The sequence below is a fragment of the Janthinobacterium sp. GW458P genome (genome assembly GCF_002127585.1).
Lineage (GTDB): Bacteria > Pseudomonadota > Gammaproteobacteria > Burkholderiales > Burkholderiaceae_D > Janthinobacterium.
Genome location: NZ_NEGZ01000043.1, coordinates 1 through 50,379, shown reverse-complemented (window position 1 = coordinate 50,379; position 50,379 = coordinate 1). Strand labels below are relative to the sequence as shown.

Annotated in this window: 45 protein-coding genes and 1 pseudogene; 23 read left to right on the top strand and 23 right to left on the bottom strand. The window is 59.2% G+C overall.

Going from position 1 to position 50,379, the window contains the following annotated elements; all coding sequences use genetic code 11:
* The 3 genes and pseudogenes from CBW50_RS20530 to CBW50_RS20520 form a co-directional block, all read right to left on the bottom strand.
* Positions 1-505 (bottom strand): annotated as a pseudogene (locus CBW50_RS20530) (hypothetical protein); the annotation flags it as partial.
* Positions 502-1,068: a sigma-70 family RNA polymerase sigma factor gene (locus CBW50_RS20525; protein WP_226935445.1), complete on the bottom strand. Its 567-nt coding sequence runs from the start codon at positions 1,066-1,068 to the stop codon at positions 502-504. The pseudogene CBW50_RS20530 and the gene CBW50_RS20525, both read right to left, overlap by 4 nt.
* A 49-nt stretch (positions 1,069-1,117) precedes the next feature.
* Complete coding sequence (locus CBW50_RS20520) at positions 1,118-3,010, bottom strand: beta-propeller domain-containing protein (RefSeq protein WP_086147265.1); 1,893 nt, start codon at positions 3,008-3,010, stop codon at positions 1,118-1,120.
* Between the two features lie 173 nt (positions 3,011-3,183).
* Between CBW50_RS20520 and gabD the strand changes: the two genes are divergently transcribed.
* Positions 3,184-4,638, top strand: a complete 1,455-nt coding sequence (gene gabD / locus CBW50_RS20515) for an NADP-dependent succinate-semialdehyde dehydrogenase (RefSeq protein ID WP_086147264.1) — start codon at positions 3,184-3,186, stop codon at positions 4,636-4,638.
* A gap of 48 nt (positions 4,639-4,686) precedes the next feature.
* Here the strand turns inward: gabD and CBW50_RS20510 are convergent, their stop codons facing one another.
* Together CBW50_RS20510 and CBW50_RS20505 are read right to left on the bottom strand one after the other, a co-directional pair.
* Positions 4,687-5,310, bottom strand: coding sequence for a trimeric intracellular cation channel family protein (locus CBW50_RS20510; RefSeq protein ID WP_086147263.1), 624 nt, complete (start codon positions 5,308-5,310; stop codon positions 4,687-4,689).
* A gap of 4 nt (positions 5,311-5,314) precedes the next feature.
* Entirely contained in the window at positions 5,315-7,744 is a 2,430-nt protein-coding gene (locus CBW50_RS20505; protein ID WP_086147262.1) for a penicillin-binding protein 1A, read from the bottom strand.
* A gap of 138 nt (positions 7,745-7,882) precedes the next feature.
* On the opposite strand from CBW50_RS20505, the gene CBW50_RS20500 reads away from it, so the two are divergent.
* A complete protein-coding gene (locus tag CBW50_RS20500; RefSeq protein WP_216356384.1) occupies positions 7,883-8,776 on the top strand; it encodes an HTH-type transcriptional regulator ArgP in 894 nt (297 codons plus the stop codon).
* Positions 8,777-9,025: 249 nt separating this feature from the next.
* Positions 9,026-9,511: a tetratricopeptide repeat protein gene (locus CBW50_RS20495; RefSeq protein WP_086147260.1), complete on the top strand. Its 486-nt coding sequence runs from the start codon at positions 9,026-9,028 to the stop codon at positions 9,509-9,511.
* 18 nt (positions 9,512-9,529) lie between these two features.
* Here CBW50_RS20495 and can read toward each other — a convergent pair whose 3' ends face one another.
* From can to CBW50_RS20460, 7 genes are all read right to left on the bottom strand, one after another.
* Entirely contained in the window at positions 9,530-10,201 is a 672-nt protein-coding gene (gene can, locus CBW50_RS20490; protein ID WP_086147259.1) for a carbonate dehydratase, read from the bottom strand.
* A 136-nt stretch (positions 10,202-10,337) separates the two neighbouring features.
* Positions 10,338-11,471, bottom strand: coding sequence for a molecular chaperone DnaJ (dnaJ, locus tag CBW50_RS20485; protein WP_086147258.1), 1,134 nt, complete (start codon positions 11,469-11,471; stop codon positions 10,338-10,340).
* A gap of 163 nt (positions 11,472-11,634) precedes the next feature.
* Complete coding sequence (gene dnaK / locus CBW50_RS20480) at positions 11,635-13,578, bottom strand: molecular chaperone DnaK (protein WP_086147257.1); 1,944 nt, start codon at positions 13,576-13,578, stop codon at positions 11,635-11,637.
* A gap of 90 nt (positions 13,579-13,668) precedes the next feature.
* The gene (gene grpE, locus CBW50_RS20475; RefSeq protein WP_034788734.1) at positions 13,669-14,205 is read right to left on the bottom strand and encodes a nucleotide exchange factor GrpE; all 537 of its coding nucleotides are present in this window, start codon (positions 14,203-14,205) and stop codon (positions 13,669-13,671) included.
* Between the two features lie 343 nt (positions 14,206-14,548).
* Positions 14,549-15,658: a ferrochelatase gene (gene hemH, locus CBW50_RS20470; RefSeq protein ID WP_086147256.1), complete on the bottom strand. Its 1,110-nt coding sequence runs from the start codon at positions 15,656-15,658 to the stop codon at positions 14,549-14,551.
* 272 nt (positions 15,659-15,930) lie between these two features.
* Complete coding sequence (recN, locus tag CBW50_RS20465) at positions 15,931-17,598, bottom strand: DNA repair protein RecN (RefSeq protein ID WP_086147255.1); 1,668 nt, start codon at positions 17,596-17,598, stop codon at positions 15,931-15,933.
* Positions 17,599-17,645: 47 nt separating this feature from the next.
* Positions 17,646-18,617 carry an NAD kinase gene (locus CBW50_RS20460; RefSeq protein WP_226935448.1) on the bottom strand — a complete coding sequence of 324 codons (972 nt, stop codon included), beginning with the start codon at positions 18,615-18,617 and terminating at the stop codon, positions 17,646-17,648.
* A gap of 263 nt (positions 18,618-18,880) precedes the next feature.
* Here CBW50_RS20460 and CBW50_RS20455 point away from each other — a divergent pair, with 263 nt between their 5' ends.
* The 4 genes from CBW50_RS20455 to gloA all read left to right on the top strand — a co-directional run bounded on the left by CBW50_RS20455 (position 18,881) and on the right by gloA (position 21,567).
* A complete protein-coding gene (locus CBW50_RS20455; RefSeq protein WP_086147254.1) occupies positions 18,881-19,147 on the top strand; it encodes a hypothetical protein in 267 nt (88 codons plus the stop codon).
* 51 nt (positions 19,148-19,198) lie between these two features.
* Entirely contained in the window at positions 19,199-20,509 is a 1,311-nt protein-coding gene (locus CBW50_RS20450; protein WP_086147253.1) for a sorbosone dehydrogenase family protein, read from the top strand.
* A 103-nt stretch (positions 20,510-20,612) separates the two neighbouring features.
* Positions 20,613-21,035: an OsmC family protein gene (locus tag CBW50_RS20445; protein WP_086147252.1), complete on the top strand. Its 423-nt coding sequence runs from the start codon at positions 20,613-20,615 to the stop codon at positions 21,033-21,035.
* Between the two features lie 124 nt (positions 21,036-21,159).
* Positions 21,160-21,567, top strand: a complete 408-nt coding sequence (gloA, locus tag CBW50_RS20440) for a lactoylglutathione lyase (protein ID WP_070311709.1) — start codon at positions 21,160-21,162, stop codon at positions 21,565-21,567.
* Between the two features lie 4 nt (positions 21,568-21,571).
* On the opposite strand, the gene CBW50_RS20435 is transcribed toward gloA, so the two are convergent.
* The gene (locus CBW50_RS20435) at positions 21,572-22,477 is read right to left on the bottom strand and encodes a LysR substrate-binding domain-containing protein (RefSeq protein WP_216356383.1); all 906 of its coding nucleotides are present in this window, start codon (positions 22,475-22,477) and stop codon (positions 21,572-21,574) included.
* A gap of 93 nt (positions 22,478-22,570) precedes the next feature.
* Between CBW50_RS20435 and CBW50_RS20430 the strand changes: the two genes are divergently transcribed.
* Positions 22,571-23,038, top strand: coding sequence for a DMT family transporter (locus tag CBW50_RS20430; RefSeq protein WP_086147250.1), 468 nt, complete (start codon positions 22,571-22,573; stop codon positions 23,036-23,038).
* A gap of 69 nt (positions 23,039-23,107) precedes the next feature.
* On the opposite strand, the gene CBW50_RS20425 is transcribed toward CBW50_RS20430, so the two are convergent.
* The 4 genes from CBW50_RS20425 to CBW50_RS20410 form a co-directional block, all read right to left on the bottom strand.
* The gene (locus tag CBW50_RS20425) at positions 23,108-24,430 is read right to left on the bottom strand and encodes a TolC family outer membrane protein (RefSeq protein ID WP_086147249.1); all 1,323 of its coding nucleotides are present in this window, start codon (positions 24,428-24,430) and stop codon (positions 23,108-23,110) included.
* Positions 24,431-24,573: 143 nt separating this feature from the next.
* Positions 24,574-24,897 (bottom strand): rhodanese-like domain-containing protein, encoded by a 324-nt coding sequence (locus tag CBW50_RS20420; protein ID WP_086147248.1) that lies wholly within the window; start codon positions 24,895-24,897, stop codon positions 24,574-24,576.
* Between the two features lie 14 nt (positions 24,898-24,911).
* Positions 24,912-25,562: a protein-L-isoaspartate O-methyltransferase gene (locus CBW50_RS20415; RefSeq protein ID WP_076565841.1), complete on the bottom strand. Its 651-nt coding sequence runs from the start codon at positions 25,560-25,562 to the stop codon at positions 24,912-24,914.
* Between the two features lie 169 nt (positions 25,563-25,731).
* A complete protein-coding gene (locus CBW50_RS20410; protein WP_086147247.1) occupies positions 25,732-26,382 on the bottom strand; it encodes a TetR/AcrR family transcriptional regulator in 651 nt (216 codons plus the stop codon).
* Positions 26,383-26,672: 290 nt separating this feature from the next.
* On the opposite strand from CBW50_RS20410, the gene CBW50_RS20405 reads away from it, so the two are divergent.
* The 6 genes from CBW50_RS20405 (at position 26,673) to CBW50_RS20380 (ending at position 35,240) form a co-directional block, all read left to right on the top strand.
* A complete protein-coding gene (locus tag CBW50_RS20405; protein WP_086147246.1) occupies positions 26,673-27,113 on the top strand; it encodes a helix-turn-helix transcriptional regulator in 441 nt (146 codons plus the stop codon).
* A 241-nt stretch (positions 27,114-27,354) separates the two neighbouring features.
* Entirely contained in the window at positions 27,355-28,356 is a 1,002-nt protein-coding gene (locus CBW50_RS29045; protein ID WP_172404837.1) for a TnsA endonuclease N-terminal domain-containing protein, read from the top strand.
* On the top strand, positions 28,347-30,743 hold the full coding sequence (locus tag CBW50_RS20395; RefSeq protein WP_086147244.1) for a hypothetical protein: 2,397 nt from the start codon (positions 28,347-28,349) through the stop codon (positions 30,741-30,743). Before CBW50_RS29045 ends, CBW50_RS20395 begins: the two co-directional genes overlap by 10 nt.
* Positions 30,743-32,254, top strand: a complete 1,512-nt coding sequence (locus tag CBW50_RS20390; protein WP_086147243.1) for an ATP-binding protein — start codon at positions 30,743-30,745, stop codon at positions 32,252-32,254. The genes CBW50_RS20395 and CBW50_RS20390 overlap by 1 nt, the downstream gene beginning before the upstream one ends.
* 2 nt (positions 32,255-32,256) lie before the next feature.
* The gene (locus CBW50_RS20385) at positions 32,257-34,056 is read left to right on the top strand and encodes a TniQ family protein (RefSeq protein ID WP_086147242.1); all 1,800 of its coding nucleotides are present in this window, start codon (positions 32,257-32,259) and stop codon (positions 34,054-34,056) included.
* Between the two features lie 35 nt (positions 34,057-34,091).
* A complete protein-coding gene (locus tag CBW50_RS20380; protein ID WP_086147241.1) occupies positions 34,092-35,240 on the top strand; it encodes a TniQ family protein in 1,149 nt (382 codons plus the stop codon).
* Between the two features lie 71 nt (positions 35,241-35,311).
* Here CBW50_RS20380 and CBW50_RS20375 read toward each other — a convergent pair whose 3' ends face one another.
* Both CBW50_RS20375 and CBW50_RS20370 read right to left on the bottom strand, forming a co-directional pair.
* On the bottom strand, positions 35,312-36,271 hold the full coding sequence (locus CBW50_RS20375) for a DUF4238 domain-containing protein (protein ID WP_086147240.1): 960 nt from the start codon (positions 36,269-36,271) through the stop codon (positions 35,312-35,314).
* Positions 36,268-37,356 (bottom strand): DMT family transporter, encoded by a 1,089-nt coding sequence (locus CBW50_RS20370; protein WP_086147239.1) that lies wholly within the window; start codon positions 37,354-37,356, stop codon positions 36,268-36,270. Before CBW50_RS20370 ends, CBW50_RS20375 begins: the two co-directional genes overlap by 4 nt.
* A 228-nt stretch (positions 37,357-37,584) precedes the next feature.
* Between CBW50_RS20370 and CBW50_RS20365 the strand changes: the two genes are divergently transcribed.
* From CBW50_RS20365 to CBW50_RS20340, 6 genes are all read left to right on the top strand, one after another.
* On the top strand, positions 37,585-38,562 hold the full coding sequence (locus tag CBW50_RS20365) for a chromate resistance protein ChrB domain-containing protein (RefSeq protein WP_086147268.1): 978 nt from the start codon (positions 37,585-37,587) through the stop codon (positions 38,560-38,562).
* A gap of 10 nt (positions 38,563-38,572) precedes the next feature.
* Entirely contained in the window at positions 38,573-39,757 is a 1,185-nt protein-coding gene (locus CBW50_RS20360; protein WP_172404838.1) for a chromate transporter, read from the top strand.
* A gap of 37 nt (positions 39,758-39,794) precedes the next feature.
* Positions 39,795-40,133: a hypothetical protein gene (locus CBW50_RS20355; protein ID WP_086147238.1), complete on the top strand. Its 339-nt coding sequence runs from the start codon at positions 39,795-39,797 to the stop codon at positions 40,131-40,133.
* Positions 40,134-40,256: 123 nt separating this feature from the next.
* On the top strand, positions 40,257-40,820 hold the full coding sequence (locus CBW50_RS20350) for a hypothetical protein (RefSeq protein WP_139842580.1): 564 nt from the start codon (positions 40,257-40,259) through the stop codon (positions 40,818-40,820).
* Positions 40,821-40,883: 63 nt separating this feature from the next.
* Positions 40,884-41,606: a superoxide dismutase gene (locus CBW50_RS20345; protein WP_086147236.1), complete on the top strand. Its 723-nt coding sequence runs from the start codon at positions 40,884-40,886 to the stop codon at positions 41,604-41,606.
* A 10-nt stretch (positions 41,607-41,616) separates the two neighbouring features.
* Positions 41,617-42,072, top strand: coding sequence for a chromate resistance protein ChrB domain-containing protein (locus tag CBW50_RS20340; protein WP_086147266.1), 456 nt, complete (start codon positions 41,617-41,619; stop codon positions 42,070-42,072).
* Positions 42,073-43,014: 942 nt separating this feature from the next.
* Here CBW50_RS20340 and CBW50_RS20330 read toward each other — a convergent pair.
* The 3 genes from CBW50_RS20330 to CBW50_RS20320 are packed head-to-tail and all read right to left on the bottom strand — an operon-like array spanning position 43,015 to position 47,575.
* A complete protein-coding gene (locus CBW50_RS20330) occupies positions 43,015-44,085 on the bottom strand; it encodes a ComEC/Rec2 family competence protein (RefSeq protein ID WP_086147235.1) in 1,071 nt (356 codons plus the stop codon).
* 44 nt (positions 44,086-44,129) lie between these two features.
* Entirely contained in the window at positions 44,130-46,385 is a 2,256-nt protein-coding gene (locus tag CBW50_RS20325; RefSeq protein ID WP_086147234.1) for a ThiF family adenylyltransferase, read from the bottom strand.
* The gene (locus CBW50_RS20320; RefSeq protein ID WP_086147233.1) at positions 46,382-47,575 is read right to left on the bottom strand and encodes a metallohydrolase; all 1,194 of its coding nucleotides are present in this window, start codon (positions 47,573-47,575) and stop codon (positions 46,382-46,384) included. The genes CBW50_RS20325 and CBW50_RS20320 overlap by 4 nt, the downstream gene beginning before the upstream one ends.
* An 88-nt stretch (positions 47,576-47,663) precedes the next feature.
* On the opposite strand from CBW50_RS20320, the gene CBW50_RS20315 reads away from it, so the two are divergent.
* A complete protein-coding gene (locus CBW50_RS20315) occupies positions 47,664-48,566 on the top strand; it encodes a WYL domain-containing protein (RefSeq protein WP_086147232.1) in 903 nt (300 codons plus the stop codon).
* 5 nt (positions 48,567-48,571) lie between these two features.
* Positions 48,572-49,357, top strand: a complete 786-nt coding sequence (locus tag CBW50_RS20310) for a hypothetical protein (protein WP_086147231.1) — start codon at positions 48,572-48,574, stop codon at positions 49,355-49,357.
* A 460-nt stretch (positions 49,358-49,817) separates the two neighbouring features.
* Here the strand turns inward: CBW50_RS20310 and CBW50_RS29040 are convergent, their stop codons facing one another.
* Positions 49,818-50,207, bottom strand: a complete 390-nt coding sequence (locus CBW50_RS29040; protein WP_139842579.1) for a hypothetical protein — start codon at positions 50,205-50,207, stop codon at positions 49,818-49,820.
* An 88-nt stretch (positions 50,208-50,295) separates the two neighbouring features.
* Here CBW50_RS29040 and CBW50_RS29035 point away from each other — a divergent pair.
* Positions 50,296-50,379, top strand: an 84-nt coding sequence (locus tag CBW50_RS29035; RefSeq protein WP_139842583.1) for a transposase, incomplete at its 3' end; no start/stop codon positions are given.

Sequence of the window (50,379 nt, the reverse complement as noted above, 5' to 3'; positions counted from 1 at the left end):
GAGGAGCCACGGGTACGGTCGCCGCCAGCGGGGGTGCTGACGGCACGGCTGCTACCGGCTCGGCCTGCACCGGCGGCCTCGGTGCCGCCTTGGCCATGGCGCGCGGTGCCGGCGGCGGCGGCGCGGACTCAGTCGCAGGTGCAGCGGCCGGTGCGGATTCCCGCATCACCTCCTGCGTGACCGGTTCCCCGACTACGGGAAACTGCGCCGGCTTCGAGCCGAACCAGTCCACGCCGATCAGGTTTACCGTCAGCAGCACGGCAGCGGCCAGCCCCAGCGGAACGCGCCAGCGCTGCAGATAGTCCGGTGATTTCTTGGCCGGCAGAGTGCGCAGCACGCCATCGGCGCAGTCGTTGGCCGCTGCCAGCTGGTGCAAGGCTTTTTCCGCGTCGGCCAGGATGGCCGCATCGAGCGCGCTGGAAGGCGCCGGCTGCGGCAGGCTGGCCAGCAGCGCGGTCAATTCCTCGTCATTCGGTTCGTCGTGATCTCGATCGTGGGTATTCATGCCTGTCCTCCCGCGCCAGCGGCGCTGTCCAAGCCCGCGCGCAATTTCTGCATGGCGTAGCGCAGCCGGCTCTTGACGGTTTCCGCTTCCGCCCCCGTCACCGCGGCGATCTCGAGGATGCTCATGCCGCTGAACTGCTGCAGCACCAGCGCTTCCTTCTGTTCCGCCGGCAGTGCGGCGATGGCCGCATGCAGCCGCGCGTGCTGCTGTTTCTGCTCCAGCGACTGCGGCGGCGAGGCGCCCTCGTCCGCCAGTTCGCCTGCGTCGCCGTGGTCCTGTCCTTCCCGCTGGCGCAGGAGGTCGATCAGGCGGTTGCGCGCGATCTGGTACAGATAGGTGCGAAACGCCGCCTGCGGCTGGTAGCCGGCGCGCGCCGCATGCAGGCTGGCCCACGCATCCTGCACGATCTCGTCCACCCACGCGCGGCGCGGCGAACGCCAGGCGACGAAGCGGTACAGGCCCTGGCTATGGCGCCGGTACAGCTCGCGAAACGACGGCAGGTCGCCGGCGCTGTAGCGCAGCATCAGGTCTTCATCCATCGCGGTCAGTAAGGTATCGGGCATGCGGACCAGTGTAGCCGAACTACGCGGCAGCGGCAATTTCCCTGCGCCTTCAGCGTACAGTGGACGCAACGGGCGCATAGCTGATGCGGCGCACTTCTCGGATCTGTCCATCCTTGAGCACCCCTTCCACCAGTTCATAGCCGAGCAGGGCGAAGACGCGGCCCTGCAGGAACAGGGGACGCGCATTGCCGTACCAGTCCACGCAGGACGCGCGGCAGCCGTCGTCCGGCGCCTGGCCTGGCCGCGCCGCCAGCGCGCCCAGTTCCGTCAATGTCAAACCGCTGTTGCGCAGATACAGGACGGCTGCTCCTGACTTGTTGAGGCCAGGCCGCTCGTCCGCGCCCAGGATCGGCAGGCCGATCACGCCCTCGCTTGCCGTGTGCGGCTTGTAGAAAAAGCCGTGGCTGCGCGACTCGCCCTGCGCCGCGTCGGCGCGGATGTAGCGCGTGGCGACCGCCGCCTGCGCCCCCAGGCCGATGGTGCTGAAATGCAGATCCTTGCCCTGCGCGCCGATCACCATGGCGTCATTACCCAGCGCCTCGATGCGCTCCACGCCGTGCGGCAGGGACAGGGCTTGCACGCTGCCCGCATCGGCCCAGCGCACCGCATACAGGGGCTGGCGCGGCCAGGCCTGGTCCGCCTTGCGGCGTCCCGCATTGCCGGGATTGCCGTACAGCAAATACGCTCCCACATAGCGGTTCTGCAGACCGTAGCCGCCGCCGGGCAGCGGCGTGTAGCTGCCGGCGGGCGCACTGTCGCGGCCATCGGAAAACGACGCCAATGGCACGCGCAGCAGGGCCATGTCGCCACGCCCCCGCGCGCCATCCCACATGGCGTCGCCCTGGCCCTCGGCGCGCAGCAGGACGTTCAGGTGGCCATCGGGGCTTTCCATGAACGAGAACTGGTCGACGGGCGCACCGGCCACCTTCAGGGCGCTGGGCGCCGAGCCGTCGAGGGGAATGCGGAACACGCCCGAGTCGCTGCCACGGCGCGTGGTCCACACGAAAACGGATTCGCCCGACACATAAAATACGCGCCCCTGCGGCCCCATCACGGCGGTCGCTTCGCAGCGCATGTCGCGCTGCGCCAGGTCGCACACGGTGACAGTATGCAGGGCCAGACCAAAGCCCGGTTCGGGCTCGTCATCGGTGCGGTAGATGCGCGTGGCAGGGGCGATGCGCTTGAAGTCGGACGGCACGGCGTCGGGGCGCCAGCGGCGCAGCGCGGGAAAGCCGCCAAACGGGTCGCCCCGGCGCAAGTTCAGCGACAGGGGCGAGTAGAACACCAGTTTGCTGCCGATCAGACGGCTGGCGTAGTTGCGCGAGGAGTAGTAATCGTTGGAGCGCAAGTGATACGTGGAGCGGTAGGCCAGCTTGCCTTCCGCGTTGACGTCGAACAGGCCGATCTCCGTGCCGCCCCGGCTGTAGCTGTAGCCGATCACCACCACCGTGTCGCCATCGATCAGCATCTCGTCATACCAGCTGCCCGACGGATCGCTGCCCGGCGCGAACGCATCGAGCGCCGCGACGGGCTGCAGGGCCTTGTCCCCCACCTGCACCGTAAACAGCTTGCCGCGCCTGAGCATCACCAGGTGCTTGCCATGCAGCTTGACGATGCCGCCTTCGTCCACGCCCGCCGTCTGCACGTTGGTGACCGATTCGGCCGCCTCTGCCGATGCTGCCGGCGCGGCTTTCGCCGCCATCGGCGCTGGTGCTGGCGGCGGCGCAGGCGCCATCGCCGTGTACTGCGCCGTGGCGCGCTGCAGTTTCTGCTGTTCCCTCTGCAGTGCCGCCTGGCGCGCCTGCAGCTGCTGCAGGTAGCTGCTCAAGGCCTGCTCGCTGGCGAACGGCGCCAGGGTCTTGCGCGGCGCCGTGCCGGCGGCGTGGCTGGCTGCCGACAGCAGCAAAGTCAGTATCAGGGTGGTCTTGAGGACGGTGAACATCGCTTCGGCTCCGGTTGGCTGGGATGATGACCATGAAACGGCAAGCGAGACGAAACAGGGTTAAAGATGGTCAAATATTCTTTGACGGTGCGCCGCCGCACATGAGGCGCAATCGTGCGCCAGGCAAAAAGGACTACCATGGAGTATCACGCAACCCTTGCTGAAAGCCTGCCATGCTCGCACTGAACGACCCGGCGCTGCTGCGCCAGCAATGCTATCTGAACGGACGATGGCTCGATGCCGATGACGGCAAGCGCGCCGCGGTCCGCAATCCCGCCACGGGCGAAGTGATCGGCCACGTGCCCGTGATGGGCACGCAGGAAACAAGAAGCGCCATCGCCGCGGCCAACGCCGCCTGGCCCGCCTGGCGCAAGAAGAGCGCGAAAGAGCGCGCCACGGTGCTGCGCCGCTGGAACGACCTGATACTGGAAAACGCGGACGACCTGGCGCTGATCATGACGACGGAACAGGGCAAGCCCCTGCCTGAAGCCAGGGGCGAAGTGCAGTACGCGGCATCCTTCATCGAATGGTTCGCCGAAGAGGGCAAGCGCGTCGCGGGCGACACCCTGCAGTCGCCGTGGCCGGACCGGCGTATCGTCGTGACCAAGGAGCCGATCGGCGTGTGCGCCGCCATCACGCCATGGAACTTCCCCGCTGCGATGATCACGCGCAAGGCAGGGCCGGCGCTGGCGGCCGGCTGCCCGATGCTCGTCAAGCCGGCCGGCATGACGCCGTTTTCAGCCCTGGCGCTGGCCGTGCTGGCCGAACGCGCGGGTGTGCCTGCGGGCGTGTTCAATGTCATCACGGGTTCCTCGCAGGAGATCGGCGACGAAATGACATCCAATCCCCTCGTGCGCAAGCTCAGTTTCACGGGATCGACGGAAGTGGGCCGCATGCTGATGCGCCAATGCGCGCCGACGATCAAGAAGCTGTCGCTGGAACTGGGAGGCAATGCGCCGTTCATCGTCTTTGACGACGCCGACCTCGATGCGGCAGTGGAAGGCGCCATCGCATCAAAATACCGCAACGCGGGCCAGACCTGCGTGTGCGCCAACCGCTTGTACGTGCAGGATGGCGTGTACGAGGCGTTCGCGCAAAAGCTGGTGGCAGCCGTACAAAGACTCAAGGTGGGCAATGGCGTCGACGAGGGCGTCACGCAAGGCCCGCTGATCGAGGAAAAGGCCGTGAAAAAGGTGGAGCAGCACGTGGCCGACGCGCTGGCCAAGGGTGGGCGCCTGCTGCTGGGCGGCAAACGCCATGCCCTGGGTCACAGCTTCTTCCAGCCCACCGTGATCGCCGATGTGACGAGCGACATGCTGGTCGCCAGCGAAGAGACATTCGGACCGCTGGCGCCCCTGTTCCGCTTCCACACGGACGAGGAAGCGGTGGCGCTGGCAAACGACACGGAATTCGGCCTGGCGGCCTATTTCTATTCGCGCGACATCGGCCGCATCTGGAAAGTCGCCGAAGGCCTGGAATCCGGCATGGTCGGCGTGAACACGGGCCTGATCTCGACGGAGGTGGCGCCGTTCGGCGGCGTCAAGCAGTCGGGCCTGGGCAGGGAGGGATCGTCGTACGGGATCGACGATTACCTGGTCATCAAATACATCTGCATGGGCGGTATTTAACGATTTGCCCGGTGCCGCGCCGGTGCGTCATCCGGCATGGCGCCGCCGCTATTCGAATCCCCGGATCCTGTCGCCGTTGAAATTCGGCAGGCGCCACTCGAAGTGCAGGGCCAGGAAGCGGAACAAAAAGCCCGCGCCGATGGACGACAGCTGCGCCACCGAGCTGTCGACCTTGAAGTACAGCAAGCCGACATACAGGCTGCCCGTAAACAAGGCCACGGTGGCATACACTTCGCGCTGCAGCACGAGAGGAATCTGGTTGCACAGGATGTCGCGCAGCAGGCCGCCGAAGACACCCGTGATCATCCCCGCCAGCACGACGATGGCCGGGTGCATCTTGGCCGACATGGCGATGTCGCAGCCGATCACGCAAAACGCCACCAGGCCCAGGCCATCGACCAGCAGGAAGATGGCGCGCAGATGGTGCAGATAGCGCGCGACAAAGGCCGTCACGATGGCCGCGCCGATGGTAAACAGCAGGTATTCGGGATGCGCGATCCAGCCCAGCGGATAGTGCCCCAGCAGCACGTCGCGCACGGTGCCGCCACCGAGCGCCGTGACGGTGCCGATCATGCAGATGCCGAACAAATCCATGCCGCGCCGCATGCCCATGATGGCGCCGGACATCGCTTCGGCGACAATCGCCACCAGGTAAATCGTATATAACAGCATGGTCTTACTCTTCCGAAAATGATTTGAGAATTTGTTCGCGCTCGCGCGCTTCGCTCAGGGTGCGGGCCTCGCTCATGCCCGCGCTGGAGCCGCCGGCGCCAGTTTCACCGTGCGCCATGCGCGTATCGGCAGCACCGCTGCCGCAGCCGACGCTGCTGTGGATAAAAGCGAAGTTATCCTTCAGGCAGTCGCCGGCCAGGTATTCGGCGTAGACGTAGTCGCCATCGAGCAGGGCCAGGCCAGGCGGTTCGGCCAGCACCTGTTCGCGGCGCCCCTGCACGGCCACCTGCATGTAGTCGCGCCAGACGGGCAGCGCCAGCGTCCCCCCGGTGGCGTTGCCCAGGCTTCTCGGCTGGTCGTAGCCGAGCCAGACGACGGAAACGAGGCCCGAGGAATAGCCGGCGAACCAGGCGTCATACGCATTGTTCGAGGTGCCCGTCTTGCCGGCCGCGTCGCCGCGCCCGAGCGCCAGCGCGCCGCGTCCCGTGCCGCTCTTGACGACGTCGCGCAGCATGCTGTCCATGACGTAGGCGTTGCGCGTGGAAATGACCTGCGTGCCCGGCGCCGGTACGCCTTTGGCGCGCGGCGCCGCGTCGCTGAACAACACCGCGCCGCCGCGGCTGCGCACTTCCTTGATCAGCTTTGGCGGCATCTGCACGCCGCCGTTGGCGAACACGGCATACGACTGCGCCAGCTGCAGCGGCGTGACGGCGCCCGCGCCCAGCGCCAGCGGCAGAGAGACAGGATTGCGCGCGCCCTCGAAGCCGAAGCGCGTGGCGTAGTGCTGCACGTAACCGGGGCCGGCGGCCTGCATCAGGCTGACGGCCACGAGGTTTTTCGAGCGCACCAGGCCGCGCCGCACGCTGATGAAGCCTTCATAGTTGTTGCCGTAATTGCGCGGACGCCACGGTTGCGCACCCGTTTCCTGCGGCAGCAACAGGCGCTGCGTATCGTCCACGGCCGTGCCGGGGAAGTATCCTTTTTCCAGCGCCGCCGAATACACGAAAGGCTTGAAGCTGGAGCCGGGCTGACGGTAGGCTTGCATGGCGTGGTTGTAGTGGTTGCGGTAAAAATCGAAGCCGCCCGCCATGGCGACGATTTCGCCGCTGTGCGCCTCGACGGAAATGAGCGCGCCTTCCATCTCGGGCAGCTGGCTCACCAGCCAGCGCTTTTTGGCCGCATCGTGCACCACTCGGATGACGCTGCCCTCGACGATGGCGCGCTTGCCGTCGAGCGGCAGCTTGCCGCCCAGGCGCGCGTCCGATGCCGCCAGCACGATCTCGTCGCCATTGCGCAGCTGCGCCTTGACCTGGCGCGCACCGGCACTCTCCACCTTGCGTACCAAGGCGGCGCGCAACTCTCCGCTGTCCGGGTAGGCGGCCAGCTGGCGCGCCACGCTGTCTGCGGAGGCGGCCAGGCGGGCTTCCGGGCCGCGATAGCCGCGCCGCGCCTGCGCGTTCAGCAAGCCATCGCGCAGCGACTTGTCGGCCGCGCGCTGCGGCGCCATGCGGATGGTGGTGGTCACGTCCAGGCCCATGCTGTAGGCGCCTTCCGGATAGCTTTGCAAAATCAGCTGGCGCGCTTCCTCGACCGCATACGCGGCCGCATGCACGGAGCTGTTGCGGTCCTTGTTCAGGGCCAGCTTTTCCGCCACGGCGGCCGTGTATTCGGCCGGCGTGATGTAACCGAGTTCGCGCATGCGCTGCAGGATGTAATGCTGGCGCACGGTGGCGCGCTGGGGATTGGCGACGGGGTTGTAGGCCGAAGGCGCCTTTGGCAAGCCGGCCAGCATGGCCGCTTCGGCGATGCTCACTTCCGCCAGCGGCTTGTCAAAATAAATGTTCGAGGCGGCGGAAAAACCGTAGGAGCGTTCGCCCAGATAAATCTGGTTCATATACAGTTCCAGCAGCTTGTCCTTGCCATAGTGCTGTTCCAGCTTGTAGGCGAGCAGCATCTCCGTCAGCTTGCGCTGCACGGTCTTTTCGCGCGACAGAAAAAAGTCGCGCGCCACCTGCATGGTGATGGTGCTGGCGCCCTGCGCGTGGTGGCCCGTGACGACGTTGGCCAGCGTTGCGCGCGTCAAGCCATAAAAGTCCACGGCGCCATGCTCGTAGAAGCGCGCATCCTCGATGGCCAGCAAGGCCTGGCGCATGCGCAGGGGGATGTCCTTCAAGGGCAGAAATTCGCGGCGCTCTTCGCCGTACTCGGCCAGCAGCTCGCCTTCGCTGGAGAAAATACGCAGCGGCAGCGCGGGCTTGTACTGGGCCAGGTGCTCGACGGCCGGCAAGTCCTGCCACGCCTGGCGCAGCCACCAGCCGCCCGCCAGGGCAGCGGACAAGCCCAGGCCCAGGGTCAATCCCAGGCCGAATTTCAGCTTGCGCGCCAGCTTAGACTGCGGCTTGCGGGTGGGAGGGGTTTGCGTTTGGGCTTCCATGTGGTGCTTCCTTTGCTGCCAGGAGGCGGCGCGCAGGCGCGCGGCACTCCATCAAAGAGGTATTGTGCACCGCAACACGCCCATCCTTATCAAAAGTAAGTATTATTTAGTATTGATAAATTTTTCTTATGTAAGGCAGTGGCCATGGATCTCAATCCCAAGCACACGGAAGCGTTCCGCGCCGTCGTCGAAACGGGCAGCTTCGAACAGGCCGCGCTGCGGTTGCACCTGACGTCTCCCGCCATTTCCCAGCGCGTGCGGGCGCTGGAAAGCCAGCTGGGCAATGCCTTGGTCGTACGCAGCCGTCCCGCGCGCGCCACGCGCATGGGCCAGCGCCTGATGCAGTATCTGAAGCGGGCCAAGCTGCTGGAAGCGGACTTGCAGGCGGAACTGGCGGTGCAGCAGGATGCCCCGCTGACCCTGGTGCTGGCGCTGAACGCCGATTCGATGGGCACCTGGTTCTTCCCCGCCCTGTCCGAGGTGCTGATACGCGAGCGCGTGCTGCTGGACCTGACCGTGGAAGACCAGGACCACACCTATACTTTGCTGGAGACGGGCATGGCGATCGGCTGCATCAGCACGGAAGCCAAACCCATGCGCGGGTGCACGGCCGAGCCGCTGGGCGTGATGCGCTACTGGCTGGTGGCCACGCCCGCGTTCCGCCAGCAGTGGTTCGCGCACGGGCTGACGCGCAAGGCGGCGCGCACGGCGCCCGTCGTCGCCTACACGCGCAAGGACACCCTGCAGTCGTCGTTCTTGCAGGAGGCGCTGGGGCTGCCGGAAGGCGCCTACCCCTGCCATTACGTGCCGGGCGCCACCTCGCACTTCAACGCCATCCGCTACGGCCTCGGCTACGGCATGGTGCCGGAGTTGCTGCTGAAGGCGAACACGGATGGCGAGCTGGTGGAAATGCTCACGCCCAAGACCCCGGCCGATGTGGCCCTGTACTGGCACACGTGGAAGGTGCAGTCGCCGCGCATGGAGCAACTGTCGCGGCACATCATCGCCGCGGCGCGCAAGATCTTGAAATAGCGATCGCTGCATGCCCCAGCGTTTCAAGGTGACGCGCTCCAGGCGGCCGCGCGACGGCGGCCGTTCGATGGTGACGCAGGCCAGCCCGTCCTGCAAACGAGGTATTTCTCTATGGATATGCACGGCGCGTTGCGCCACGCTGCAACAGCGGCTGTCGCACAATGGCACAGCAGTAACGGTTTTGCCCGGAAATGGCGCTAGCACGCAACTTGCTTATCTACCAATCGTCAATCGTTGACCAGGAAAGCCATGCCCACTCTCGCCCTCTTGCTCGCTCTGCTGCTCGCTGCGCCCTCCCATGCCCAGGAGAGCCAGGATGAAGGCGATCTCAGCTACAAAGCCTATGTACACAGCGACAAGCGCATCAAATGCCTGTACGGCTATGCGGCCGACAAGACGGGCGACCATGCAGCGGCCGTCGCCATCTTTGAAGACTGCATCCGGCGCTGGAATGATGTGTATTCGATGATTTGGCTGGCCCAGCTGTATGAAACGGGCATCGGCGTGACTAAGGATCTGGCGCAGGCGACGGCGCTGATGCGGCGCGGCGCCCATGTGAATGATGATGCCGCCTATGCGCGGCTGGCGCGCTATCACTATGGCGTGGCGCTGGCCGAAGGCCGGGGCACGCCGCAAGACATTCCTCAGGCAAAAACCTGGCTGCGCCGGGCGGCGCAGGAAGGCGTGCGGGAGGCGGCCGATTACCTGGCCCGCCTCGACGGCGCCGCGCCATAGACGCGGCGCCGGCGTCGCTTACGCGATTGCTTCGTAGCGCGCCAGGCGCGTCGCCATGCGCGGCGCCAGCTCGTGGCCGGCCGTGACCGTCACTTCCAGGTCGTTCAGCAAGCCATCCTTCAAGCCGTAGACCCAGCCATGGACGCTGAGTTCCTGGCCCCGTTCCCATGCATCTTGCACGACGGTGGTCTGGCACACGTTCAAGACTTGTTCCACCACATTCAGTTCGCACAGGCGGTCGCCGCGCTGGCGGCTCGTCAGTACGTCGCCCAGGTAGCGTTCGTGCTTCTGGCCCACGTCCTGCACATGGCGCAGCCAGTTGTCGACCAGGCCGATGCGCGTGCCCGTCATGGCCGCATGCACGCCTTTGCAGCCATAATGACCGACGATGATGACATGTTTGACTTTCAGCACGTCCACGGCAAATTGCAGGACGGACAGGCAATTGAGGTCGGAATGCACGACCACATTGGCGATATTGCGGTGCACAAACACGTCGCCAGGCGCCATGCCCAGCAGTTCGTTGGCGGGAACGCGGCTGTCGGAGCAGCCGATCCACAGGTATTCGGGCGATGTCTGCGCTTCCAGGTTCTTGAAGAAGTTCGGGTCTTTTGCCACCATCGAGTCGGCCCAGCGGCGGTTACGCTGCAGCAGTTCCGCCAGGGCCGGGCCATTTTTCGGTTCGGTCATATCGCTCCCATTGTGTAAGTACGACTGCATTGACGGCAGATCGCGCCCATAGGCCGGCGATGTGCGCACATTTCTCAGTCGTAGTGAAAAAAACGCCGGGATGTTGAAGCATCCCGGCGCATGGTATTACGTGTGCTTACTCAAAAAAATCCTTGACCTTGTCTTTCCAGGTCTTGCTTTGCGGACTGTGCTTGGCACCGCCCTCGGTCGTCGACTTTTCAAAGTCGCGCAGCAGGTCTTTCTGTTTTTCCGTCAGTTTCACGGGTGTTTCGATGGCCACGTGGCAGAACAGGTCGCCCGCATAACCGGAGCGCACGCCCTTGATTCCCTTGCCTTTCAGGCGGAAGGTCTTGCCCGACTGGGTGCCTTCCGGGATCGTGAACGACACTTTGCCGTTCAGGGTCGGCACTTCGATTTCGCCGCCCAGGGCCGCCTTGGCGAACGAGATCGGCATTTCGCAATGCAGGTCGTCGCCTTCGCGCTGGAACACGGCGTGCGGCTTGATGTGGATTTCCACATACAGGTCGCCCGACGGACCGCCATTCGTGCCCGGTTCGCCGTTGCCGGACGAACGGATACGCATGCCGTTATCGATACCGACTGGAATTTTCACTTCCAGGGTCTTGTTGCGCTTGATGCGACCGGCGCCGCCGCACGGCGTGCACGGGTCGGTGATGACCTTGCCGCTGCCATGGCATTTCGGGCAGGTTTGCTGGATGCTGAAGAAACCTTGCTGCATGCGCACCTGGCCGTGGCCACCGCAAGTACCGCAGGTGGTCGGCGACGTGCCCGGCTTGGCGCCGCTGCCGTGGCAAGTGTCGCACTTGTCCCAGCTCGGCACGCGAATCGTCGTGTCGAAGCCGTGAGCAGCTTGCTCCAGTGTAATTTCCAGGTTGTAGCGCAAGTCGGCGCCACGGTACACCTGTGGCCCCGCATTGCGGCTGCGTCCACCGCCGCCGCCAAAGATGTCGCCGAAGATATCGCCGAAGCTGTCGGCAAAGCCGCCAGCACCGCCGCCGAAGCCGCCACCGCCGCCCATGTTCGGGTCCACGCCGGCGTGACCATAGCGGTCATACGCATCGCGCTTTTCCGGATTGGTCAGCATCTCGTAGGCTTCTTTGACTTCCTTAAACTTTTCTTCCGATTCCTTGCTATCCGGATTGCGGTCCGGATGGTATTTCATCGCCAGTTTACGGTAAGACTTTTTGATCTCTTCTTCCGAAGCATTTTTTGCGACACCGAGTGTCTCGTAAAAATCACGCTTTGCCATGTTGTCGGCACCTTGCAGTCTATCTACTGATGTAAAAATTACACGAAAAAGCCGAGTCGAGTGCCGCGCTAGGCGCAGCGACTCGGCTCGGCCGGTCTTCGCGGCTAATCCCGCGATGTAGCGTTCAGCCCGGCTGCCCCCAGTTCATGGGAGCGCAAGACAATTACTTGCTGTCTTTGACTTCCTTGAAGTCAGCGTCGACAACGTCGTCCTGCTTGGCGCCTGCATCCGATGCGCCAGCGGCTTGCTGAGCACCTTCCGCGCCGCCGGCAGCTTGCTGCGCTTGCATGTCGGCATACATTTTTTCGCCCAGTTTCTGCGATGCGCTCGACAGTGCTTCCACCTTGGCGTCGATCTCAGCCTTGTCGCCGGCCTTGATGCTTGCTTCCAGGTCGGTGATCGCCGCTTCGATCTTCTCTTTCTCGCCCGCGTCCAGCTTGTCGCCGTATTCGGTCAAGGATTTCCGGGTCGAGTGTACCAGAGCATCGGCCTGGTTGCGCGACTCGGCCAATTCTTTGACCTTCTTGTCTTCTTCCGCGTTCAACTCGGCGTCTTTCACCATCTTCTGGATTTCAGCCTCGGTCAAGCCGGAATTGGCCTTGATCGTGATCTTGTTTTCCTTGCCGGTGGCCTTGTCTTTGGCGCCGACGTGCAAGATGCCGTTGGCGTCGATGTCGAAGGTCACTTCGATCTGTGGCGTGCCGCGTGCTGCTGGCGGGATGCCTTCCAGATTGAATTCGCCCAGGCCCTTGTTGCCGGCGGCGATTTCGCGCTCACCCTGGAAGACCTTGATGGTCACCGCAGGCTGGTTGTCGTCGGCCGTCGAGAAAACCTGGCTGAACTTGGTCGGAATCGTCGTGTTTTTGTGGATCATCTTGGTCATCACACCGCCCAGGGTTTCGATACCCAGGGACAGAGGAGTGACGTCCAGCAACAGCAAGTCCTTGCGTTCGCCCGACAGGACCGAACCTTGAATGGCTGCGCCCACGGCGACGGCTTCGTCCGGGTTCACGTCCTTGCGTGGATCCTTGCCGAAGAATTCCTTCACTTTTTCCTGCACCTTCGGCATACGGGTCATGCCGCCGACCAGGATGATGTCATCGATGTCCGACACTTTCACGCCAGCATCTTTGATAGCGGTGCGGCATGGTTCCATCGTGGCCGTGATCAGCTCTTCCACCAGCGATTCCAGCTTGGCGCGGGTCATCTTCAGGTTCAAGTGGACCGGTGCGCCATTCGCCATGGCGATGTACGGCTCGTTGATCTCGGTTTGTTGCGACGACGACAACTCGATCTTCGCGCGCTCGGCCGAAGCCTTGATGCGCTGCAGGGCGATCGGATCTTTTTTCAGGTCGATGCCGTTGATCTTCTTGAACTCGTCGATGATGTAATCGATGACGCGCTGGTCGAAGTCTTCGCCGCCCAGGAAGGTGTCGCCGTTGGTCGACAGCACTTCAAATTGTTTCTCACCATCAACATCCGCGATTTCGATGATCGACACGTCGAACGTACCGCCACCCAAGTCATACACGGCGATTTTACGGTCGCCTTTTTCGGTCTTGTCCAGGCCGAATGCCAGCGCTGCCGCGGTTGGCTCGTTGATGATGCGCTTGACGTCCAGGCCGGCGATACGGCCGGCATCCTTGGTAGCCTGGCGCTGCGAGTCATTGAAGTAGGCAGGCACGGTGATGACGGCTTCGGTGACTTCTTCGCCGAGGTAGTCTTCTGCCGTTTTCTTCATCTTGCGCAGGACTTCAGCCGAAATTTGCGGCGGCGCCAGTTTTTTGTCGCGCACGCCGATCCATGCATCGCCGTTGTCGGCTTTCATGATTTGGTAAGGCATCAGGCCGATGTCTTTTTGTACTTCTTTTTCGTCGAACTTGCGACCGATCAAACGCTTCACTGCGTACAGCGTGTTTTTCGGGTTGGTCACGGCCTGGCGTTTCGCCGGCGCGCCGACGAGGATCTCGCCATCTTCTTGATAAGCAATAATCGACGGCGTCGTGCGTGCGCCTTCAGCGTTTTCGATTACCTTTGGTTGACCGTTTTCCATGATGGAAACGCAGGAATTCGTGGTTCCCAGATCGATACCGATAATTCTACCCATGATTTTTTCCTTTTATTTGCTAGATTTCAGATGGTTCTTATATGTGGCAAAGCGGCATGGTTTCAAGGCTTGCTTGATGCCGCGCTCTGATTATTTTGCTTGCGCGGTGGTGACAATGGCCGGACGCAACAGGCGGTCCGCAATCATATAGCCCTTTTGCAAGACTGACACGATGGTATTGGCTTCCTGTTCCGCTGGCACCACGGCAACAGCCTGGTGTTTCATCGGATCGAGCTTCTCGCCCTGCACTGGCAGCACTTCCACCAGGCGATTGCGCTCGAACGCGGCGTTCAGTTGCTTCAGGGTCATCTCGACGCCTTCTTTCAGCGATTCGATGGTCGGTGCTTCCACCGTCAGCGCCGTTTCCAGGCTGTCTTTCACCGGCACCATGGCTTCGGCAAAGCTTTCCACTGCGAATTTATGCGCTTTAGCAACATCTTCCTGCGCGCGGCGGCGGATATTTTCGCCATCGGCCTTGGCGCGCATGAAGGCATCGTGCATCTCTGCAAGACGCGCTTCGGTACTCGCCAGCTGCTCTTCCAAAGTAGGCTCTGCGGGAGTCGATGGGGCAGTCGCCGCGGCGTCCGCTTGCGGATTAGGTACAGCTTGGTTTTCCTGATCTTGCATCTGAAAAGCTCCTACAATCAATGACTTAAATGAGTTAGTCTAACTATCTTTACAACACTAACGGGCAGATGGGGCTATATCCTATTGTTTCAAGGGGTATTCATGGTCAAACCAGGGATAACATCGTTCCATGTTACAGCTTATTACAAAGCACTTCCCATTTCGGGCCGCGATCCGTGCGCGCCCCCTTGATTTTCCAGGCTTCCCACGACAAAGCGGGCATTCTACCAGCCCCGCCGCAGCCGTCGCCACTGGCAGCGTTGCTATATGGATAGTCTGTTGGCCGCGCCAGACATGACAAAGCCGCGCAAGCGCGGCTTTTATGACTAAAAAACAATTCTCTTCAATTCGCCGCCCCCAGGGCCAGGGCCGCCGCGCGCGCCTGCGCGCCCGCTTTCTTGTCCGCTTCGCGCTGCGGCGCCGTCTTCATCGTCGGCCAGCCGATCATGTGCTGCTCGGCAATTTCCGCCATGCCGGCGATCCAGGCCGGCGTTTCATTCAGGCAAGCGATATAGTGAAACTGCTGGCCGCCGGCCGTTTCGAAATCATGCTTCGCTTCCATGGCGATCTCTTCCAGGGTTTCCAGGCAATCGCTGGTAAAGCCGGGACACAGCAGGTCGACACGCTTGATGCCCTGTTGCGCCAGCGCCACCAGGGTGGGCGCCGTGTACGGCTGCAGCCATTCGGCCTTGCCGAAGCGCGACTGGAAGGTCACCACATATTGCTCTTTAGTTAATTTCAACTTTTCCGCCAGCAAGCGCGCCGTTTTCAGGCACTGGCAATGGTAGGGGTCGCCCAGCAGCAAAGTACGCTTCGGCACGCCATGGAAACTCATCACCAGTTTTTCCGGACGGCCATGCGCTTCCCAGTGGTTGAGCACGGAATCGCGCAAGGCGTCGATATACGTGTCGTGCTCGTGATATTGCTTGATAAAACGCAATTCCGGCACATTGCGCACGGTGGCGTAATGGGCGAATACGGCGTCGTAGATGGAACCCGTCGTCGTACCCGAATATTGCGGATACGCGGGCAGGATGGCGATGCGCTCGCAGCCTTCGCTTTTCAGCTGGGCCAGCACCTCGGGCAAGGAAGGCGAACCGTAGCGCATGGCCATGGCCACCGTCACACCGTCATGGCCCCGCTCGGCCAGGGCGCCGGCCAGCAATTTCGCCTGCTTTTGCGTATGCACTTTCAGGGGCGAGCCGTCGCGCGTCCAGATCGACGCGTATTTTTTGGCCGACTGGCCCGAGCGGAACGGCAAAATGATCAGGTTCAGGATGAACCACCAGACCAGGCGGGGAATTTCCACCACGCGCGGATCCGACAGGAATTGTTTCAGGTAGCGCCGCACGGCCGACGACGTGGGCGCATCGGGCGTGCCCAGGTTGACCAGCACCACGGCGCTGCGGTCGATGCTGCCATGCGTGTACGGCGGTTCAGTTTGAAATGACATGAAGGTTCTTCGAAGGCGTTGGAGGGATTAGTCGACCATTATAGTTACATTGCGTCAACATCGGGAAAGATGGAAAGGAACGGCATAAGGCTAACTGCCATTCTCACCAGACCGGTTTACGCTAACAACGCCTAACAAAACCGTAGCGAGCGGCAGCGAGGCTCGGCGCCCCCGTTGGCCTGAGAAGCGCAGCTGTGCGAAGCACGGGGCCGCCGAGGCAGTGAGCATCGCAGGCCGCAAATCGCGACGCGCAGTAGGTTTGGTTAGGTGTACTAGATAGCCAGCAACTCGCGCGCATGCTTGCGCGTGGTGGCCGTGATTTCCAGGCCGCCCAGCATGCGCGCCACTTCTTCCACGCGGGCCTTGGCGTCGAGCATGTCGATGCGCGACGCCGTCTTGCCGTTGTCCAGGGTACTTTTTGCCACCTGGAAATGCTGATTGGCCTGGCTGGCCACCTGCGGCAAGTGGGTCACGCACAGCACCTGCCGTCCCTGCCCCAGGCGTTTTAATAGCCGTCCCACGACTTCGGCGACGGCGCCGCCGATGCCGCTGTCGACCTCGTCGAAGATCAGGGTCGGCGTGGTGGTGGCGTGCGAGGTGATGACGGAAATGGCCAGCGCGATGCGCGCCAGTTCGCCGCCGGACGCCACTTTCGCCAGCGAACGGGGCGCCGTGCCCGCGTGGCCGGCGACGAGGAATTCCACTTGTTCGAGGCCATGCGCGGCCGGTACGCACGGGTGCAGGGCGATCTCGAAGCTGCCGCCCGTCATGCTCAGGTCCTGCATGGCGCGCGTGACGGCCTGCCCCAGCTCCAGGGCGGCGGCGCGGCGCGTGGCGGACAATCGTTCGGCCACGGCGCGGTACTCGGCTTCGATCTTCGCTTCCTGGCGCAGCAAGCCCTCGATATCGGAAGCGTCGGCCAGGTGCTGCAGCTTTTCCGACAGCTTGGCATGTTCTTCAGGCAACTCTTCGGGCGTGACGCGGAATTTGCGGGCCGTGCTGTGCATGGCTTCCATGCGCGCGTCGAGCTGGTGCAAACGCTCCGGGTCGAGCTCCACGCGGTCCAGGTAATTGTTCAGCGCGTACACGGATTCCTGCAGCTGGATGCGCGACGATTCGATCAGGTCGACGATCGGCTGCAGTTCCGCATCGACGGAGACGAGCTTGCCCAGCTTCTGGTTCAGGGCTGACAATTGCGACACGATGGGGTGGTCTTCCGACTCGGAAATGAGGGACAAGGCTTCCTGCGCCCCTTCCAGCAGGCTGGCCGCGTGCGACAGGCGGCTGTGCTCGTTCGTGATCTCCGTCCATTCGCCCGGCTTGGCGGCCAGTTTTTCCAGTTCGCCGACTTGCCACTCCAGGCGTTCGCGCTCGTACAGCACGTTGGCGGCATTCGTTTCAAACTCTTCTCTCTGGCGCACGAGGGCGCGCCAGCGCTTGTGCAGGGCCGCCACTTGCCGCGCGTCCTGTTCCGACCCCGCTTCGCGCGCCGTCGCCTGGCCGTCGAGCAAGGCGCGCTGCGCTTCGCTCTTCAGCAAGGACTGGTGCGCGTGCTGGCCGTGGATGTCGACCAGCATGTCGCCCAGCTCGCGCAATTGCGCCGCCGTGGCGGGAATGCCGTTGATGTACGCCTTCGAGCGGCCCGCATTGTCGATCACGCGGCGCAGCAGGGCGCCGCCATCGTCGTTGGCGAATTCATTGGCCACCAGCCAGGCTTGCGCCACCTCGCTGACGGAGAAATCGGCCGTGATGTCGGCCTTGGCCGCGCCTTCGCGCACCACGCTGGCGTCGCCGCGCCCGCCCAGCGCCAGGGTCAGCGCATCAATGAGGATGGACTTGCCGGCCCCCGTCTCGCCCGTCAGCACGCTGAAGCCGGCGGAAAATTCCAGTTCAATGGTATCGACAATGACAAAATCGCGAATGGACAGTGTATGGAGCATGGCTTCAGTGGTTAGGCGGCGCACCGCGGGTTGACGTGGAGAAACTATTAGCTGAGCTTGCCCTCGCCCGACGGGTACTCATTCCAGTGCAGTTTTTCACGCAGGGTGTTGTAGTAGCTCCACCCCTCCGGATGCAGGAAGGTAATCGTGTGCGGCGAACGGCGAATGAGGATGCGGTCTTGCTGGACCAGGCTGGCAAAGGTCTGCATGTCGAAGTTGACGCTGATATCGCGCCCGCGCACGATTTCCACGACGATCTGGCTGGAATCGGGCAGGACGATGGGGCGGTTCGACAGCGCATGCGGGGCGATCGGCACGAGCACGATGCCGCCCAGGGTCGGGTGCAGCAGCGGGCCGCCGGCCGACAGCGCATACGCGGTCGAGCCGGTGGGCGTGGCGATGATCAGGCCGTCTGAGCGCTGGTTGTACATGAAGTGGCCGTCGACCTCGACGCGCAGTTCGGCCATGCCGGCGCCGCCGCCGCGCGAGACGACGACATCGTTGACGGCCATGCCCACGTGAATCGACTCGCCGTCGCGCAGCACGCTGCCTTCGAGCAAAGTGCGGCGTTCGGCCTTGAAGCGGCCGCCAAGGATTTGCGCCAGGACAGGCAGCATGCGCTCGAGCGGGATATCCGTCATGAAGCCCAGCCGCCCTTGATTGATACCGATCAAAGGAACATCGAATGGCGCCAGCTGGCGCGCGATACCGAGCATGGTGCCGTCGCCGCCCATGACGATGGCGCAATCGGCGGCGGCGCCGATTTCGGCGGGCGACATGGCGTGCACGCCGGGAAACGCCAGGTTCAGATGCGCGGCCGTCTCCGCCTCGAAGACCACCGTGTGGCCCAGCACTTGCAGGAAATCGACGATGCTTTTAACGGGTTCGGCAATGCCATCCGTATTCTGGCGCACGACCAGGGCGATGGTCTTGGCGCCCAGGTTGAAGCGCTCGCCCGGGGCTGGCAAGGTCGCGGCTGGCTGTTCGGCTCGCTGGTCGGCGTAGTTATCGACGGGCATAAAAATCTCGGTAGTGAATTCGGTGGCAAGCCGCCCCCTGGCTGTCGCGTCGCATGCCGCCATCGCATAATACTGTATATATGAACAGTATAGTGCGCTTGCCGCATGCCTGCAAGGGGCGTTCTCTGTGTTGCACGCAGTGTAGCGCAGAAAAAGAATCGTCCATGCGTGCGCCAGCGCTCCATTGCCGGGCAAATCCGCTTGCGTGGTCCCGCCGGCGGCGGGACACTGGCGGGACGTCATTCTTTCCTTCAGGAGGCCATATGGTTGCCCAACATAGCGAACGCAAGATCAACACAGATGAAAAGGTGAAAAATGACGGTATCGACCGCCTGCCGCACGAGCGCGATGAGGCGCCCGACGCGCAAAACGTGCGCCCGCGCAAGATCATGCGGCAGGCGGCCAGCGACCTGGAGCAAGGCCTGGTCGATACGGACCGCCGCGCCCAGCCCGGCGTGGAAAAGGTCAAGCCCACCGCGCCGCAGCAGGCCCGCCCCGACCCGCAACTGGAACCAAAAAAGGCGCGCTGACTCCAACTGTCACGCCCCGCTACGCGCACTGCGCATGTTATGGAGTACGCCATGCACCGTTACGTCAGTTCATTCCTGCTGGCCGCTGTCTGCGGCACTCATCTCGCCCACGCCCAGGCGCCCGCCATGCCCGTAGGTTTCGGCCCGCAGCCCGCGCTGCCCGCGCCGGACAAGCAACTGATTCCCACCGTCAACGTGGCGCCCGTGCAGCGCTGGACGGCCGGAGAGCGCCCGGCTGTCGCGGCGGGGCTGGCCATCCGCGCCTATGCGCGCGGGCTCGACCATCCACGCTGGCTGTACGTCTTGCCGAACGGCGACGTGCTCGTGGCGGAAACGAATGCCCCGCCGAAACCGGACGACAGCAAGGGCATCAAGGGCGCCATCATGCAGATGCAGATGAAAAAAGCGGGCGCCGCCACGCTCAGCGCCAACCGCATCACCCTGCTGCGCGGCATCGATAGCAACGGCGCGGCGCAAACGCGCAGCATCTTCCTGCAAGGCTTGCACTCGCCATTCGGCATGGCCCTGGTCGGCAACGATCTGTACATCGCCAACGCGGACGCCCTCGTGCGCTTTCCCTACGAAACAGGTCAGACCGCCATCACGGCCGCCGGCACCAAGGTAATGGATTTGCCGGGAGGCCCCATCAATCATCACTGGACCAAGAACGTCGTCGCCAGCCCCGACGGCAAGTTTCTCTATGTTGCCGTCGGGTCGAACAGCAATGCGGGCGAAAACGGCATGGCGGCCGAACAGGGCCGCGCCGCCATCTGGCAATTCACCCGCGCCACGGGCAAGGCGCGCGTGTATGCGACGGGCTTGCGCAATCCCGTGGGAATGGCCTGGCAACCCGGGACGGGCGCCCTGTGGACGGCCGTCAATGAGCGCGACGAACTGGGCGACGACCTCGTACCCGACTACATGACCTCCGTCAAGGATGGCGCGTTTTACGGCTGGCCCTACAGTTACTTCGGCCAGCATGTCGATGCGCGGATCCAGCCGCCCCGTCCCGAACTGGTCGCCACGGCTGTTGCCCCCGACTATGCGCTCGGTGCGCACACGGCCTCGCTGGGCCTGGCGTTTTATGACGGCAGCTTGCTGCCCGAACGCTACCGGGGCGGCGCCTTCATCGGCCAGCACGGTTCATGGAACCGCAAGCCCTACAGCGGCTATAAAGTCATCTTTGTTCCGTTTGCCGATGGCGTGCCCAGCGGTCCTCCGCAGGACGTCGTCGCCGGCTTCCTCGACAGGGCTGGCCATGCGCATGGGCGCCCCGTCGGCGTGGCCGTCGACAAGGCCGGCGCGCTGCTGGTGGCGGACGACGTGGGCAATGTCGTCTGGCGCGTGACGCCGGCGCCGTGAGCGGCGATGCCCCGCCGCGCATGCCCCCCTGTGTGGCGCAACGAACGGAAGCGCCAGGGCGGGACGTGCATGATGGGCGCTCGAACCACGCAAGGAGTACATCATGAAAAAAACAGGATCAGCCGTCTGGAGTGGCGGCCTTAAGGATGGCAAAGGATTCATCTCCACCGAAAGCGGTGCGCTCGACAATGTGGCCTATGGTTTCAACACGCGCTTCGAAGACGGTCCCGGCAGCAATCCGGAAGAACTGATCGGCGCGGCCCATGCGGCCTGCTTCACCATGGCCCTGTCCGGCCAGCTGGGCGAGGCTGGCTTGCGCGCCACGGCCCTGAAAACCACAGCTGATGTCAGCCTGGAAAAAATCGATGGCAGCTATGCCATCACGGCCGTCCACCTGACCCTGGTGGCCACCATTCCCGGCGCCAGCGACGAAGCGTTCCAGGACGCGGCCCTGCGCGCCAAGCTCGGCTGCCCCGTGTCCAAATTGCTGGCCACGGAAATCACCCTGGACGCCCATCTGGAGTAATTCCAGAGGGACCAAGGTCACCGCCCGCTGCCGTCGCATCACCGGGCGGCAGGGGCGGTCTCGGCACGAAAGCCGCAAAACGCATAAAATCCTGCCATTCCCCTATCACCCTCAAGGATTTACGATGCGTATTTTGCACACCATGTTGCGGGTCGGCGACCTGCAGCGCTCCATCGATTTTTACACGAACGTCCTGGGCATGAAGCTGCTGCGCACCAGCGACAATCCGGAATACCAGTACACGCTGGCCTTCGTCGGCTACGGTTCAAACCCGGACCATGCGGAACTGGAACTGACGTATAACTATGGCACCACCAGCTACGAGCTGGGTACGGCATACGGCCACATTGCCATCTCGGCCGACGATATCGTCGCCGCCTGCGATGCGGCACGCGCGAATGGCGGCAACGTCACGCGCGAACCGGGCCCCGTCAAGGGCGGCAACACGGTCATCGCCTTCATCACCGACCCGGACGGCTACAAGATCGAATTGATCGAACGCAAATTCGACGGCCAGGGCGGCGGGCTGTAAAGCTTCAGCCTGCTTCGGCGGCCGTTGCAATGGCCGCGCGCAGCCAGGCGATGCCGGCATCGCCGTCCGTGCGGCGGTGCCGTATCACTTCAAACGCAAACGGCGCGATGGCGAACGGCGCGCAGCATAGCGCCAGCCCCTGCGCCGCAGCGCCCTGCAAGGCGCGCCGCGCCACCGTCAAAATCATGTCCGTCCCCATCAACAGCTCGGGTGCGACCGTCCAGTACGGCACGCGCACGGCGATGCGGCGCGCCTGGCCCAGCTGGGCCAATGCCGCGTCGACTTCGGCGGCCATGCCCCCTTCGCCGGACGCCACTAGCACGTGCGAGCGCGCCAGATAGGCCTGCAAGCTCAAGGGCTCGCCCGGCGCCAGGCTGGCCGGGTCCAGCGCGCATATGAAGGTTTCCTCAAATAAAGTTTCTCTATGTAACTGCTCGGGCAGTTGCGGGAACACGCCCAGCGCCAGGTCGATCTCGCCATCCTGCACGCCAGCGATCACGGCCGGGCGGCTCGCATAGCTGACGGCCAGATCGATGCCGGGCGCTTCCACGCGCAAGCGCCGCAGCAATGCGGGCAGGATCAGCGCCGCCCCGTAATCCGACATGGCCAGGCGAAACACGCGCTGCGCCGTGGCCGCCTCGAAGACGGCGCCGCCGAGCACGGAACGCACGCTTTGCAGGGCGTCGGCCAGCGGCCGCGCCAGTTCCAGGGCACGCGCCGTCGGCTGGAAGCCGCCCTTGCCGCGCAGCAACAGCGGATCGTCGAGCAAGTGGCGCAGGCGCGCCAGCGCATGGCTGACGGCGGGCTGGCTCATGTGCAGGCGCTCGGCCGCGCGCGACAGATGGCGCTCACTGAGCAGCGCATCCAGGATCACCAGCAAGTTCAAATCGACTGACCGCAGATTATTCATTTGGTGCATAGTTTGGTGACAAACTACGAATTGGATTTAATCACGACAGCATAATACGATGACGCCATCAACTCAACACGCATGGAGTCGCACATGAACGGATGGATCACCTTGTTTGCCCCGCTGGCCATGCTGGCCGGCGCCGTCGTCCCCTTCCAGGCGGGCGCGAACGCCGCGCTGGGCCGCAATCTGGGCCACCCGCTGTGGGCCACCCTCGCCTCGCTGGCCGTCAGCGCCGTGCTCGCGTCGCTCGTGATGCTGGTCTGGCGGGTGCCGGCGCCCGATGTCAGCCTCGCCATGCGCGGGCCGGGCTGGTCCTGGCTGGGCGGCGCGGCCGGCGTGTTTTATATTACGGCCGCGCTGATGCTGGCGCCGCGCATGGGGGCCGGGCCCTTCATGGCGGCCGTCATCGGCGGGCAGATGCTGGCCGCATTGGCCATCGACCGCTATGGTTTGCTGAGATTTGCCGTCAAGCATATTTCTCCGCTGCACTGGGCCGGAGCGGGCCTGGTGGTGGCCGGGGTCGTGCTGACACAGTTCGCCAACAGCCGCGCCGCGTAACAAGAGCCCCGGACGAAAAAAAACCAGCACCGCTGCCGGTGCTGGTTTTCATGTAGAGCAAGAACGCGCTTACTTGTCGAGCAAGGCGTTGACGGGCATCAAGTCCGTTTCCTTCAGGGTGCCGGCCGCGGCCTTCAGGCGCAAGCCGTTCATGATGGTGTCGTAGCGGGCTTTCGACAGGTCTTTCTGCGTCGAGAACAGTTGTTTCTGTGCATTCAGCACGTCGATATTGATGCGCACGCCCACCTGGTAGCCGAGCTGGTTCGATTCCAGCGCCGATTTGCTCGACACTTCCGCCGCTTCCAGCGCCTTCACTTGCGCCAAGCCACTGTTGACGCCGAGGAAAGCCTGGCGCGCGCCTTGCGATGCCGCGCGGCGTGCCGTTTCCAGGTCGTTGCGGGCCTTGTTTTCCAGCGCAATCGATTCGCGCACCTTGCTGGTAACGGCAAAGCCGCTGAAGATCGGGATGCTCCATTGCACGCCGATGGCGTTGTTGTTGGAATTGCCGTTGCCGCCGCCCGTCGTATAGGTGTGGCCAGCGTTGGCGATCAGGTCCAGGGTCGGATAGTGGCCGGCGCGGTTGCGGCCGATGTCGCGCTTGGCCGATTCCACGTTGAACTGGGCCGTGACGACGCCGTAGTTCTGCTCTTCCGCCGAGCTCACCCACGGATCGATGGCGGCCGGTTCCGGCGCGCTGAGGACCACGCCCGTGCGCATCGGCGCCAGGCTCGTTGGCGCTTCGCCGATGATGGTTTGCAGGGCGCTGCGCTTGTTGGCCAGGTCGTTGATGGCGGCAAATTCCTGCGCCACCACCAGGTCGTACGCCGCTTGCGCTTCGTGCGTGTCGGTAATCGTTTGCGTGCCAACCTCGAAGTTGCGCTTGGCCGATGCCAGCTGCTCCGTCGTGGCGACTTTTTGCGCCTGCGTGGCGCCCAGGTTGTCTTGCGCGCTGAGCACGTCGAAATACGCCTGCGCCACGCGCGTGATCAGATCTTGTTGCACTTGTGCAAATTGCGCTTCAGCAATTGCCTGTGCCAGCTTGCTTTGCTGATAGCTTTCCCAGCGATCCCAGCGGAACAGCGGCTGCGCCAGGGTCAGGTTGTAGGTATTCGTGTGCACCTTGACGGTCGGCATGGAGATCGTGCTGGTGATCGGCTCGATGCTGTTGCGCGTATTGCTGCCCGAGGCGGACACTTGCGGCAACAAGCCTGCCAGCCCCTGCGGAACCCGCTCCATCCCGGCCGACAGGGCCGCGCGCGCACTGGCGTACTGCGCGTCATTGGCCAGCGCCTGCTGGTACACCTGGATGAGATCGGCCGCCTGCGCTTGCAGCGAACATGTCAGCGAGACAAAGGCGCTGCTCATCAGTACGGCGATAAGGGGTTTCCGCATTGCATTTCTCCGTTGGAGTCGTCAAAAGTTGATGGAATCAAAAATCTGCTACCGCTTGCCTGCTACCCGCCGGGTAAGCGGGGTACAGGTCTCCGCAGGCATGCGGGAAAGCATGCCTGGAAGTGCATCTACTGCAAAATAACTTAGTATTTAGGCATGCTGCTGTCGACTTGCAGCGCCCAGGCGTGAACGCCGCCCGTCAAATTACTGATCTTGCCAAAACCATGGCGTTCCAGGAAAGCCGCCACTTGCATGCTGCGCGCGCCGTGGTGGCAGATGCAGACGATTTCGGCATCCTCATCGAGGTCGTCGATGCGTGCCGGAATCGAATTCATCTGCATCAGGGTGGCGCCGTCGAGGTGGCACAGCTCAAACTCCCACTGCTCGCGCACATCCAGCAAGAGCGGACGCGGGCGGGAAGTGTCAGCCAGCCAGGCGGCCAGCTGCGGTGCGCTCAAATGCTCCATCGCGTCTCCGTCGCTTAGAACTGGAAGTGCGACGGCGCCACTGCCTGCAAGGGCGTGACATTGGTTTCAAACAGCTTGCGCGTGTCGTAGGCCTTGTCCGAGCTGCGCGTGATCAAATGCGCGGACATGATCGGTGCCTCGCCGATGATGGCCAGGATGCGGCCGCCCACTTTTACTTGTTGCAACAGCGCTTCCGGCAACACGGACAGGGCGCCGGAAACGACGATCACGTCGTACGGCGCACCCTTGCTCCAGCCCTGGGCGCCGTCGCCCAGTTCCACGGTCACGTTGGTCACGCCATTGGCGGCCAGGTTCTGCTCGGCCAGGGTTTTCAATTGGGGAACGATTTCCACGCTCGTCACATGACGCGCCTTGTGCGCCAGCAAGGCGGCCATGTAGCCGCTGCCGGTGCCGATTTCCAGCACATTCTCATGCTTCTTGACGGCTACGTCTTGCAAAATGCGCGCTTCCAGCTTCGGCGTGAACATGCATTCGCCGCCGCCCAGTGGAATTTCGGTATCGACGAAGGCCAGGTTTTTATAGGCGGCCGGCACGAAATCTTCACGCTTGACCACGTTCAACAGCTCCAGCACGTCGAGATCCAGTACGTCCCACGGACGGATTTGCTGTTCGATCATATTGAAGCGGGCTTGTTCGATATTCATCTTTGGACTCGGTAAGTGAAGTAATAATCCGCCATTTTATCGTTGAACTGGCTGAAAGCACATGTTAACCATAAAGACGGGGAATGGAGGAAATTTGCGACGATCTGCAGATTTGAGGGGGCGAACCTTGGAAAAGGGGCAACTGAACGGTGGAAGCGGACTCCGCACGTCAGCTTTTCCCGGGCGCCTCCACCTGCAGGCTGCGCAAGCTCATGTCGATAAAGGCATCCATGTAGGCGAGCGGGTCGATGTTCTTGACCTCGCATGGCAGGAAGGAATGCGTCCACATCATGAGCATGGTGACGGGCGCGCCGAGGATGGTGCTGACCAGCACGGGATCGACCTGGCGGAATTCGCCGCGCTGCATGCCCCGCTCGAGCAGGCTGACGACCAGCGCATGGCCGCGCGTGACGACTTCTTCGTTGTAAAACTGCGCCAGTTCCGGGAAATTGTTCGCCTCGGCCATCATCAGCTTGGTCAAGCCGGCCAGTTTGGTGGCGCCGAACTCTTCCCACCATTGCATCATCACCTTGCGCAGCAGGTCGGCGCTGCTGTCTTCCGAGGCGGCCATGCTGTTTTCCGCCTCGCCGATCGACTGCACGATATTGTCGCGCACCACGGCCTTGAACAGTTCCTGTTTGTTCTCGAAGTACAGGTACAAGGTGCCCTTCGACACACCCGCCCGCTTGGCCACATCTTCCAGGCGCGTCGACGCGAAACCCCGTTCGACGAACAGGTCGAGGGCGGCGGCGAGCAATTCCTGGGGGCGGGCATCCTTGCGCCGCTCCCAGCGGGGCTTGGTATCAATCGGGGCTTGCATGTATCTTTCCAAGTAACTTACTTTTGAGTCATTAATATTAGACCTGTCTGCCGCCAAGGTCAAGCGCTGCCCGTGTTACGTCGGAATAGAAACTTGAACAGCGTAATAGAAACTTGAATGGGCGATCAGGTCGTTTTAATAACAACTTGAATCATATAAGTAGTTGAGGGTTTCCGTAAGGGTGGCTACGTGCCGTGCTTTCTGGGGCAGGGTCATATTTTTATTGACAAAGGAAAAAACGTGTCCATAATACTCCTATTAATAGTTTTATTTACTTCTAAAGTTGGTATATGAGCCCATTCTCAACAGTATTTCGGGAATTGCGCATATTTTGCGAGCTACGGCAGGCTGAATTCGCCTCCCAACTTGGCTACGAACAAAGTTATATCTCAGCTATTGAGCTGGGCACCAAGGGGCCGCCATCCATCGATTTCATCGAGCGCCTGGTGCAGCGTTTGCAGCTTGACGAGCATTGGAAGAAGCGCTTGCTTGAAGCGCTGGACGAGTCCCAACGAAAAATTATGTTGCCCAATGAGGCGCCAGATGAGCTGTACAGGATGTTCAATGAACTTCGGCGCCAGATCGGTGCATTGCACCCGGCCCAAGTGGAATTGATACGAATGGCATTGCGCATGCCTGTCATGTTGTCGCACCCACCTTTCAAACCTTTGCGCCCTCTCAAGCGCAAAGGAGAACCAGACAGAACCGATGTGGTCGAAATAATACGGTAATGCCAAGCTGGTGGCTTGGCATCAGATCAGGACGAGACGGTTGGCCACTGTGCCTCGCGCTATTAATCCTGCTCTGCCAAAGCATCACGTAAATAGTCGCACTCGATAGTCGTGTATTGACCGACGTCCATAATGTGAGCTATTTACCTCCAAAATTTGAGCTTTTCCGTTTGCAGGACGACATGAATGCTTCGGTGCGTCATTGCGTGCGGAAAAACATATTCTGGAGATGGAGCGGTCCATGTCGGGAACTACGCAACAATTGACCAGTTCGGGGCGTTTCGATGCCCCATCAGACTTGATTGCCGTTCCGGCCGAGCCAACACCCAAGCCTCGACTACAAAAAGGCATGACGCACAAGAAGTTGTGCCAGCGCATCAGGTTGGGCCATGGCATGGGGCATGGCAGCGGCTATTTGCCTTGGTTGATCCTGCGGCGCAACAACCCTTCGCCCTATTCGAATCAGGTGGCCACCTCCATGCCGCCTTTGCGCCGTGGCGCCTATTATTACTCACGTGGCGAATACCACACCGCATTGCTGCTGTTATGGCTAGGTGTGCGGGACCTGCGCGAACAATTTCCGCTATGGCCAATCGCCCATCCCCATCCGCTCGATGGAACGCCGGGCACGACTCCCATCCAAAGACCGTGGTCTCGGGGCTTGCTCGATATCGCCCGTGAAGCCGGTATCGATCATGGCTACGAAATCGGTACGGGCATTCCCTATGTCGCGAGCCTTGACCTGCTGGCCACAGCACCGCTGCCAGGGGGAGATAGGCTGGCAGCTTTCTCGTCGAAACCGATCGTTGACCCCACTCAGGAGGTCGACTGGCGCACGCTTGAACGGCTGGAGTTGGAAAGGCGCTATACCGCCGCTATCGATTGTCCCTATTTCGTTTCCAGTTCCGCCCTGATACCGAAACTCATGGCCGGACAGCTTGAAGTCTGGTTGGACGCGTCGACATTGTATTGCGCACCGCATCTCATTACCTGGGCCGGCGAGTTCGCGCACTACCTCAACGCCAGCCTTGATCTGCCGATCAACGAAGCAGTGCTCCATGCGGCCCGTACGCTACGCCTCACGACCGCCGAGGCCTGGCTATTATTCCAGCACTGTGCATGGACACAGAGCATCGACATCGACCCATCGCGACGTATTCTGACCTCCTACCCAATCCGGCCAGGTGGGCGGGTCATGCGAGACGACTTGCGCCGGCACTTTTTCGGAGATACATGGCCATGACGGAAACGACCATCGAGCCGGGCCTGGTGCTTGCCGGGACTTCGGACAATTCGCCTCTTCCTGGCCTGCATCGCGTGCTGGAAGTGGCTTCGTACCTGGATCAAGTCACACTCATCCCGATTCCGAGTATCGGCCGGGACATGCCGGGCAAGAAGCAGAAAAGCTATTACGCCAAGGGATTTTTTTTAAGAAAGCTATCCCAGTTGAAATTCTGGCTTGAAACGGATGCTATTAAACCGACAACGTTGGTCTTGCCGAACCACTGGCACCTTGACGATGAAGATTTTCGCCGCCTGTGGCCTCCTTGCGACGACCCGGCTGTCGCGCCGGAAGACCGGCACCGATCAACGCTTGAACTTCGGCGGGACCGCAAATGGACTTTGATCGCACCACTCATTCCTGCCGGCGCCGGTATACGGCCACCGAACCTGGCCTGCCTCGATTCTCTGGTGCGCGCGCGGGCAAGGGAGGCTGGCGTCAGCGCGGGACAGGTATTTGATGCATTGCATCGATATTATGCTTTTGGATGCATCAAAAATGCCTTGATACCCAATAATGTTGGTCGATCCGGCGCACCTGCGGTTCCGCGCCGGGGAAAAAACCAGGTCAAGCTGGGCCGCAAAAACACGGCCGTCAAAGCCGGCGACACGGAGAAAGCTGGACTTATCCTGACCGATCAGGACGTGCTGAACATTCAAGATGGCTATATTTCGTTCGTCCGTCCCGGCACAACCGTGAGGCAAGCCTTCCTGTCCATGACCGGGACGTATTACAGCACCGGCCATGTTCTTCAACAAGGCCTGCTGACACCAGTACTGTTGGATGCCCACTTACGACCGACTGAAGACAATTTTCGCTATCACGGACCTAAAGCGCCGGACGCCACCGGCGCCGCGCGCAGGTTAATGGGTGAGGGGAAATGGGCCCGTGATTATCGTTACCTGGCCGGCACGGTGCGCGACGGCATCGTCGCGATCGGGCAGGTCGGATCGCTTGATGCGTCCCCGGTAGACGTCAATTTCGTCGCATGTGGTGACCCGCGACAACCGATCGGCGTAGGCCGGGGCCTGTTCGTGCGCGATGCGTGGCTCGGACTGTATCTTGGCTGGCATATCGGCATGGGAGGATTGGGCACGGACGACGCCAAGATGGCGATTTTGAGGGCCGCGACGGACAAAACTTCCATGCTTGAACGCTATGACCTCGATCTGTCGCCTGAAGATTTTCCCTCGCTGTTTTTCACCAAATACCTCAGCGATAACGGGGAATTGCGCAGCAAGGGCGGCATCACGACCATGGTAGACGACCTGGCGTCGCGCATCGAATTTATTGCCAGCGGCAGAGCGGACCGCAACAGTCCATCGGAGTCGGGACACCATTCGCGACACCGCAATTTCGACCATCACATCACTGGCACTACAAAAGGGCGCCCATCGAGGCGCGGCGAGCGGCCAGCGATTACCAAAGCCTTGATCTCACGCTTTTCCTATACGCGCCTGCTCTTGCTCTGGATACACTGGGCCAATACCAAACAGGATCTTCCCCTGCATATGGTGCCGAGCGAAATGCGCAGGGAATATGCAGCACAAGGGGAAATCGTTCCACGTACCCGCATTGCCATCTATCGATGGGCAAAACTGAATGGCTATGTTGCCGGAAAACCGGTTGACCCAACCTATCTACGCTCGCATTTGTTACCGCGCTTCACCGCGAGTGTTCAGCGCAGGGGACTTGTGTTGCATAGGCCCAATACCGGCAACGCTGTTGAATTACTACATGGCGCACGGTTCAATCACCAGTATCTGGCCGAATCCGGCCTGATTCGCGATGCGATAGCAAGCGGCAACATCCACATCGAAGTGCGGGCAGATCCGGACGACCTGTCTCACATTTTATTGATGGATAAAAACGGAACGCACATTATCCCCAACATCAAGGATGACGCCATACTGCTTCACGAGGGTGGTATAGCTGACCTGTGCGGGCTCAATGACGCGGATCGCTTGTACGTTCAGGCGACAACATCGCGCCGCGACCAGGATGAGATCGATCAGCAGGCACTCAGGCAAGAAACTGAAGCCGATGCCAGGGATAGGAAAAAACTGGCGCAAGAAAGCCTCGGGAAGAAGACTGCACAGAGCAATAAGGCGGGCAATGTTCGCGCTGCACAGGCACAAGAAAAACGCGACCAGCTCGACGATGCCGTGCGGCGCGCAACCGAACCTATTGCACCCTCACCACCCTCGGCACAGCCACCGGCCACAGCATCGCCGCCAATGCCAGTGCCAGTGCCAGTACCAGCCGAACCGGCGCCACCGGCTTTGTCGACCTTGACCGATATCAGAAAGCATCGCCTATCCCGCTTTAATAGTGAAAGGAAGTTTTGATGTTCTCATCCGCCCAAACCACCGCCTCACCGCCCTTCCCCAATCCTTTTCTGGAACCGCTTGAAGTGCATTTGTCGACGCAAAACCTTGAACAACGCCTGTCGAATTGGCCGTTGGACGGCCTGGACATCAAGAACCTCGACATGCAGACGCGCCTTGATCTACTCGATCGGTTGCAAGATCAAATGTTTGAGCCAACGCTGACAGCCATTGATACGACAAGCCGCCTGTTCCGGGTGATACGTCGCGGCTACACATCGCACAATCCGGCCTTGGTCTCGTCGCGGCAACAAATGATGGCGCTTGCCCGCTGCGCCGGTCGGGAACTCAATAATTTGCCTTGGTTACCCAGCTACGCAAAAGGATTGCGCGCGAGTGGTATCACGGGGCTCGGCAAAAGCTACGAGATTTTGCGTGCACTGAGCCTCATTCCTCAGCGCATAGAGCACGGCCCGTCCAAAAGCGCCGACTGGAACCACATGATTCAAGCTCCATGGCTGTACGTGGCAATGAGCCACGACGGCTCTCTCGGCGGCCTGCTGCTCCAGATATTGACTGCGCTCGACGCTGCCATCGGCACCAATTATGCTCGCGCCCGTGACATCGCTGGCCTGAGCAATGAAAAGCTCGCAGTCCATATCGGCATCATCCTGCTCAACCACGGCGTCGGCGTGTTGGTCATTGATGAATTACAAGGTCGCAATTTCGCCGGTGGCGTGCGAGGAGGCCTCGCCGCGACGTTTTTCCTGCGCTTGCTCAACTTCGGCGTTCCTCTGGTATTGATGGGTAACCCCCTCGGTATGGACGCTCTCGATTCATTTTCACAAGATATGCGCCGGGTCGGCTCGGGCGGCAACATAGAAATGCATCCGATGGAGTCATTTGACTATGACTTTACCGACGTGCTGGCACCGGCGCTGTGGCGCTACAACGTAATGCCGGAACCGTCGCCGATTATCGACAAGGACGGTGCGATCCTGTTCAAATATTGCGGTGGCATCCGCGATTATGCGGGCCGCATCCGCGCTAGTTCGCAGCGCTTGGCGCTCGACGAAGGCTGCGCTTATGTCACCGAAGTCCATATGGAGCAAGCCTTCAACGGTCCGGACTTCAGCGCCAAGGACAGAGCGTTGATCGCTGGCTTTCGCGACAAAAACCCTATTCTTCTTCAGCAATTCGACGATATTCCTTGGCGCAGTTATGCGGTGCGTTGGGGATTGCACCCGTCCCCCCAAGACGCATCGGCAGCAGCGCCGGCAGCAGTGCCGGAAACGCCACCGAAAGCATCATCACCGCCTAAAGTGCGCAAACCTGTGGCGCAGCAGTCGAAAGAAACCGCACAACGCAATCGCACCAGAAAAGCCAATCAAAAAGCGGAAAACGCCATGAAAAAGGCCAGTCTTGAGCCGGAGGATATGCGCAATCAAGGCTTGCAAGAACATCTGATCAGCGGCCTGGAACAACTCCAAGCCAACAATTCACAGATCAATCCATCCTCATCAGGAGCGTAAGCATGCCCGTCAAGACCACTGCACGCGCATCAAGTATTCTGCCTTTTTTTCCTCTTGGCTTTCCCGATGAGACAATTGGCTCACGAGTAAGCCGTTACCATATTCGCCGTGGCCGGCCAACGATCCAGGTGACGTACAAGCAGTTGTTCGACAAAGCTCCGTTCAGTTTGACAGGGCTAGTCCAGCCCAACCTTGACAAGCTGGCCGAAAAATTACCTGGTTTGCCTAGTCACAATCTGGTCAAAATACAGAATGACAGCACCCTGTTACCACTATTCCAGCAGTTCTTCGGCCCCAAGTCCGCCACAAGGCATCCGGATCGAATCCCAGGTCCACCCTTGATCAAACTGCCGCGACGTATCAAGGGCGACAACAGGCTGACCTATATCTGCACCCACTGCCTGATCGACGATGAACGCGATCACGGCTGTCCATACATCCATCGTGCGCACCAGATCCCAGGCGTCACCGCGTGCTGGAAACATGCCATCCGATTGCTCGATCGCTGCCCGTCGTGCGGATGCCCGTTCGCTGAGCCAAATCAATTGATCCTGTCCGCATGGATGGGATGCGAGTGCGGTTGCACCCTTACCGACCAAATACGGCCAGATCTGCAGCCAGCGTGTGCGGTAGAAGTTGAATTCGCACGCTTTGCACAAGTGCTCCTAGCTGCGAAGCCAAGCAAACTGAGTATCGAACAATTGATCGATATCTACAAAGTACGTGCCATTGAAATTGGATGCCAGTGGGGAGACAAGCGCGTCAATCACAGTATGCTATTGGGGAAAATCGAAGCGCATTTCGGCGCCGAATTGTTCGCCAAGATCGATCCGGCTTACAAATCCGGAAAAACAGAACATTGGCTCAATATTCTCTGTGCCCACTCTGCGGTGGAGGCGCCGCTAACGCGGCACCTGATGGCCGCCTACTTTCTTTTCCGCGATGCCGCACTCTTTCTCAGCCGCGCCGACGCCATCCTGTATGCCAAGCCCGAACTTGGTGATCTTCCTCATATTACAGGTGCAGCCCCGCGCTCGCCCAATGGCAACGTCGAATCCATAAGGGAAAAACGACCGGAAGAAGAGCTGCTCGATGAACTGGTTAATCTGGCGCAGCGCGATCATTACGATATCGCACAGTTATGGCGCCATCATTTCGGCAGCATGAAACGGGTTGTCAAATTACTGCCAAATGCCAGCGAAGTGATTGAACGCCGCTTGGCCAGCGCGGCTGCAAAGCAAAAAAAAGATGCCGCTAGGGCACTCAAAGTTCGCGAACAGCGTCTTGTGCGCGATGCCCAGTTGTCGGAAGCTGTCAAGGCAAGCGCGGTCGAGTTATATGGGGAAAATGCCAGGCCCGTGCGAGTTACCAAGAATCGATTGTTGCAAGCATCAAAATCCAAGTCTAAATCCTCTTGGCCTGCAGGGCCGGGATTTCCGTTGACTGCCGCAGCGATCAGCGCCAATGAGGAAAGCCTCTGGCATTTTTATGCCAGGCGCATCCTGTGGACCTTGCAATGTCTTCATGATCCGCACACGACCGAACACAAAATCATTGCGCTATCCAAGCTCGAAGTCAATAAGTTCAGGGTCATCATGGAATATTTTTCCGACTTTGTTCCTTGCGGAGGAGGCTCAATTCAGGTCATCAAGTCAGTCCTGAAATCGCGCGGCCTTGCCAAGAATTGGCAAGGCCCTTGTCCCGAACGCGAATTCTACAAGGCAGGCCGGGCTTATCGCCTGCGCACCGCACGCCGGGGCCCCATTGGCGGCCGCGCTGGCGATACACAACTGGGTGCCTGACGCTCGGCCATACGATCCGTGTAAAGAGAACCCAGATGGATATCCATTGCTTGCCGATTGCACGATCCGACGAAACGCTTTATAGCGTCGTCGCAAGGATACGGCTGGCCAACGCGGCAAGAAATGACATCGATGCCTGCCAGAGTCTGTTTGGCCATTCACGCAACACGCGAGTGTCCGACTTCCCCGTCAACCTGAAACGGTTTTGTGACGTTACCCAAGATTGCTTTGGCGATCCTGCACGTGTTCTCGCTAATATGACACTGAGCGGCTTTTTTGAGCGGCTGGGCAGCCGCCCATGGAATAGCGGCTCGGCTCCAGCACCGATCATCACCGCAGGCTATGGCTTGTCGACGTTGTCGAACGGTTCGGCCGGCAGATGGAGGATGTGTCTGCGTTGTGTCGAGAGTGACCTGCGTTGCCATGCGACTGCATTCTGGCGACGTGCGCACCATCTGCCCACGGCATTCGTCTGTCCCATCCACGCCACGCCTCTGGCGAGCTGTATACTGGCACCTCTCGAACGTCACAAGCGCTTCCTGCTACCGGAGCAAACCGAAGCGGACACCCTCAAGGCGCACGTCGATTGGGCAGCGCACCACCATGCCTTGAATCGCCTGACCGCGCTGGGCATGGATGTGCTGGAGGATACCCGGCAAAGTATCGATGCGGACACCCTACACGCGACCTTGCTCAACGCACTCGGTGATCACGGCCTGCTGACGGCGACGGGCAAGCTACGGCGCATACCATTTTCCAGCGAATTCGTACATCGTTACCAGTTCCTGAGCGGGCATCCTGACTTCACTCCGGCGCTCTCGCCGCAGGGTATCGCCATCTTGCAGCGCAGCTTTATTCATCCGGCACCGGCGCGCTCGGCCATCCACAACTTGCTCCTAGTTGATTGGCTATTCGGCTCCTGGCAAGCATTTCATCAGCATTGCCTCTGGCAAGCGACGATGGACTGCGCACCATCTCAGCAAGCACGACATGCTCCGGAGGTAACACCTCAAACACACCGAAGAAGGTGCTTGGAATTTCTGGACTCAGACGGCAAAGCATCGCGTAGCCGTTTTGCAAGGGCTGCACCGACTTCGTTTCGGTGGCTGTTGCGCTTTGACCAAAACTGGTTCGACGCCACTTTGCCTATTCGTTCAAAGGACAAGCAGCCAGGGCTGTTCTGAGCCACTAATCACCAAACCTGTTGATGTGTCTATTGCGGTAAATTATCAAGTCGCGAGGCACCTCGTATTCTCTACGATGCGGGGGCCACTGGAATGAATTTATGAGTTTGGTAAGGGCCATCAGCCCTATTCTCGATCTGATGCCTAAAACCTGCAGTCCAAGACCGATACTGTTCTGCCAGCTCCGCTATTCGTACTGGATCATCGCCAGTAAAAATATATTTTTCCGCCATCACCACTGTACGACGATTAAACTCGCGCACTTCGTCTGATGTCGCCTGCAATTCGGCATGCGATCCTGGGCAATTGTCCAACTGTATCAGAAGCCGACTGGTCAGGGGCAATGACACTTGTATGCCCATAGTGGAAGGGCCAGCACCGCGATGGCGATACTGCAGGTCCGCATGGTAGAGCGCCACAGGTTGATCCGACGTAACAAAGGACTCACCAAAAGGCGCTTGGTACAAGGTCATGCGCATTTGATAGAAAATCTTCAGGATATCTTTGTCGAAAGCTGATTTAAGCATGACGCGCAGGCACTCAGCATTCGTAATCTCTACAACGATGTTTTTTGCGATCAATGCTTTTTCATAACCCGTAGGTCGTGAAGGAAGTTGCCCCCTACGTTCGAGTTCCCGTAGTTGAACCATCAGTACCGCTTGTTTTGAGCTATCGACATGGTCTTTCATCGCGGGAATACGCATGCGCATCAACGCTAAAAAATCGACCAAATCTCGCCTCGTCTCTGGTGCCCTTATGCCATGGAGTTGCACTTCTTTCAGCACAGTATTCTGGTAGCCCTCAAGACCAGCCAAGGATTTTTCAAGAAATTGCGGATCCTTCACGCCCTCGATGTCGTTTGTATGAAAGTTTCGAAGATAGCCCACACTGTCAACCGTGCCTGGAACAACAAGTGATTTCTTCTTATAAATCTGAAAGATCGCGCACTGATTGGGCGAAAAACCGCGTAGATAAAACTGCGGCAGATAATGATGCTTTATCGGCTGATTGGGCTTTTTGGACGGATTCATAAATGGTCGTGCCGATGGTGAATATCAGGGTAATGGGGATGCGCATGGCGCAACGGCACATGTTGATGCGCATGCACATGCGGTTCCTTGCCATCCCAACTGTCGTCATGCGTGTGCTGGTGATGGGCATCGTGGCTGTGCGCGTGCGTGTGGAACATCGGCTCATGCTCATGATCGTGCTCATGCTTTTCCGTCAAATGCAGCCAAATACCGGTGGCCATCAATGCTGCGGCTAGCCAGAACAACGGCCCGGGAATATCGCCCAGCATGAACAGCGAGATGACCGCGCCGACAAATGGCGCCGCCGAGAAATAAGCGCCTGTGCGGGCCGTCCCCAGATACCGCAAAGCCAGCACGAACATGACAAGACTCAATCCATATCCGCAAAAACCGACCAATCCCGCGCTCAGGGAGATGCTGACGCCGGGCAAGGTGTAACCCAGGGCCAGGGCGATGGCCAGGTTGACGGAACCGGCCACCAGTCCCTTCAGGCCTGCAATTTGCAAGGCATCGCTGGCCGACACCTTGCGCGTCAGGTTGTTGTCAATGCCCCAGCACAGACAGGCGCCGACTATGGCGATCGCCCCCCAAGGCACGCCAAGCTTGGGCACTTGTTCCCACGACAGCAGGATGCCGGCGGCGACGATCAGCAGCATGCCGATGAAAATGCGGCGGTCGAAATTTTCCTTGAAGACGAACCAGGCAAGCATCGCTGTGAGTACGCCCTCGATATTGAGCAGTAACGAAGCCGAAGATGCGGGCGTGAGCGTCAGGCCAAACATCAGCAGGACGGGCCCGGCAATGCCGCCGAAGGCGATCGCCCCCGCAAGCCAGGGCAGATCCGCGCCCGTTAATGTTGCCGGCTTGTCCTGACTGTTGCGGGTGAGCACGGCGCGCACCACGAAGCAAGCCAGCAAGCCCAGTCCGCTGCCCAGGTACAGCATGCCAGCCAGAGTCACGGGAGCGACCTGCCCTACCAGCGTTTTGGCAAAGGGCGTGCTGGCGCCAAACAGGGCTGCCGCCAGCAAGGCATACACGACACCTTGATGCGTGCTGTGACTGGTTGAAGACGATGAAGAAGTCATGCCATGCTTTCGTGGTGTGTCGTTCTGCCTTGTCTGCCAGTATGCACGATCTGGCACACGCTGGCTTTGCGGCCCTCACATGCGGACCGGTGCGGGCCGCATGATAGTTAAACTGAAGACAAGGTCGGCGTTGGCCAGATTTGTGCCAGTAAAGTAATATCGACTCAATATTTAGTAATGAAGTCTACATTTCTTGTAAATATCATTACCATGATATATGCTGCGATCATGAAAACCATTCCTCAAAATTGGCTGCTGCTCGTTGTGAGCCTGCCGACCGATAGCGCGACCGCCAGAATGCGCATTTGGCGTGCTTTGAAAAACCTGGGTTGCGGTGCATTGCGCGACGGCGCCTACCTGCTGCCCGACCGCGCTGCACAACAGCAACAGTTGAGCGAACTGGCAGCGGAAACCTTGCGTGAAGGCGGTAGCGCCTGGCTATTGACAGTCCAGGCCCAGTCCAAAAGCGATAACGAAGCATATTGCAGCCTGTTTGACCGCAGCGCCGAAATGACCCAGTTTGTCGAGGCACTCACGCGCATGCGCCACACGCTGGATGGACTTGCACCGGCGGACATCAACCGTGCTTTGCGCAAGTTGCGGCGCGAGTACGATGCCCTGTGCGCCACCGATTATTTTCCCTCACAAGCCAGCGCGCTCACGCAGGCAGCCTGGATGGACTTTGTCCACGTGGCCGAAGCCTTGCTCTCGCCCGGAGAACCTGAAGCCACCAACGCGCAGATCGTGCTGCTCGATGCCGCTGCGTTCCAGGGGCGCCTTTGGGCCACCCGGCGCCACCTGTGGGTCGACCGCGTGGCCAGCGCATGGCTGATTCAACGTTTTATCGATCCGCAAGCCCACTTTATATGGCTGGACAAGCCAGCGGACTGCCCGCCAGATGCACTGGGTTTTGATTTTGACCAAGCCAGTTTCACCCACGTCGGCGACCGCGTGACATTTGAAGTGCTGCTGGCCAGTTTTGGGCTGGGTCACGATACTGGCCTTCTGCGTCTCGGTGCCATGGTGCACACGCTGGATGTCGGCGGCACCTTTGTGCCGGAGGCGAGCGGCTTCGAGGCCATGCTCAGTGGCGCGCGCCAACGCGCCAAGGACGACGACCAGTTGCTGCAAGAGATCAGCCTGGTACTCGATGCCCTGTATCAGCACTTTTCCTCTGAACCGCAGGCTCCCGCATTGCCGGCCTAAAGGATCCTCCATGAAGATAATTGACGCCCAACCAGTTCGTGCCAGCTACACGCTATGGCAGATGATCGTGTACATGTTGCGCCTGGGCAGCCTGGGCTTCGGCGGACCAATTGCGCTGGTGGGCTATATGCACCGCGACTTGGTCGAGCAGCGCGGCTGGATTACGGAGGCCGACTACAAGGAAGGCCTGGCGCTGGCGCAGATCGCGCCAGGCCCGCTTGCCGCGCAGCTGGGGATCTATATGGGCTACGTCCATTACCGGCTGCTCGGCGCCACCCTGGCCGGCCTGGCGTTCGTACTGCCATCGTTTTTCATGGTCGTCGCGCTGGGCTGGGCGTACATGCGCTTTGGCGGCCTATCCTGGATGCAGGCCGTGTTTTATGGTGTGGGTGCGGCAGTGATCGGCATCATTGCCATCAGCGCCAGGAAGCTGACGATCAAAAGCATCGGCAAGGATAAATTGCTGTGGGCCATCTACCTGTTGCTCGCCGGCGTGACCATCGTCACCGAATCCGAGGTGGCTTGGCTGTTTATCGCGGCCGGCGTGCTGGTGTGGCTGGTGCGCGCCCCGCCAAAGGGTCTCATGAAAGGCGGCGGCTTGCAGGCGATCGGCATGGCACAGCTGCCAGCGGCACCGGGCATATGGGGCGTGGTGGATGTGTCGCAGTTGACGCAAATCGGCATCTTCTTTGCCGAAGCGGGTGCCTTTGTGTTCGGTTCAGGCCTTGCCATTGTGCCGTTCCTGTATGGCGGTGTGGTCACCGAGCACCATTGGCTGACCGACAGGCAGTTTGTGGACGCCGTCGCCGTCGCCATGATCACCCCAGGGCCCGTCGTCATCACCGTCGGCTTTATCGGCTACCTGATCGCCGGTTTCCCAGGCGCCGCTGTGGCGGCCCTGGCCACCTTCATCCCCTGCTATCTGTTTACCGTGATTCCAGCACCGTACTTTAAAAAATACGGCAAGTTGCCAGGTGTGCTGGCCTTCGTGGACGGTATCACCGCCGCCGCCATCGGCGCCATCACCGGCTCGGTGATCGTCATCGCCAAACGCTCAATCATTGACATCCCGACTGCCTTGATCGCCGTGGCCGCCATGGTGCTGTTGTGGAAGTTCAAAAAGTTGCCGGAGCCCGTCGTGGTGGCCACCGCTGCCGTGGCGGGTCTGCTGATTTATCCATTGCTGCATCACTAACCGAATGAAACGGAAAGCTATCTGCCTCGGACTGGTAATGGCCTTCTCTGCAAGTGCCACCGCCAGGCCGTCCGCTACACACCGCGTCGTTGGTGAAGGTGCGTTACGCGCCATGTTTGCCGGCCATGCGTTGAGCGACGGTACGCATTACACCTACCAATTCCAGCGCGACGGCAGCTTGACCGGTGCTGAAATGGGCCGCGACGTACAGGGCCGCTGGCAAGTCATGGCACACAGCATGTGCCTGAGCTGGATTAAACCTGTCGGGAAACGTGAATGCTACGAAGTGCGTATGGCAGGCGGCGAAGTTCAATTATCTCGGAGTGGTCGCGAGATGTACTTTGGAACCCTAGCGCGGCTCATCGCCCCGGCGTAAGCGGCGCCGAGGGGCCTGGATGCACAAATTTATAGTCTGCTCGCTAGGGCTCGCGGTTCTTGTTGGTCCTGTCAGCCTGAGCGTGGCCGATTCATGTAGTACTCATTTTTGAGGAGAAACACAATGTCACATCAATATTGTCGGAAATTGGGCTTGGTCGCGTTGCTTGCCATGAGCATGGGGGCACTGCACGCCGAACCACAGGAAAATCTGCTTGCCGCCTTGGGCAAGGGCAAGCTGACGCTGTTGGATGGGGTACGTCAGGCGAACAAGGATGGCGGCGTGGCGCTGTCGGCCAAGTTCGAGTTCGATGACGCCGGCAAGTTGTCGCTGTCAGTGTACTCGGCTGGCAAGGGCCTGGGCGCTGCGCCTGACGAGAACATCCTGCAAGAACTCTCTGGCAGCCCCGAACAAAGCCAATGGAAGCCCGAAGTTGAAGTGTTCAAGGATGCGCCGCATATCGCGCGCTCGTCGGAGCAATTAACTTTGCTGTCATTAACGCGGGTAAGCCTGGCGGATCTGATCGCTAAAGCGCAAAAAGCACAGCCTGGAACGGTCTATTCAGTAACACCGGGCATCAAGCAGCACAAGCCTGTCGCTCAAGTACTGGTCGCCAACGGCGGAAAAGTCACCGAGCTGACCTACAACCTGCTCAACGGAGCGCTGATGGATACGCGACATCAGTGATTGAAGGGGACCGCGCGCCAGTTTGCGCCGGTCACCGACTAATGCAACGCAAAGGAGTCCGCAATGTCATCATCACGCCGCCAATTCATGCAAGCATCCGCCGCCGTAGGCGCCGGAATCGTTGCCGCACAGTTGCCCAACGCAACTGCCAAAGAAGGGAGCCATACCATGGACCAGTTGACCGATGCCAGCGGAAAGTATGCGGTGGGGCCGCTACCGTTTTCCTATGATGCGCTAGAACCGGTGATCGACGCTAAGACCGTCGAACTGCACTACAATTTTCACCACAAGCCGGCGGTTGCGGCGGCCAACAAGGCCGAAGAGGCATTGGCCAAGGCGCGCGAGAGCGGTGATTTCAGCCTGGTAAAACACTATGAGAAGGAACTGGCCTTCCAGTTATCCAGTCATCTGTTGCACACAATCTACTGGTCGAATTTGTCCGGCAAGGGTGGCCAGCCGGCTGGGATGCTGGCCAAGGCGATCAATACCGAATTCGGTTCCTACGACAAATTCAAGGCGCACCTGATCGCGGCGAGCACGGCGGTAGAGGCATCGGGCTGGGGCATGCTGGCATACCACCCAGGCACAAAAAAGCTGATGATTTTGCAGTGTGAGAACCATCAAAAGCTCACCGCCTGGGGCGTCCAGCCGTTGTTGCTGCTGGATGTGTTCGAACACGCCTACTACCTGAAATATCAGAACCGCCGCGCCGAATATCTGAACAACTTGTTCACAATCATCAATTGGGACAACGTGGCTGCACGTTTCGATGCCGCCCGCGCATGAGGAGAGCATCATGCAATGGATCACCCGAGAACACCCTAAAATCGATCGCATAGCCTGTCCGTGGCTAATCGAGCGCTTTGTCGACCAAGAGGCGGAGTTCTTGTACGTGCCCGCCGGTGAGGTACTACGCCTAGCTGCGGAAACGGGAGCGATCCCATATGACGTACCGGACGTGGAGTTAACCCATGTCGGCGAGTTGTGTAGTTTCGACGCGTTTCTGGAAAAGTACAAGCTGACCGATCCCGCTCTGCAGAAACTTGCCGTTATCGTGCGCGGCGCCGACACCGCGAGGTTGGATCTGAGTCCGCAGTCGGCCGGGCTATACGCACTCTCGTTGGGCTTGTCGAAGGTGTTTTCCGATGACCATGACATGCTGCGGCATGGCCTGGTGATGTATGACGCCTTGTATGCGTGGTGCCGTGACTGCCAGGGTGAAACGCACAACTGGCCACCTAACATGAACTGAAAAAGTAGTGGTCCGGCGGAATGAATTGACACTGGAGGCTTACCGCTGCAGCGTCACGCGTTCCGATCCGGTCCTCGGTACGGCCTGGAACGTGAAAGTCGGTCTTGTTACATAGCGCTGACGCGATGGTGTAGGTATGATTAGTGATATCCATTTCCCCATGTAAATCACTATCTGCTTTGATGAGAATAATCACATGCCCGAGTGAGCGCCACGACTCAGTTTACGATCACTTCAAATCCCAATTCCTTAGTCGGAAGGTCATCTTGACGTTTACTGTAACGGTGAGATTTTTTGATGTTTTGTACTTCTCTTTTCGTATGCATTACTTAAACGATGAAACCAGCTGACTTCAAAACTATTGTAGAACGTTGCTCGACTTTAGGCTTAACGATTTCGCAGGCCCAACTCATGGCCCACGCAGGGGAAGGCTTTGGCCCATTAGATCTTCCACATGTGCTGGGTCTAAACCCGATTACCATGGCCCCCTTGAAGCCCAGAAAGTGGCTTTGGATGGCAGCGCAGACATGCAGCGTAAGCTACCGAAAAACACTCACACCAGAAACTTTGCTTAGTATTCTGACGACCGGTGATGTACCTAAAGAAAATGTTTCCAATATCGTACATCTCCTTCAAGAGGCGCCGGTTCAAAATGTAGTGATGGCTGTGGAACAAGCTGCACAACAGAGTGGCTTACCTGCAGAATTTCTGTGGCGAAACCTGAAGCGGATAGCTTCAATTTGGCAGTGCCATCGCCTGTTCCCGTTGCCGCCTACTGAATCGCCGCGAGTCAAGGATACACACTCGCCCCATAATCCTAGGCAAAAGGAGTAGCCATAAATAATGAAAATCGGTACACCGAAAACAGGAGGTGTGGGGCAGTGCTCGCGAACCCAACGGGCACGCCATTGGCAGCAGGAAACTGTGAACAGTACGTCACACTCATCCCTCTTGATCTTCGGGGTAATCTGCTTGAGGAATTGATACCCAGCCATCGCGTTTAATACCAGCACCAAAGCGAATATTTTTGCTTTCGGTTGCCGCCCAGTGTCCGCCACGATGCAACACAGCACGAATTACTGACTTTCGTGGATGATCCTCATCGGCCTTGGCTGAACTGCATATGGCATTCCATGCGTGCTGATCAGGCATCTTATCCAGCCGTGGACCAAGCAACTGATCCAGAATCTCAGTTGAAACATTATGGCGCCCGCCGTGATGAGGTACTTGAAAATACCGAATGCCTGGTAGCATGAGTCCAGCAAATGGCGCATAGTCAATGACTTCTTGTAGCGCTTCACGTCCTGCATCGCCAGTCAACAGGACGCGATGGCCATTTAGGACCGCTGTCTGTACGACGCTCATTTCGTTCTCGCGACTGGTAGGGGCGGGCGGAAAATACTCATCACCCCAAAAGGACTTAATGTAAGCAGTCGCCGCTTCCACTACGTGGAATATGCTACCCAGAACGCCATCAAAGATATTTTCTTCCACAGCTTCTGGTGTTCTATCTGAATCCACAATCAACTCACAGTAGCGGTCAAGTGTAGGTGCCATCACCAGGAATGGCCCAATACTCTGTCCTTGAAGAGGTGCATGAATTGGAATTCCCTTGGCAACGGCGATATCCTCAAGCATCGCTGTAGCATCGTAGATGGAGCGCAACTTGCGTCGCAGTGCCTCGACTGATTCATAGTTTTCAAAATGGTCAATTAAGCGATCCGCGTAAATCCACGGCCTGTTGATCCAGAGATTGCGAACCGTGCACTGCTCCAGAACCTTCCTCAACCCGTTTGCATGGTCACGATCAGGGTGCGTGAGGATCACATTGTCGATGACGGTTGTTCCATAGTAGGTTTTCAGATGTTCAACGATCTGATCCCCCGTATCCAGATACCCTCCATCAACAACGTGTACGCCGGCAGTGCCATTCACGGAATAACGCAGCGCAATTGCGTCGCCACTCTTTGCCGTTTCGACACCAAGAAAGTCAATCTCGAAATAGTCAGCCATACATCCCTCTCGTTTTATACCAACAAATTGCTATTTGTCTGTCCCTACCAGCGATCCACCGCACAGGTGAGACCTGTCGGAGTCCATACCAATGACACGGCGGGAAGACCACCCGCATCCTCTGCAATACCGCGTAGGGTCTTGCGGTCGATACCCGAATGCACACCACCTTTCGGATGGCTATGCCAAGTTCCGATGAAAGTGAGATACCCCAAAGAAGCCTCGTTCGCAGCGCGCAAACCCTGAACGAGTCCGTCAGTTCCGAGAACAAAGCGGGCAGCCTCTCGCACGCTGTCAGCGGGAGCGTCAACGAGGCCTGCAATAGTGATTGTTCGACTTTCAAACGAGATGCGGCCGACTAAGGCTCCACCTGTTTCAAGGGATCCCCACCGCATCGCGTCAGTGTCGATGGCCTGCGCGACCGGGTTCAGAATCCGAATGTTCCAACCACCGTCATCTGCTACTTCAAGCACGGTAGTTGAGCCAAGGCTGGCACAAGTCCATGCCATACCGAGGTCTTCGGCATCAGTGATCCCGGCGCAAAGCACCGCGTCACTTGGAAGCCCATCGATGAGCCAACGTTCCAATTGCAGGCCCGCCAGTGACGCCGATCGCGAAACGATGGCATCGGACATTGGCATAGTCAGGGAACGGCAGTTGTCTCCCACGAAAATGCGCGTTGGCTCAGAAGTTTCCCCTGCTATAGCCACGCGCAATCCCGGCACAAACCGGCAGCGCTCAAACAAGAATGCAGTGAGGTCATCGACGCGACTGGCGCGACCAAGTCCTTCGAGCAAAATCACAACACAACGTCCTTGACCATACATCGTGATCCGAGCTAGCCGGGCCGGAGACTGGTTCAGCGCGGCTGATTGCATTTCTGCAGCAAGCACCTGAAGTGAAGCCGTCGTATCCACGATGAGAGTCGCATCCTGCGGAATGGCAGTAGCAAACTGCGCAGGATCGACCAAAAGAGTCACTGCATCGTTATCGAACGCGCGCGTCTGAGTATGCGACAGCGATTCAAAGGCCGCCTTCATCAACGCTGCCTTTAGCGGCGGGAGCAGCACAGACACCTGTTCGATGAGCGCATGTCGCGCCGAATTGTGAGGTGACATGGATTCGTTATCCACGAAAGTCATCGCACCGAAGCCAGCTCGGCCCAGATGCATCGCGATTTTCGAGCCTAGGCTTCCGCAGCCGAGCATGACCAGTGGTTGCGATGTTGTCGCTGACGAAATGCCAGACGTTCTTGCGAGCAACTCCGGTGATAACGCATGCGCGTGAAAAGCGGGGTGAACCGTAGCGTTTCGCTCCAAAAGTGATTGTGTGTTGAGCTCATAGCGCACCACATAGGGCAGTACCTCGACACTTCTCCCAGGTGAACCGACAAGTGGCACTGGTCTTTGTACAACTAGGATCACAATCGCATACAAGCCATGTGTCCAGCCGCGCGCATCCTGCCGTAGATCCAAGATCGAGCGTCCGTAGTAGCCATCCAAGCCTCGCTCCAAAGCGTCGCGATTGATACCCAGTTCCTCTGCTCGATCAAGCAGTGTCGCGAAATCAACAACCGTTTCTGGTTGATAGTGTCCGATTACATGGGGATGTTCTCTGTCCATCGGAGCCCGCGCGATGAAGGCGACGGTGTGACCTTTTCCCCACTTTCCCAACTTGTCGTCGCATGCTTCCTGATAGAACACTGAATCGACTTGTGCGATCAGTTCCGCATTGACAATGGCGTACAGCCCGCCATCAATCGTCACGTAACCCGCAGGAATTACTAAAATCGCGCCGTCGGCGGGAGCAGCGGCTACGACCTTCTCGGCGCTGAATACAACGGTCGAGGGACAGCTGTCCCGACGTGTTGGTTCCCACCCCTGCTCAAGGTCAAGCAATGTCCCTGCCGCAGCCTTGTGCAACCAATCGATCAATTGATCGACAATGGCGTCCAGACCAAACCGGTGTAGCAGTTCGTCTAACGATCCCTCAAACAGGCAGGGCGATACCAACTGACCTGCGTGGTGGGGATTAATGTGCGGCAAATTGAGCGGAAAATCCGCGCGCAGAAAAACCTGGGGGGCGGATAGGGGCCAGTTACTGCCGAATGTCAGAACGCAGGTCTCGACAGCGCGCACGCCCGTCTCGGATACAGCGCTGCGCCGAGACCTGCTCGGTAACTCGACAGCGACATCAATATCTATCTGCGTCGTTTCACCGCTGGTCCTTAGCTCGCCAACGCGGGCTAGACCGCGGTGCCGCTGAAGCTGATGCAGTGCGTCTGCGATGGCATCTATCATGACGCCCCATGCGGCATAGGAGTACGCGCAGACGTCACCACAGCAGCGGCCTTCGATCCGGCCTCCTTCTTTGGGGGTGGTTGCACGCCCTGAGAAGTGACGGTGAATACAAGTGGTTCCACGGATTTTTCGTTGGGGTATTCTCCAGTGCAATAGAACTGGCCTTTTGCTTTGTCCACGATCGCCACGTACTCACGCTTAGCACGGATGCAGGGCGGATCGCTGTCGTCATCTGTAATCGGCTTGCAACTGGCGACGATGACAGCACCGTCACGGGTTTGCGAAAGCGCCTTTCTGGCGTCGGCATCGAGCTTGGCTTTTTCGCCGAAATCGGACCAACTGTCGTAGGACAGAGAATGCCAGGAACAATGATGTGGTGCCTGCATGATGTCGTACTCAAGCACTTCGACTTCCGCCTTGTGGCGTTGCCACTGGCGGTTCCAGATAAACACCTCGGCATCGCCACCGGTAAGGAATTTCACGCCATCCGGAGTCTGGGCATCAGCGGCCAACGTGATGTTCATGATCACACTGGACTGGTTCTTGACCAGGCACTCTTCTTCCTCTTCGTCATCCTCGGCATCCAGGGGAGCCAGAAGAAAAGCAGAGAAGAATGCAGAACTCTTACCATTGATCGTCGAGAAGCGCGTGTCCACCTTTCGCAAAATCGAGGTGAGATCATCAGTTTTTCCATCGATGTCCTCACCCATAATCTGAATACGGTCACCGTTCCCGACCACGAAATTCTTGTCACGATTCAGTTGCACGCGCCGACGCGCCTCTGTGCTGAATGCTTTGGCGTCATCGCTCAAGGTATGCGTCTTACTAGTGCGGCGAAACACGATCGGGGATGACCACATCTCGCGAATCACGATTTTCTTGTCCTTGTCATCTTTCTTGTCATCCGGATACTTATCCAACGCCCCCAGGTAGAAATGCCGCGTCAGTCCCCGGCAATGATCTTGGTCTGGATGGCTCAACAGGAAAGCATCGACATAGGGCCTGCCGTTCTCATCCTTTTTCAAACGATCTCGCAAGTCCTTGGCGACATCTCGCGCATCCCCGTCGGGATCATCGGCGTCTTGCCTAATGTTTACGTCGATCAGCAACGTCGTTGCGTCCAGATCGCCAAACTTGATAAGGGTCATGTCGCCGTTGTCGACGGGGAAGAAAGTGAGGGTCGTGGGCATTTGGATTCCAGTGGACGGATGGTTAATGATCGCGTATAGTTAATATACGACTATTTTTACGATCCGTCTACTTTTTATGCCCATTTTAATGCAAGAGTCTCCAGTTATGGCCCCTGACCCCGTTGAGCTAAAGGGCCTGAGTTGGGGGCTGGAGCGCAGACTTCAGTTCATTGATTTTCGTCTTCGGTGGGAACGACGAATCAATCGCATGGACCTCACCAACCACTTTGGTCTGTCGACTCCTCAAGCCTCATTGGATATTGCCAAGTACACAGAATTGGCGCCAAAGAACTTGGCCTACGACCGTAGCTCTAAGACCTACACTGCAACGCCAAACTTTCGACCGCTCTATCAACGAAGTTCGGCACAACGTTACTTGGCAGAATTGCTCGCGACCAAAATGGGAATTGTCGAGCCAACCGCCAGCTTTATCGGTTCTGCCCCCGAGACGGATTGGGCTCCATCTCCATGGCGCACGATCAATGAACAGACCGTCGAAGCGGTGGTCAAGGCCATACAAGAACGGATGGCCATCTTGGTAAGCTATCAGTCCATGACTTCCTTGGATGAGTCTGTGCGTCTTTTGTCTCCACATTCACTTGGAAACGATGGATTTCGCTGGCATGTACGTGCGTTTTGCCATAAACGTCAGCGGTTCAGCGATTTTGTGCTCGCACGCATTCTGCGCATCGATGGCTTTGAACCAAGCCATGTAGATGCAAGACAGGATTCACATTGGCAAACGGTCCTTACATTGGTGCTGGCACCGCATCCCGATTTGCCACCTGCAAAAAAACGTGTTTTGGAACTGGATTACGGCATGGAAAATGGACAAGTCCAACTGCCATGCCGCCAGGCTTTCTTATACTACACTCTAAGACGCCTCGGCTTGCATACTAAAGAGGCATCCGACCCTCTCGCGCAGCAAATCACTTTGAAGAACCGCGATGAAATTCAACCCTATATTGATGCATTGTCAGCCCAAGGTTAACTGCCATGACAACTATTTTTGAACTGGTCAAAGACCCCTACGAACGCAAGGCGCGAGTGATTCCTGGCCTTCTTGTGGCTTTGCCGTTGCTCGTTCCCTTGTTGTGCGTCTACGGCGCAAAGCACCCTGTGCTTACAAGCGTGATCGGGCTGCTTGGCGGCTGCGGCGCAATCTATGCGCTCGCAAGCGTAGCCCGTGGGCGTGGAAAGATGTTGGAAGAAGCCTTGGTCAAGAAATGGGGAGGAATGCCAACAACCATTGCCCTGCGCCATCGTGACAAGTTTCTGGATAGTATTAGTAAGCAGCGATACCACACTGCAATTGCAGGTAAGTTGGGTATTGTCATGCCAACTGCAGAAGAAGAATCAGCAGATCACGACAAAGCAGACGACATCTATATTGGTGCAACCAAACGACTTCGAGAACTCACCCGCACAAACAAGCAACTTTTGCTCAAGGAAAACATTGCCTATGGCTTCCACCGCAATATGCTTGCAATGAAATCCGTCGGCATAGTCTCATGTATTTTTGGCATTACATATGGATTGCTAATTGCAAGAATTCTGCAGGTAAATCCGCCTCATTGGATGCCTGTCAATTTCGCCGACCCTGGTCTTGCCGCAGGCTTGACGCTGCTCATCTCGCTCGCACTACTTGCTGCCTGGCTACTGTACTTTGATGAGAATGCAGTAAAAAGGATGGGATTTGTCTACGCAGAGCGTTTGTTCGAATGCCTTCCTTCTTTGACTTCTTCGGCTCCAAGAAAAAAAGGGGCAACCTCTACAAATTAGGTTTCTCCCAATTTGTAAACACACTAGGGTAGCGGCCGGTTGCAGCAGTTTGGCCAGCAATTCGCGCGGCGGTATGGAATTGCTTACATCAAGAACATAACGCCAGACCTTCATGAAATTCGCTGACAATCAATGTCATTCAAGAATATATTAAAATATATCAACGACAAGATGCCCGATCTGGTGGCCATTCAAGAAAACAGCGGGACAAAAAAAATTGGATGAGAATCGTAAATCCTTGATTCCAAAGAGCCACGATTCAAGATTCTATTCCGACGTAACAGGCCCGTTGGACGACACATAAGTTTGCACCGGCGACAGATAAAGTTGCACGCGACGACACATAAACCTGCATACGGTGTAAAGCTCGGATGCAAGTTGCTGACGGCCCCATCAACCACAATTGCACTAATGACACATGAGTTTGCACCGGACCAAAGATGGGCTTGCACTGAGCAAATTACCGGGACACAAATATTTTCACCTCGGCGTCCAAGTTCGATGCCGCACTCATCCATCCTTGCAACAATTGATAAGCTTGGAGTGACTCACTACGTCCTCCTACACCTAGTCTCATCTGCGTCTCAAAATCAGAAATCGAAAAGCTGTTTGCCGCAATAATCCAGACCTCCTTGCGAACGCCGACACTTCTGCGGCGTGCTGCTATTACAGCCCAAAGCTGCTCAAGTGCAGGTTCAAGCGCATCAACTGTACTATCAAATCTACGCCCCTCGAACAGACGAATGCGATTTGCCAAGCGCTGAGGAGCGGCAGGCTCCGGCCAATCCGCCAACAGATTTGTCCAATTTGCAGCCTTCAGGTTACGGTCGCCCGAAACAAGCATTTCCAAATTTTTGGTTGCTTGAGAGCCAACTGTAGTGGTTTAATGTACCCGGACACTGATTTAGGCGAGAATGCTCGCCACAGAGAGGTGTTTGATGAGCAAGCAAAGACGTACGTTTTCCCCTGAATTCAAACAGCAGGCAGCATGCTTGGTGCTGGATCAAGGATACAGCCACGTG

What these genes read in the sequence shown, in the direction of transcription:
- CBW50_RS20525 (WP_226935445.1), bottom strand. Translation starts at nt 1,068, where the DNA reads ATGCCCGATACCTTACTGACCGCGATGGATGAAGACCTGATGCTGCGC.
- CBW50_RS20520 (WP_086147265.1), bottom strand. Translation starts at nt 3,010, where the DNA reads ATGTTCACCGTCCTCAAGACCACCCTGATACTGACTTTGCTGCTGTCG.
- gabD (WP_086147264.1), top strand. Translation starts at nt 3,184, where the DNA reads ATGCTCGCACTGAACGACCCGGCGCTGCTGCGCCAGCAATGCTATCTG.
- CBW50_RS20510 (WP_086147263.1), bottom strand. Translation starts at nt 5,310, where the DNA reads ATGCTGTTATATACGATTTACCTGGTGGCGATTGTCGCCGAAGCGATG.
- CBW50_RS20505 (WP_086147262.1), bottom strand. Translation starts at nt 7,744, where the DNA reads ATGGAAGCCCAAACGCAAACCCCTCCCACCCGCAAGCCGCAGTCTAAG.
- CBW50_RS20495 (WP_086147260.1), top strand. Translation starts at nt 9,026, where the DNA reads ATGCCCACTCTCGCCCTCTTGCTCGCTCTGCTGCTCGCTGCGCCCTCC.
- can (WP_086147259.1), bottom strand. Translation starts at nt 10,201, where the DNA reads ATGACCGAACCGAAAAATGGCCCGGCCCTGGCGGAACTGCTGCAGCGT.
- dnaJ (WP_086147258.1), bottom strand. Translation starts at nt 11,471, where the DNA reads ATGGCAAAGCGTGATTTTTACGAGACACTCGGTGTCGCAAAAAATGCT.
- dnaK (WP_086147257.1), bottom strand. Translation starts at nt 13,578, where the DNA reads ATGGGTAGAATTATCGGTATCGATCTGGGAACCACGAATTCCTGCGTT.
- grpE (WP_034788734.1), bottom strand. Translation starts at nt 14,205, where the DNA reads ATGCAAGATCAGGAAAACCAAGCTGTACCTAATCCGCAAGCGGACGCC.
- hemH (WP_086147256.1), bottom strand. Translation starts at nt 15,658, where the DNA reads ATGTCATTTCAAACTGAACCGCCGTACACGCATGGCAGCATCGACCGC.
- recN (WP_086147255.1), bottom strand. Translation starts at nt 17,598, where the DNA reads ATGCTCCATACACTGTCCATTCGCGATTTTGTCATTGTCGATACCATT.
- CBW50_RS20460 (WP_226935448.1), bottom strand. Translation starts at nt 18,617, where the DNA reads ATGCCCGTCGATAACTACGCCGACCAGCGAGCCGAACAGCCAGCCGCG.
- CBW50_RS20455 (WP_086147254.1), top strand. Translation starts at nt 18,881, where the DNA reads ATGGTTGCCCAACATAGCGAACGCAAGATCAACACAGATGAAAAGGTG.
- CBW50_RS20450 (WP_086147253.1), top strand. Translation starts at nt 19,199, where the DNA reads ATGCACCGTTACGTCAGTTCATTCCTGCTGGCCGCTGTCTGCGGCACT.
- CBW50_RS20445 (WP_086147252.1), top strand. Translation starts at nt 20,613, where the DNA reads ATGAAAAAAACAGGATCAGCCGTCTGGAGTGGCGGCCTTAAGGATGGC.
- gloA (WP_070311709.1), top strand. Translation starts at nt 21,160, where the DNA reads ATGCGTATTTTGCACACCATGTTGCGGGTCGGCGACCTGCAGCGCTCC.
- CBW50_RS20435 (WP_216356383.1), bottom strand. Translation starts at nt 22,477, where the DNA reads ATGAATAATCTGCGGTCAGTCGATTTGAACTTGCTGGTGATCCTGGAT.
- CBW50_RS20430 (WP_086147250.1), top strand. Translation starts at nt 22,571, where the DNA reads ATGAACGGATGGATCACCTTGTTTGCCCCGCTGGCCATGCTGGCCGGC.
- CBW50_RS20425 (WP_086147249.1), bottom strand. Translation starts at nt 24,430, where the DNA reads ATGCGGAAACCCCTTATCGCCGTACTGATGAGCAGCGCCTTTGTCTCG.
- CBW50_RS20420 (WP_086147248.1), bottom strand. Translation starts at nt 24,897, where the DNA reads ATGGAGCATTTGAGCGCACCGCAGCTGGCCGCCTGGCTGGCTGACACT.
- CBW50_RS20415 (WP_076565841.1), bottom strand. Translation starts at nt 25,562, where the DNA reads ATGAATATCGAACAAGCCCGCTTCAATATGATCGAACAGCAAATCCGT.
- CBW50_RS20410 (WP_086147247.1), bottom strand. Translation starts at nt 26,382, where the DNA reads ATGCAAGCCCCGATTGATACCAAGCCCCGCTGGGAGCGGCGCAAGGAT.
- CBW50_RS20405 (WP_086147246.1), top strand. Translation starts at nt 26,673, where the DNA reads ATGAGCCCATTCTCAACAGTATTTCGGGAATTGCGCATATTTTGCGAG.
- CBW50_RS29045 (WP_172404837.1), top strand. Translation starts at nt 27,355, where the DNA reads ATGTCGGGAACTACGCAACAATTGACCAGTTCGGGGCGTTTCGATGCC.
- CBW50_RS20395 (WP_086147244.1), top strand. Translation starts at nt 28,347, where the DNA reads ATGGCCATGACGGAAACGACCATCGAGCCGGGCCTGGTGCTTGCCGGG.
- CBW50_RS20390 (WP_086147243.1), top strand. Translation starts at nt 30,743, where the DNA reads ATGTTCTCATCCGCCCAAACCACCGCCTCACCGCCCTTCCCCAATCCT.
- CBW50_RS20385 (WP_086147242.1), top strand. Translation starts at nt 32,257, where the DNA reads ATGCCCGTCAAGACCACTGCACGCGCATCAAGTATTCTGCCTTTTTTT.
- CBW50_RS20380 (WP_086147241.1), top strand. Translation starts at nt 34,092, where the DNA reads ATGGATATCCATTGCTTGCCGATTGCACGATCCGACGAAACGCTTTAT.
- CBW50_RS20375 (WP_086147240.1), bottom strand. Translation starts at nt 36,271, where the DNA reads ATGAATCCGTCCAAAAAGCCCAATCAGCCGATAAAGCATCATTATCTG.
- CBW50_RS20370 (WP_086147239.1), bottom strand. Translation starts at nt 37,356, where the DNA reads ATGACTTCTTCATCGTCTTCAACCAGTCACAGCACGCATCAAGGTGTC.
- CBW50_RS20365 (WP_086147268.1), top strand. Translation starts at nt 37,585, where the DNA reads ATGAAAACCATTCCTCAAAATTGGCTGCTGCTCGTTGTGAGCCTGCCG.
- CBW50_RS20360 (WP_172404838.1), top strand. Translation starts at nt 38,573, where the DNA reads ATGAAGATAATTGACGCCCAACCAGTTCGTGCCAGCTACACGCTATGG.
- CBW50_RS20355 (WP_086147238.1), top strand. Translation starts at nt 39,795, where the DNA reads ATGGCCTTCTCTGCAAGTGCCACCGCCAGGCCGTCCGCTACACACCGC.
- CBW50_RS20350 (WP_139842580.1), top strand. Translation starts at nt 40,257, where the DNA reads ATGTCACATCAATATTGTCGGAAATTGGGCTTGGTCGCGTTGCTTGCC.
- CBW50_RS20345 (WP_086147236.1), top strand. Translation starts at nt 40,884, where the DNA reads ATGTCATCATCACGCCGCCAATTCATGCAAGCATCCGCCGCCGTAGGC.
- CBW50_RS20340 (WP_086147266.1), top strand. Translation starts at nt 41,617, where the DNA reads ATGCAATGGATCACCCGAGAACACCCTAAAATCGATCGCATAGCCTGT.
- CBW50_RS20330 (WP_086147235.1), bottom strand. Translation starts at nt 44,085, where the DNA reads ATGGCTGACTATTTCGAGATTGACTTTCTTGGTGTCGAAACGGCAAAG.
- CBW50_RS20325 (WP_086147234.1), bottom strand. Translation starts at nt 46,385, where the DNA reads ATGATAGATGCCATCGCAGACGCACTGCATCAGCTTCAGCGGCACCGC.
- CBW50_RS20320 (WP_086147233.1), bottom strand. Translation starts at nt 47,575, where the DNA reads ATGCCCACGACCCTCACTTTCTTCCCCGTCGACAACGGCGACATGACC.
- CBW50_RS20315 (WP_086147232.1), top strand. Translation starts at nt 47,664, where the DNA reads ATGCAAGAGTCTCCAGTTATGGCCCCTGACCCCGTTGAGCTAAAGGGC.
- CBW50_RS20310 (WP_086147231.1), top strand. Translation starts at nt 48,572, where the DNA reads ATGACAACTATTTTTGAACTGGTCAAAGACCCCTACGAACGCAAGGCG.